Source organism: bacterium, assembly GCA_026708055.1.
Taxonomy (GTDB): domain Bacteria; phylum Actinomycetota; class Acidimicrobiia; order Acidimicrobiales; family CATQHL01; genus VXNF01.
The window spans coordinates 1-57,671 of the sequence record JAPOVS010000035.1 but is presented as its reverse complement, the minus strand read 5'-3'; the positions used below and the strand labels follow the sequence as shown (position 1 = coordinate 57,671).

Annotated in this window: 48 protein-coding genes, 1 tRNA gene and 1 pseudogene; 17 read left to right on the top strand and 33 right to left on the bottom strand. The window is 69.0% G+C overall.

Annotation, left to right across the window (positions count from 1 at the left end; translation table 11 throughout):
* The first annotated feature begins 1,014 nt into the window (after positions 1 to 1,014).
* From OXG55_06775 to OXG55_06765, 3 genes are read left to right on the top strand one after another with little or no spacing between them, the layout of a single operon-like run.
* The gene (locus OXG55_06775) at positions 1,015 to 2,328 is read left to right on the top strand and encodes a hypothetical protein (GenBank protein ID MCY4102948.1); all 1,314 of its coding nucleotides are present in this window, start codon (positions 1,015 to 1,017) and stop codon (positions 2,326 to 2,328) included.
* A gap of 10 nt (positions 2,329 to 2,338) precedes the next feature.
* Complete coding sequence (locus tag OXG55_06770; protein ID MCY4102947.1) at positions 2,339 to 2,995, top strand: class I SAM-dependent methyltransferase; 657 nt, start codon at positions 2,339 to 2,341, stop codon at positions 2,993 to 2,995.
* 23 nt (positions 2,996 to 3,018) lie between these two features.
* Complete coding sequence (locus OXG55_06765) at positions 3,019 to 3,927, top strand: YihY/virulence factor BrkB family protein (protein MCY4102946.1); 909 nt, start codon at positions 3,019 to 3,021, stop codon at positions 3,925 to 3,927.
* A 9-nt stretch (positions 3,928 to 3,936) separates the two neighbouring features.
* Here OXG55_06765 and OXG55_06760 read toward each other — a convergent pair whose 3' ends face one another.
* From OXG55_06760 to OXG55_06740, 5 genes are all read right to left on the bottom strand, one after another.
* Positions 3,937 to 4,380, bottom strand: a complete 444-nt coding sequence (locus OXG55_06760) for an OsmC family protein (protein ID MCY4102945.1) — start codon at positions 4,378 to 4,380, stop codon at positions 3,937 to 3,939.
* 55 nt (positions 4,381 to 4,435) lie between these two features.
* Complete coding sequence (locus OXG55_06755) at positions 4,436 to 6,175, bottom strand: hypothetical protein (GenBank protein ID MCY4102944.1); 1,740 nt, start codon at positions 6,173 to 6,175, stop codon at positions 4,436 to 4,438.
* A 165-nt stretch (positions 6,176 to 6,340) separates the two neighbouring features.
* Positions 6,341 to 8,875: a PPC domain-containing protein gene (locus OXG55_06750; protein ID MCY4102943.1), complete on the bottom strand. Its 2,535-nt coding sequence runs from the start codon at positions 8,873 to 8,875 to the stop codon at positions 6,341 to 6,343.
* Between the two features lie 95 nt (positions 8,876 to 8,970).
* Positions 8,971 to 9,393 carry a PPOX class F420-dependent oxidoreductase gene (locus OXG55_06745; protein ID MCY4102942.1) on the bottom strand — a complete coding sequence of 141 codons (423 nt, stop codon included), beginning with the start codon at positions 9,391 to 9,393 and terminating at the stop codon, positions 8,971 to 8,973.
* A 10-nt stretch (positions 9,394 to 9,403) separates the two neighbouring features.
* The gene (locus OXG55_06740; protein MCY4102941.1) at positions 9,404 to 11,179 is read right to left on the bottom strand and encodes a glutamine--tRNA ligase/YqeY domain fusion protein; all 1,776 of its coding nucleotides are present in this window, start codon (positions 11,177 to 11,179) and stop codon (positions 9,404 to 9,406) included.
* Positions 11,180 to 11,389: 210 nt separating this feature from the next.
* On the opposite strand from OXG55_06740, the gene OXG55_06735 reads away from it, so the two are divergent.
* The gene (locus OXG55_06735) at positions 11,390 to 11,947 is read left to right on the top strand and encodes a phosphatase PAP2 family protein (protein ID MCY4102940.1); all 558 of its coding nucleotides are present in this window, start codon (positions 11,390 to 11,392) and stop codon (positions 11,945 to 11,947) included.
* A 28-nt stretch (positions 11,948 to 11,975) separates the two neighbouring features.
* Here OXG55_06735 and OXG55_06730 read toward each other — a convergent pair whose 3' ends face one another.
* The 7 genes from OXG55_06730 to OXG55_06700 form a co-directional block, all read right to left on the bottom strand.
* The gene (locus OXG55_06730; GenBank protein ID MCY4102939.1) at positions 11,976 to 12,788 is read right to left on the bottom strand and encodes an oxidoreductase; all 813 of its coding nucleotides are present in this window, start codon (positions 12,786 to 12,788) and stop codon (positions 11,976 to 11,978) included.
* 9 nt (positions 12,789 to 12,797) lie between these two features.
* Complete coding sequence (locus tag OXG55_06725; protein MCY4102938.1) at positions 12,798 to 13,208, bottom strand: VOC family protein; 411 nt, start codon at positions 13,206 to 13,208, stop codon at positions 12,798 to 12,800.
* Between the two features lie 92 nt (positions 13,209 to 13,300).
* The gene (locus tag OXG55_06720; protein ID MCY4102937.1) at positions 13,301 to 13,951 is read right to left on the bottom strand and encodes a M48 family metallopeptidase; all 651 of its coding nucleotides are present in this window, start codon (positions 13,949 to 13,951) and stop codon (positions 13,301 to 13,303) included.
* Positions 13,952 to 14,266: 315 nt separating this feature from the next.
* On the bottom strand, positions 14,267 to 16,657 hold the full coding sequence (locus OXG55_06715; protein ID MCY4102936.1) for a pyruvate dehydrogenase: 2,391 nt from the start codon (positions 16,655 to 16,657) through the stop codon (positions 14,267 to 14,269).
* 3 nt (positions 16,658 to 16,660) lie between these two features.
* Positions 16,661 to 16,733: transfer RNA gene (locus OXG55_06710), tRNA-Arg, on the bottom strand.
* 65 nt (positions 16,734 to 16,798) lie between these two features.
* Positions 16,799 to 17,206, bottom strand: coding sequence for a type II toxin-antitoxin system VapC family toxin (locus OXG55_06705; protein ID MCY4102935.1), 408 nt, complete (start codon positions 17,204 to 17,206; stop codon positions 16,799 to 16,801).
* On the bottom strand, positions 17,203 to 17,442 hold the full coding sequence (locus OXG55_06700; protein MCY4102934.1) for a type II toxin-antitoxin system prevent-host-death family antitoxin: 240 nt from the start codon (positions 17,440 to 17,442) through the stop codon (positions 17,203 to 17,205). Before OXG55_06700 ends, OXG55_06705 begins: the two co-directional genes overlap by 4 nt.
* Before the next feature lie 146 nt (positions 17,443 to 17,588).
* Here OXG55_06700 and OXG55_06695 point away from each other — a divergent pair, with 146 nt between their 5' ends.
* Positions 17,589 to 18,461, top strand: coding sequence for a hypothetical protein (locus tag OXG55_06695; GenBank protein ID MCY4102933.1), 873 nt, complete (start codon positions 17,589 to 17,591; stop codon positions 18,459 to 18,461).
* A 206-nt stretch (positions 18,462 to 18,667) separates the two neighbouring features.
* Here the strand turns inward: OXG55_06695 and OXG55_06690 are convergent, their stop codons facing one another.
* A complete protein-coding gene (locus OXG55_06690; protein MCY4102932.1) occupies positions 18,668 to 19,828 on the bottom strand; it encodes an acyl-CoA dehydrogenase family protein in 1,161 nt (386 codons plus the stop codon).
* A gap of 133 nt (positions 19,829 to 19,961) precedes the next feature.
* Between OXG55_06690 and OXG55_06685 the strand changes: the two genes are divergently transcribed.
* Positions 19,962 to 23,636 carry an indolepyruvate ferredoxin oxidoreductase family protein gene (locus tag OXG55_06685; GenBank protein MCY4102931.1) on the top strand — a complete coding sequence of 1,225 codons (3,675 nt, stop codon included), beginning with the start codon at positions 19,962 to 19,964 and terminating at the stop codon, positions 23,634 to 23,636.
* Between the two features lie 91 nt (positions 23,637 to 23,727).
* Here the strand turns inward: OXG55_06685 and OXG55_06680 are convergent, their stop codons facing one another.
* From OXG55_06680 to OXG55_06655, 6 genes and pseudogenes are all read right to left on the bottom strand, one after another.
* Positions 23,728 to 24,456 (bottom strand): ABC transporter ATP-binding protein, encoded by a 729-nt coding sequence (locus tag OXG55_06680; GenBank protein MCY4102930.1) that lies wholly within the window; start codon positions 24,454 to 24,456, stop codon positions 23,728 to 23,730.
* Positions 24,449 to 25,222, bottom strand: coding sequence for an ABC transporter ATP-binding protein (locus OXG55_06675; GenBank protein ID MCY4102929.1), 774 nt, complete (start codon positions 25,220 to 25,222; stop codon positions 24,449 to 24,451). The genes OXG55_06680 and OXG55_06675 overlap by 8 nt, the downstream gene beginning before the upstream one ends.
* A 41-nt stretch (positions 25,223 to 25,263) precedes the next feature.
* On the bottom strand, positions 25,264 to 27,060 hold the full coding sequence (locus OXG55_06670) for an ABC transporter substrate-binding protein (protein MCY4102928.1): 1,797 nt from the start codon (positions 27,058 to 27,060) through the stop codon (positions 25,264 to 25,266).
* Between the two features lie 231 nt (positions 27,061 to 27,291).
* Complete coding sequence (locus OXG55_06665; protein MCY4102927.1) at positions 27,292 to 28,566, bottom strand: branched-chain amino acid ABC transporter permease; 1,275 nt, start codon at positions 28,564 to 28,566, stop codon at positions 27,292 to 27,294.
* Positions 28,563 to 29,648 carry a branched-chain amino acid ABC transporter permease gene (locus OXG55_06660; GenBank protein MCY4102926.1) on the bottom strand — a complete coding sequence of 362 codons (1,086 nt, stop codon included), beginning with the start codon at positions 29,646 to 29,648 and terminating at the stop codon, positions 28,563 to 28,565. Before OXG55_06660 ends, OXG55_06665 begins: the two co-directional genes overlap by 4 nt.
* 52 nt (positions 29,649 to 29,700) lie before the next feature.
* Positions 29,701 to 31,252, bottom strand: a pseudogene (locus OXG55_06655) (isochorismatase family protein).
* A 240-nt stretch (positions 31,253 to 31,492) separates the two neighbouring features.
* Between OXG55_06655 and OXG55_06650 the strand changes: the two are divergent.
* Genes OXG55_06650 through OXG55_06630 form a run of 5 tightly spaced genes read left to right on the top strand, consistent with a single transcriptional unit; the run spans position 31,493 to position 35,735 of the window.
* Positions 31,493 to 32,269, top strand: coding sequence for an FAD binding domain-containing protein (locus OXG55_06650; GenBank protein MCY4102925.1), 777 nt, complete (start codon positions 31,493 to 31,495; stop codon positions 32,267 to 32,269).
* Complete coding sequence (locus OXG55_06645) at positions 32,266 to 32,766, top strand: (2Fe-2S)-binding protein (protein MCY4102924.1); 501 nt, start codon at positions 32,266 to 32,268, stop codon at positions 32,764 to 32,766. The genes OXG55_06650 and OXG55_06645 overlap by 4 nt, the downstream gene beginning before the upstream one ends.
* Positions 32,767 to 32,822: 56 nt before the next feature.
* On the top strand, positions 32,823 to 34,193 hold the full coding sequence (locus tag OXG55_06640) for a molybdopterin-dependent oxidoreductase (protein ID MCY4102923.1): 1,371 nt from the start codon (positions 32,823 to 32,825) through the stop codon (positions 34,191 to 34,193).
* Positions 34,193 to 35,296, top strand: a complete 1,104-nt coding sequence (locus tag OXG55_06635; protein ID MCY4102922.1) for a molybdopterin-dependent oxidoreductase — start codon at positions 34,193 to 34,195, stop codon at positions 35,294 to 35,296. Before OXG55_06640 ends, OXG55_06635 begins: the two co-directional genes overlap by 1 nt.
* 37 nt (positions 35,297 to 35,333) lie before the next feature.
* Positions 35,334 to 35,735, top strand: a complete 402-nt coding sequence (locus tag OXG55_06630; protein ID MCY4102921.1) for a cupin domain-containing protein — start codon at positions 35,334 to 35,336, stop codon at positions 35,733 to 35,735.
* An 87-nt stretch (positions 35,736 to 35,822) separates the two neighbouring features.
* Here OXG55_06630 and OXG55_06625 read toward each other — a convergent pair whose 3' ends face one another.
* Positions 35,823 to 39,740, bottom strand: coding sequence for a hypothetical protein (locus tag OXG55_06625; GenBank protein ID MCY4102920.1), 3,918 nt, complete (start codon positions 39,738 to 39,740; stop codon positions 35,823 to 35,825).
* 193 nt (positions 39,741 to 39,933) lie between these two features.
* Positions 39,934 to 40,920, bottom strand: coding sequence for a nucleoside hydrolase (locus OXG55_06620; GenBank protein ID MCY4102919.1), 987 nt, complete (start codon positions 40,918 to 40,920; stop codon positions 39,934 to 39,936).
* Between the two features lie 222 nt (positions 40,921 to 41,142).
* Between OXG55_06620 and OXG55_06615 the strand changes: the two genes are divergently transcribed.
* On the top strand, positions 41,143 to 41,808 hold the full coding sequence (locus OXG55_06615) for an RraA family protein (protein ID MCY4102918.1): 666 nt from the start codon (positions 41,143 to 41,145) through the stop codon (positions 41,806 to 41,808).
* A gap of 37 nt (positions 41,809 to 41,845) precedes the next feature.
* Here the strand turns inward: OXG55_06615 and OXG55_06610 are convergent, their stop codons facing one another.
* Both OXG55_06610 and OXG55_06605 read right to left on the bottom strand, forming a co-directional pair.
* On the bottom strand, positions 41,846 to 42,622 hold the full coding sequence (locus OXG55_06610; protein MCY4102917.1) for an SDR family NAD(P)-dependent oxidoreductase: 777 nt from the start codon (positions 42,620 to 42,622) through the stop codon (positions 41,846 to 41,848).
* Positions 42,619 to 43,845 (bottom strand): mandelate racemase/muconate lactonizing enzyme family protein, encoded by a 1,227-nt coding sequence (locus tag OXG55_06605; protein MCY4102916.1) that lies wholly within the window; start codon positions 43,843 to 43,845, stop codon positions 42,619 to 42,621. Before OXG55_06605 ends, OXG55_06610 begins: the two co-directional genes overlap by 4 nt.
* A 129-nt stretch (positions 43,846 to 43,974) precedes the next feature.
* Between OXG55_06605 and OXG55_06600 the strand changes: the two genes are divergently transcribed.
* The gene (locus OXG55_06600) at positions 43,975 to 44,895 is read left to right on the top strand and encodes a TIGR03621 family F420-dependent LLM class oxidoreductase (protein MCY4102915.1); all 921 of its coding nucleotides are present in this window, start codon (positions 43,975 to 43,977) and stop codon (positions 44,893 to 44,895) included.
* 83 nt (positions 44,896 to 44,978) lie between these two features.
* Here the strand turns inward: OXG55_06600 and OXG55_06595 are convergent, their stop codons facing one another.
* Entirely contained in the window at positions 44,979 to 45,809 is an 831-nt protein-coding gene (locus OXG55_06595; protein ID MCY4102914.1) for a carbohydrate ABC transporter permease, read from the bottom strand.
* Positions 45,810 to 45,815: 6 nt separating this feature from the next.
* Positions 45,816 to 46,697, bottom strand: a complete 882-nt coding sequence (locus tag OXG55_06590) for a sugar ABC transporter permease (GenBank protein MCY4102913.1) — start codon at positions 46,695 to 46,697, stop codon at positions 45,816 to 45,818.
* A gap of 453 nt (positions 46,698 to 47,150) precedes the next feature.
* Here OXG55_06590 and OXG55_06585 point away from each other — a divergent pair, with 453 nt between their 5' ends.
* A complete protein-coding gene (locus OXG55_06585; GenBank protein MCY4102912.1) occupies positions 47,151 to 48,323 on the top strand; it encodes an extracellular solute-binding protein in 1,173 nt (390 codons plus the stop codon).
* 122 nt (positions 48,324 to 48,445) lie between these two features.
* Here OXG55_06585 and OXG55_06580 read toward each other — a convergent pair whose 3' ends face one another.
* The 3 genes from OXG55_06580 to OXG55_06570 are packed head-to-tail and all read right to left on the bottom strand — an operon-like array spanning position 48,446 to position 51,480.
* The gene (locus tag OXG55_06580) at positions 48,446 to 49,546 is read right to left on the bottom strand and encodes a mandelate racemase (GenBank protein MCY4102911.1); all 1,101 of its coding nucleotides are present in this window, start codon (positions 49,544 to 49,546) and stop codon (positions 48,446 to 48,448) included.
* A 9-nt stretch (positions 49,547 to 49,555) separates the two neighbouring features.
* On the bottom strand, positions 49,556 to 50,572 hold the full coding sequence (locus OXG55_06575) for an aldo/keto reductase (protein MCY4102910.1): 1,017 nt from the start codon (positions 50,570 to 50,572) through the stop codon (positions 49,556 to 49,558).
* Between the two features lie 35 nt (positions 50,573 to 50,607).
* A complete protein-coding gene (locus OXG55_06570) occupies positions 50,608 to 51,480 on the bottom strand; it encodes an SMP-30/gluconolactonase/LRE family protein (protein ID MCY4102909.1) in 873 nt (290 codons plus the stop codon).
* 212 nt (positions 51,481 to 51,692) lie between these two features.
* On the opposite strand from OXG55_06570, the gene OXG55_06565 reads away from it, so the two are divergent.
* The 3 genes from OXG55_06565 to OXG55_06555 all read left to right on the top strand — a co-directional run bounded on the left by OXG55_06565 (position 51,693) and on the right by OXG55_06555 (position 53,880).
* Positions 51,693 to 52,430, top strand: coding sequence for a FadR/GntR family transcriptional regulator (locus OXG55_06565; GenBank protein MCY4102908.1), 738 nt, complete (start codon positions 51,693 to 51,695; stop codon positions 52,428 to 52,430).
* A gap of 107 nt (positions 52,431 to 52,537) precedes the next feature.
* Positions 52,538 to 53,011 (top strand): cytidine deaminase, encoded by a 474-nt coding sequence (locus OXG55_06560; protein MCY4102907.1) that lies wholly within the window; start codon positions 52,538 to 52,540, stop codon positions 53,009 to 53,011.
* Positions 53,008 to 53,880, top strand: a complete 873-nt coding sequence (locus OXG55_06555) for a uracil-DNA glycosylase (protein MCY4102906.1) — start codon at positions 53,008 to 53,010, stop codon at positions 53,878 to 53,880. The genes OXG55_06560 and OXG55_06555 overlap by 4 nt, the downstream gene beginning before the upstream one ends.
* Positions 53,881 to 53,919: 39 nt before the next feature.
* On the opposite strand, the gene OXG55_06550 is transcribed toward OXG55_06555, so the two are convergent.
* The 5 genes from OXG55_06550 to OXG55_06530 form a co-directional block, all read right to left on the bottom strand.
* Positions 53,920 to 54,642, bottom strand: a complete 723-nt coding sequence (locus OXG55_06550) for an SDR family NAD(P)-dependent oxidoreductase (GenBank protein MCY4102905.1) — start codon at positions 54,640 to 54,642, stop codon at positions 53,920 to 53,922.
* Positions 54,643 to 54,683: 41 nt separating this feature from the next.
* The gene (locus tag OXG55_06545) at positions 54,684 to 55,355 is read right to left on the bottom strand and encodes an RraA family protein (protein MCY4102904.1); all 672 of its coding nucleotides are present in this window, start codon (positions 55,353 to 55,355) and stop codon (positions 54,684 to 54,686) included.
* 73 nt (positions 55,356 to 55,428) lie between these two features.
* Complete coding sequence (locus OXG55_06540; protein MCY4102903.1) at positions 55,429 to 56,148, bottom strand: restriction endonuclease; 720 nt, start codon at positions 56,146 to 56,148, stop codon at positions 55,429 to 55,431.
* Positions 56,141 to 57,160, bottom strand: coding sequence for a DNA methyltransferase (locus tag OXG55_06535; GenBank protein MCY4102902.1), 1,020 nt, complete (start codon positions 57,158 to 57,160; stop codon positions 56,141 to 56,143). Before OXG55_06535 ends, OXG55_06540 begins: the two co-directional genes overlap by 8 nt.
* On the bottom strand, positions 57,157 to 57,306 hold the full coding sequence (locus OXG55_06530) for a hypothetical protein (GenBank protein MCY4102901.1): 150 nt from the start codon (positions 57,304 to 57,306) through the stop codon (positions 57,157 to 57,159). The genes OXG55_06535 and OXG55_06530 overlap by 4 nt, the downstream gene beginning before the upstream one ends.
* Between the last annotated feature and the right edge of the window lie 365 nt (positions 57,307 to 57,671).

Here is a 57,671-nt window from a genome sequence, read left to right as displayed (position 1 = left end):
ACGTCAAGTGCGCGCAGGGTCCCAGGCGCTCGCGATCACGCCTCCTCCTCGGGCACCGCAGCGATTCGCGGCCCCCACCCCGAGTCGGGCGGCAGGTCAACATAGATTGCGACTCTGAGGTGGCCAGTCTCCACGCCGTGGCCACAACAGGCCGACCTCACTTCGACGTCCGAGCCCAAGTCCAAGTGCCCAATGCACGGGTCGTGGACATCCGCCCAATCCTCGAACACGCAGTCTTCGTGGTCACAGGGGCGGAACTCAAGCCCACAAGCGGCGCACGCCCGGTCGTCCCCAGCAACTTCACCGGTGTCCGCCCAGCGGACCAAGCGCACCTCAGGGTCCCAGCCGGGCGGGTCGTGTTCCGAGCAGTAGGCACGGTACCCATGGCGCCAAACTCTCCGCTGGGGATCGTTGCTCTCCTGTTCGTGCAGGGGATTGTGGGGATTACCTGGCTGTTCTCCAGTCACAGATGTTCTCCGCCCCCGGCACCGACAGGTCGTCGGGTACGGCAAGCGGTGCCTCCAGCGCGCGACCCCCGCGCCACGGAGCGTACGACCAGCCGAAGCGGTAGTCCGCCAGCAGCGCGTCGCGCTTCGCAGAGGTGAACGAGGGGACCGCAGCGGCCCTCTGAACGGGTCGCCGTTCACATTGAGGGCGGGAAAATCGGGCAGTCGGCATCAAGAGTGTGGACGCGGTGCGAGTCAGCGCTCGCGTCGGCCTGCTGAGGAGGAGAGGGCCGCCGACGGATCCGCCAGATCGGCGTTGATCTGCTCGACAAGTTCGGGGTGACGCAACAGAGCGGCTTCATGGGCCGACATCACGACCGCCGGGGTGAGGACGAGGGTTCCATCAGGTTCCTCGTGTGCGAGGTAGCGCTCATGTATCGACTTCTACGAGGTGCTGCATGATTCGTTCCCTTGGGCGGTGCGACGACGCTACCAGCACCAGTCGCCGTTCCTATGCTGCGCGGTCGTGCGCCGCCGGCCCGATCGCTTGTTCCTCCTCACTGGCGGAGTGCAGGGACTCGCCTGGTCGGCGGGGCTGCCGGCGGTCGTGTGGTGGGTCGTGGAGTTGCGACTCTCGCCGCTGCAGCTGGCGCTCCTGGGGACCGCGCTCGTGCTGACCATCCTGCTGGCAGAAGCGCCCACGGGCGTGCTGGCGGACCTGCACGGCCGCAAGCCTTCGGTGGTGGCCTCCTTCGCCGTGATGGGCGCGGCGATCGGGCTCATGGCTGCATCGCCGGCCTTCGGCGCTCTGATCGGTTGGCAGGCGGTCTGGGCCGTGGGTTGGACCATGCAGAGCGGCGCGGCGACGGCCTGGGTCACCGACGAGCTGCTCACGGGGTCGGGACGGCCGCCGGCGGGCGATGAGGCGGGCGGCGCATCCACTGACGGCGGCGGCGCGCCGTCGCCCGCCGAACCGCGCCACGACGGTCCCCGCGCAGCCCTGCTGGATCAGCTGATCGTGCGCCACGCCATGTGGCGGGCCGTCGGCGTCATGGTCGGCGTGGCGGTGATGGTGGGGGCGGGATCGTGGTCATTGCGCGGCGCGCTGGTCATCGCCGGCGCTCTGACGCTGGGATTCGCCGCCTATCTCGTCGGCGCCATGGCCGAGACCTCCTTCCGCCGAGACACCCCGGACCGCCGGATCGCACGGGGTGCGTGGCGAGAGGCCCGTGCCCTATGGAGTCACGGGGCCGCCCTCACGCTGCGGCGCCGGATGCTGCTGGGCGTCGTCTCCTCAGCGGTCATCGCTGGCTTCGCCGGCGAGGCCATCGAGCGGCTCGACACGTTGCGACTGGTGACGTTGGGCCTGCCCGATTACGACGGCGGCGAGGCCGTCGTGTTCTTCGGAGTCGTCTGGTTCATCATGGCGGGGCTGTCGATTCCCGTGATGGTCTGGCTGCGCCGCCGCCTCGCCACACCAGACACGCCCCGGGACGCCCGGCTCCTGGTCCGGCTCCTGGCAGTTGCCAGCGTCGGCGCGCTGGCCCTGGCGATCAGCCCGATCTTCGCCCTGGCGCTGGCCGGCTGGACGATCCTCGACGTGGCGGGCGAGACGACCTACCCGCTCGCCGAGGCCATGGCGAACCGCGAGGCCTCCTCGGGGGTGCGAGCCACGGTCATCTCGTTCTTGGGCCAGGCAGAAGCACTGGGCCAGGTTCTCGGAGGCGTGACGTTGGGCCTCGTGGCACAGTTCGTCTCGGTGCCGGTCGCGCTGGCGACCGCCGCCGGCCTGTTCGCGGTCGCCGCTGTCCCGGTGGCTGTCGCCCGTCGGGTGCCACCACCCGGCCTCGTCGGCGAACCCGCGGGGGGCGACAGCTCGTAGGATCGGCCCGGTGAGTTCGCAGATCACGCAGATCGACGAGGCTCTGCTGGCCTACATGGACGCTCACTCCAGTCCCCCCGATGCAGTGCAGCGGGACCTCATCGCCGTCACCGAGGCGCTCGGCGACGCGGGCCGCATGCAGATCGGCGCCGTGCAGGGATCGTTCATGATGATGCTGGTTCGCCTTCTGCAACCGCGCTTGGCGGTGGAGGTCGGCACGTTCACCGGCTATTCGGCGCTGGCGGTAGCCAAGGGCCTGCCGCCGGGCGGGCGGCTGCTGTGCTGCGACGTCTCGGTGGAGTGGACGGCCATCGCCCGGTCGTACTGGGAGCGCGCCGGCGTGGCCGACCGCATCGACCTGCGCATCGCCCCGGCGCTGGAGACGCTGCGAAGCCTGCCGCCCGGGCCCGAGGTGGGCTTCGCCTTCATCGACGCCGACAAGGCCAACTACATCAACTACTACGAGGAACTGCTACCTCGACTGTCGCCTCAGGGGATCATCCTGGTGGACAACGTGCTCTGGGGTGGCGGCGTGGCCAACCCGGACCAGGACGACGACACCACCGAGGCCCTGCGCGCCTTCAATGCCCATGCCGCGGCCGATCCCCGCTCGCAAGTGGCGATGCTGCCCGTTGGGGACGGCCTCACGGTCATCACGCCGGGTTGAGTCCCCCGCGGCATCGGCGGCGCATGATCCGCCTCGACTGGTCCCGGTTCGGGCCGCTCCGGCGACAGGCTCTGGATCTCGTCGATGAGTTCCGCCGGCACTGGCTGCGAGTGCGTCTGCCGGGGCTCTCCGCCGAGATCGCCTTCTACGCCCTGCTGGGGCTGTTTCCCGCGGTCCTCCTGTTCGCCGGGATGCTCGGCTCGCTCGACGCGGTCATCGGCGCGGCGGCCGCCGCCGACATCGAGGGCTGGCTGCTGGACCGGGTCAGCGAAACCTTCGGGGGGGACAGCACCCTGCGCGGCACGGTCACCGACCTCTTCACCCGGTCGAACGCCGGTGTCATCACGCTGGGCGCCGTCCTCACGCTGTATGCCTCCTCACGCGGGTTCATCGCCGTGGTGCGCGCTCTCGACGTCACCTACGGCCACGAACATCGTCGGCGCTGGCTGGCGACGCGTCTCGTCGGGTTCGGAATCACCATCGTGACCGTGATCGTCGCCGCCCTGGTCGCCGTCATGGTCGTGTTGGGGCCTCTGCTCGGCAGCGGAGAGGACGTGGCCGAGCGGCTCGGCCGCGGAGACGCGTTCGCCACGGCGTGGGTGTGGCTCCGCTGGCCCCTCGTGGCCGTCGCCGTCGTGCTGTGGGCCGCAACCCTCTACCACGTCGCACCGAGGCGGCGATCCTCCTGGCGCCACGAGTTGCCCGGCGCCGCGGTGGCCACCGCCTGGTGGCTGGTCGCCTCGACCGCCTTCCGCTTCTATCTCGACCTGGCCTCCAGCGGTATGAACACGGTGTTCGGCCTGCTGGGCGGCGTGCTGAGCCTGCTGTTCTGGCTGTACCTGCTGGCGATGGGGCTGCTCGTCGGCGCTGTTGTCAACAGCCTGCTCGCCGGTCGCCGCCAGGGCGTCACGCCCGGCGACGCACCGGCGTAGCGCCCGGTCCTAGCCGGCGAACACCGCCTCGGTGGTGAAGGACACGCCCCGCTGGAGGGTCTTGTGCACGGGGCAGCGCCGGGCGATGTCGACCAGCCTCTCTCGCTGCTCGTCGTCGAAGTCGCCCTCGATGAAGATCTGGCTGCGGACCCGGTCGATGTAGCCGGAGGCCTCGGCCTCGCAGTCCTCGCAGTCGCGGGCGTGGACCCGGTCGTGGGTGTAGCGAGCGGAGATGGAGTGGAGCTTCCAGCCCTTGCGCCGGCAGTACATCGACACGGTGATGCACGCGCAGGCCGCGACGGAGGAGAGCAGCAACTCGTAGGGGTTGGGACCGGTGTCACCGCCCCCGAGATCGGTGGGCTCGTCGGCACCCCAGACGTGTTCCCCGGCCCGCAGTTCCACGCGGAACTCGGCGCCGGGCTCGACCTTCAGGTCGGCGGTGATGGTGGTCATGGCCCGAGCCTACGGGCACCACCGGCGGCGCTCCCGGCGCGAATCCCCCCGACCGCTAGTGGTGCCGGTCCACCGTCATCTCGACGATGTCGACTCCGTGATACTTCTGATGGCGCACGGCGGCGGCGTAGTGCCGGAGCAGCCGGAACGACACCTCCCGCTCATCGGGAGCAGGAGGCAGTTCGCTCAGATAGGCGAGATGGTCTTCCAGATTCTGTCCCTCCAGGACGGTCACCAACTCCACGACCGCCGATGCACCCTCGATGCGAGCGGTCACGGCGAGGCGCCGCCGGGCGCCGTCGGAGCGCTCACCGTCCTCCTGCAGGAGGACGGCCAGGGCCTCTTCGCCTGCCGAGGTCAGCCTCTCGGTCGCCGTCTCACTCCACTGGGCTCTCGAGGCGAACCCACCGAGGAACTCTCGCACGCGCGGTAGGGCCGCGGCGTCCAACCGAACCCGCAGGCGCCGCCGACGCGAGCCGGTCAGGTCCATGAAGACGACCATCGCGACCGCCGAGATCGTTCCCGCGGTCATGCCGTTCCCGAGCAGTACCCCGACGAAACCGTCGCCCAGTACGTCGGGGAAGATCCACCGGTTCTGGAAGCCGACCCCCAGCCAGAACGACAGTCCGACGACAGTCGCCTTCCGATGATTGAGACCATCCTGAACGACGAGTCGCATGCCCTGCACGAAGAGCATCCCGATCAGGAGGAGCACGTATGCCGCCGCCACAGGTCCGGGGATGGCGATGAGCAGCGCGGAGAGCTTCGGGAAGAACGCCACTCCGATGAAGACGCCGCCGATGACGACCCCGACACGCCGCGCCGCGACTCCCGTGACCTCCGCAAGCGCCAGGCTGGAGGAATACGTGGTGTTCGGAAGCGTGCCCGCGATGCCCGAGAGCAGGTTGCCCACGCCGTCGGCGTTGAGAGCCCCCTGCACGACCCGGAAGTCGGTGGCCCGCGGGTCGCGCCTCGAGACCTGCTGGATCGCGATCCCGTCGCCGATGGTCTCGACCGCACCCACGATGGTGACGACCACGAACGGTAGAAGGAGAGCCCAGAAGTCGGCATCCAGAGACAGATCGAATCCCGGCCAGGAGGCCACCGGGAAACCGACCCAGGGCGCCGCCACCACGGCATCCGTGTCATAGATCCCGAACGGTGCGGCTGCCGCGCAGCCCACGGCGATACCGACGACCGGCGACCACAGCCGCACGGACGGGGAGCCACGAAGGACCAGGGCAGCGACCGTCACGATGGTGACGAGTGCCGCGACCGGAGCCGCAGCCCGCCCCGTGCCGTCGGGCACGTCTCCCATGGTGTCGAAGAGGACGGGAGCCACGGTGACCGCGATGAGCATGACGACCGTCCCGGAGACGACCGGCGTGAACACCCGGCGCAACATCGACAGGCGAGCGGCCAGCACGAATTGGACCAGCGACGAGACGACGACGAGCGAGGCCATCAGGGACGGACCGCCCGCTTCGAGCGCGGCGACGCAAACCGCGATGAACGCGCCGGAGGTCCCCATCGCCAGCACGTGTCCGGACCCGATCCGCCTGAGTCGCACCGCCTGCAGAACGGTCGCGACCCCACTGACCAGCAGCGCCGCCACGACTCCCCACGAAATGTACGAGTCCGGTTGCCCGGCGATCCGCGCCACGATGACGACGGTCAGGGCGACCGGCGCGATGATCGTCATCGCCGCCTGCAGCCCCACGCCGGCGGTCACGAGCGCCGGCGGACGATCCTCCGGCTCGTAGCGGACAGACCTGTCATCTCCCCCAGCGGCCACGGTCACCTCCCCGCTCAGTTTGTCGGTGTACCGCGTTTGGCGCGAAGCCGAAGAATCTCACGCACCCAATGCACCGGTCTCGCTGCCGGACCGGATCCCCGCGGGCGCGCCGGTGCCGAATTCGTTGCATCTGGGTCACCGCCCAGGCGGGCGCGCCCGCCCGAGCTACCCGGAGGGAGCAGGGGCGGACGTCACCTCGATCTCGCTGCTGCGGAACCAGACATCGGAGGGGAGGTCGGCGGGCAGGTAGCGGATGTCGAGTTCGTGCTCCTCGCCACCGGCGACGAAGCCCATCTCGACGCGGCCGTCGGCCAGGCGCCGGGCGCGGACCCGCCCGAGCGCCTCGTCGCCCGACTCGACGTCGCTGCTCTCCCGCCATTCGCCGACCGGGGCGTCCGCCCGCAGGTAGCGGACGTCCGGCAGGAGCGCGACTCCGGGGACGAGCTCGACGCCGTGTTCGACGCGACCGTCGGTGCCCAGGCGGGCGATGACGCGCAGCCGGTACGTCCGCGGTTCCGGATCCTCTTCGGGCTCCGCCGGGAGCAGCAGCTCGCGCAGCTCCTCGCTCTCGTCGAGTGCCAGCCGCTCCAGGAACCGGAAGTTCACCGCGTCGGCGGCCGCGGCGGCGCAGAGGATGCCGTCGACAGCGGGACCCCAGACCGGCAGCACCGCGCGCATCTCGGTGTCGAGCAGCACTAGTTCGTCGACGGCGGCCTGGGTGGCCGCGGCGAGGGCGACGGCGAGATCGGCCCCTCCGTCACCGCAGGAACCCAACTCGGCGATCATGGCGCGAACGCCCGGATCCTCCCAGCGCGTCTCGGCCTCGCGGGCCGCGGCGACGATCCTCCCCGCCGTCGCCGCCGGGGCCACCACCGCCTCGGTGTAGGCGAGTTCGGACTGGAAGGACAACGCCTCGTCGAGTCGCAGCGCCGCGCCCCCCTCCAGCCTCTCCAGCAGTGCGCTCCAGGACGATGCCAGCGAAGTGAAGCGGCCCGATGCCCTCGCGGCGACCGCGAGCACCAACTCCTCCGCTGCGAGCGGGTTGATCGCCTCGCCGGCGGCCACCGACTCGGCCGGCCCGGATGAGCCGATCAACGTCGCGTACGCCGCCCCGAACGTCTCGAGAAGGCTGCCGGAGGAAGGATCCGACGGCAGAGCCACGACCGGCGTCACCAATGTCTCGTCCACACCGGCCAGAGCGGCCAGAGCGGGTCGCTCGAAGACGCCGGCCAGCAGTTGCGTGCGCACGCCCGCCGTGTAGATCGCCTTGGCCTGAGTGCTCTCGTCGACCTCGGCCTCCGGATCGGCGACCGGCGTCACCGTTGTCGTGACCGCCCCCTCCTCGTCGGCTTCCGCGGACACGCGATAGGCCGTGCCGTCGACGGTCGCCTCGACAGGGTCGAAGGCCGGGCCGCTGAGCACCATCAGGTTGTGCCAGGAGCCGTGGAACCCGAGTTCGTTCTCGTCCTCGTCCTCGGTGAAGATGCCGACGAACAGCCAGGCCGAGCCGGCTGCCTCGAAGCTGATCTCGAGCGGCCTCATGGCGGGGTTCGCCTGGCTCGTGGCGCTCGCCACCGCATCATCGGAGTGGTAGGACGTCCGCGCGGGCCAGCGTCCCCCGGCTCCGGCGACCGGGCCATGGAAGTCGATGACGCGGCGCCCTCCCTCGACGCGCCCCACGGCGTAGACGAAGGTGAGGTTCCCGCCGCCGGGCAGATCGCCGCCTCCGGCGTTGCCCACCCGGTAGTTCACCATGACCGGGTCCCCCGCGACCACCTCGTCGGGGAGGTGGACCTTCTCGACCTTGAGTTGGAAGTCCTGCTGTTGTGCCAACTCGTCCACGAAGTGCACGGTGAGCGTGAAGTCGGCCCGCAGCGGCTGGAGGTCGCGGGCCAGGTACGTGGTGGCCTCGATGAAGTACACGCCGGCCGCCAGGTACTGCTCGATGCGCGAGTTGAGCGCACCTCCGCCGTCGTCGTTGGCACCGATCACGGCTCCCTCGAGCGACGCCAGCGAGAGCACGGGATCGCCGCTCTCGGAGGTCAGGTCGATCCGCACGCGCCCGTCGACCGGCAGAACGAACGAGTAGTTGTACGCGGGGTGGCTCGCCACGATCCGGGAGCCGCAGGTGTCCAGCGACCACGAACCCATGGCGGTCAGGTCGACGTCCGGCGCCAGCGTCCCGAGCTGCACGACGTCACAGCCGGCGACACGGCTGGCGCTGAGCGTGAAGTCCGCCGCGCCGCGGCCGCCGACCGTGGTGGCCTCCACCAGGTAGACGCCCGGCAGCAGGTCGCGCTCGACACGGGCGGCGAGGCCCGCGCCGCCGTCGTCATCGTCCGCGAGCCGAGTGCCGTCGGCCGCGAGCAGATAGAGGTACGGATCAGCCTCGGGCGAGGTCAGCTCGATGCGGATCCGGCCCGGGCTGCGCACCTCGAAGCTGTAGGTGTGGGCGTCGTTGCCGGGACGGAAGCGCGACTCGCAGTCCTCGGTGGTCCAGCGACCCTCCGCCCGCACAGCGCTGCCGGTCGGAGCGCCGAGCGTGCCCATGCTCGTGACCGGGCAGCCAGCCGGCTCCTGTTCCGAGGCCGTTTCCTCTCCGGAGGCGACACCGGTACCGGCGATCGCCAGGACGCTTCCGACCAGCGCGGCCGCCAGACCGGCGAACATCCACCGGCGCAGCCTCGACTCTCTCTCCATGACTCGCATACCTCCCTGGGAGACACCAGCGGGGACTCTATTGCGCGGCGTGTCCGATCCGTGGGTCGGGCGGTCCAGATGAACCCCGGATGATCTCAGGCGCGGATCATCCCCGTCGCAGCCTTGGGAGTGAAGCGCACGATGAGGCGACGCTCGTCGACCATGGCCCGGCGGTACTCCGCCCAATCCGGATGCGGTTTGCCCGTCACGCGCTCGTAGTACCTGACCAGCGCGTCACAGGTTGCGTCGTCGGGGCTGCTCGCCGCCTGTGACAACTCCACGGCACCGTCGAAGGACACGTACGACCAAGAGGCGGCGTCGGAGACGTGCAGAACGGCGCGAGGGTCGCGGCGCAGGTTGGCGGTCTTGGCCCGGCCCTCGGTGACCGAGATCACGAACGCGCCCCCGTCGAGGTCGTACACGATGTCCGACGATTGCGGCCGGCCGTCGGAGCGGATCGTGATGAGCACGCCCAGGCTCCGCGCCGCGGCCCAGGCGGTTGCTTCTGAGACTTCCATTGTCGACCTCCTACCGGCCGCGATTCTGACGCTTCTGGATGTTGGCCCACTCGTCGCGCAGGCCGACGGTGCGGTGGAACAGCATCTGGGTATCAGGGTCGCTGTCGCGGGCGAAATAGCCCAGCCGCTCGAACTGAACCACCTCGCCGGGCGGCGTCTCACGCAGCGCCGGCTCGATCTTGGCGGTGGTGATCATCTCCCGGGACGCCGGGTTGTACGACTCCAGCGGATCGCGGCCGTCGGCCCCCGGCACCGGATCGGTGAACAACCGGTCGTAGAGCGCCACACCGGCCTCGACCGCGTGATCCGCTGACACCCAGTGGATGGTGGCGCGCACCTTGCGCCCGTCGGGAGCCTGTCCCCCACCGGTTTCGGGGTCGTAACCGCAGCGCAGGCGCAGCACCTCACCATCGGCCCCGGTCTCCACGTCGTCGCAGCGCAGGAAGTAGCCCGCCCGCAGGCGCACCTCGCGGCCGGGGGCCAGGCGGTAGAACTTGCGGGGCGGGTCCACCATGAAGTCGTCCCGCTCGATCCACAGCCGCCCCGAGAACGGCACCTCCCTGGTGCCGTCGGCGGGATTCTCGGGGTTGTTGGGGGCCCGGCGGTACTCCACGTGCCCGCCAGGCCAGTTGTCGATCACCACCTCCAGGGGCCGCAGCACCGCCATGCGGCGCTGGGCGAAGCGGTTGTGGTGGGTTCGCACGAACGACTCCAGCAACTCGATCTCATGCGTGCCGTTGACGCGGGCCACGCCGATGTGCGCGCAGAAGGCCCGGATGGCCTCGGGCGGGTAGCCGCGCCGACGCAAGCCTCGCAGCGTGGGCAGGCGCGGGTCGTCCCAGCCGTCCACGAGGCCGCCGTCGATGAGCGCGCCGAGCGCCCGCTTGGACATGACGGTGTGGGTGAGGTTCAGCCGGGCGAACTCGGTCTGGCGAGGCCGGTCGCCCGGTAGCGGCAGCCGGTCCAGGTACCAGTCGTAGAGCTGCCGGTTCCCTTCGAACTCCAGGGTGCAGAGCGAGTGGGTGACGCCCTCGATGGCGTCGCTCTGGCCGTGCGCCCAGTCGTAGGTGGGATAGATGCACCAGGCGTCGCCGGCGCGGAAGTGGCGGGCGTGGCGGATCCGGTACATGACCGGGTCGCGCATCAGCATGTTGGGGTGCGTCATGTCGATGCGGGCCCGCAGCACCTTCTCGCCGTCGCCGAAGCGCCCCGCCCGCATGTCCCGCAGTAGCTGCAGGTTCTCCTCCGGGCTGCGGTCGCGCCACGGGCTGACCACTCCGGGAGTCGTGAAGTCGCCGCGGGTGGCCGAGATCGTCTCGGCGTCCTGGTCGTCCACGTAGGCCAACCCCTGGATCACCAGGTGCTCGGCCCACTCGTAGAGCTGCTCGAAGTACTCCGAGGTGTGCAGGGGGACCCCGGGGTCGAAGCCCAGCCAGGCAATGTCCTCGGCGATGCCGGCGGCGTAGGCGGCGTCCTCGCCGGCGGGATTGGTGTCGTCGAAACGCAGCTGGCAGACGCCGCCGCCCTCGCCGGCCACGCCGAAGTTCAGGCAGACCGACTTGGCGTGGCCGATGTGCAGGTAGCCGTTGGGTTCGGGCGGGAACCGGGTCTGCACCCGCCCCCCGAACGTACCCGCCTCGCCATCGGAGGCGACCTGCCTCCGGATGAAGTCCAGCGGCCGCCGGTGCTCCGGGGGCTCGCTGCGGCCGTCCTCGGACGCTCCAGAGGCGCCGGCGCCTCCGGCATCGGTGACCGGACGCGCCGGGTCCTCGGACGGTTCAGCCACGCATCTACATCTAGCAGCCCACACGCGACGCACCAACGGCTGAGCGCCCCGGTGAGCGCTCGGCGCACGCCGCGGGCCGGTTGGCGCTCCAGCGAGGCTGCCGGGGGCGGTGCTGTGGCAGCAGGCCCGCAGTGCGCGCCGCGGGCCGGTCGCCCCGCACCGGGCACCTCCGAATCGTCCCGCGACACGCCGCGCCATAGCATGGACCACGTGGGCGGCTTCACTCTCGGGAGGATCCTCGAACGTGCGGCCGACTTCGATGACCGCGTCGACACCCTCTTCGACAAGCTGCGCGGGCGCCCTTGGGCCGACCGGGTGTTCTACACGGCGTCGCAACTCGGCGACTACGGGTTGATCTGGCTACTGCTGGCGGCGTTGGCCGCCGTCGGCGGCTCGCGGCGCGCCGAGCGGAACATCTGGCGGGTTGCCGCCGTCCTGGGGCTCGACTCGATGTTCGTGAACGGTCTCCTGAAGTCGCTGGTCAGGCGCTCGCGTCCCCTCGTCGACGACGGTGAGCGGCCCCTCTACCTGCGCCGGCCCATCACGACCGCCTTCCCCAGCGGTCACGCCTCCAGCGCGGTGGTGGCCGCGATGCTGCTGGGCGAGTCGGGCGGGCGCCGCTGGCGGGGCCTGCTGTGGCTACTGGCAGCGACGGTGGCGCTCAGCCGCATCCATGTGCGCATCCACCACGCCTCCGACGTGGCCGGAGGTCTCCTCACCGGCACGGTGCTGGGGCACCTGGCCCGCCGCATCTGGCCGCTGGGCTGAGCGGCCGCCCGCCTTCGGCCGCACCGGCCTACCCCGGCCGACCGGCGGGCGGCTCTTCGAGATGGAGATCGGAGATGCCGTAGGAGGCCTGATCGAACGTCACGATGGATCCGGTCATCGGCGCCGACTCCCCGGTAGCGAGATAGCGGATGGCGCGGGCCACCTCGCCGGGGCGCATGAGACGACCCAGCGGCAGATCGGCGGCGTGCAATGCCTCCCAGCCGTCCCCGTCGCCGTGGACGTTCCGCCGCACCGAGTCCTCGCCCGGCGTCAGCGTCCAGCCCATCGCCAGCCCGTTGACCCGGATCCCGTCGCCGCGCAGCGCATGGGCGGCGTTGCGGGTGTGGATGCCCAGGGCCGCCTTGGTCATCGAGTAGACGCTGATCAACGGCGCCCCGCCGTGCATGGCCACGCTCAGCACGTCCACGACCGTCCCCGGTGCCCCGGCTGCTTGAAGCCGCCGGGCGAACCGACCGCTCAGCAGCACCGGCGAGCGCACGTTGACGGCGAAGAGCTCATCGAAGGTCGCCGCGTCGACGTCGAGGGCAGAGGCGCGGGTCGTCAGCCCGGCGGCGTTGACGAGCGTGTCCGCCAACAGTCCGCGGCCGTCGATCTCAGCGAAGATCGCGTCAGCGGCCCCTGCCTCGGACAGGTCGGCCAGCACCGCCTCGGCCGACGCTCCAAGGCCCCTGAGGCGACTGCAAACGTCCTCCGCCCGCCCGGCGTGCCGCCCCGTGATAACGAAACCGCCGACGCCCGCCTCGGCGAGAGCCAGCGCGGCGGCCTCCCCGATGCCGCTGGTCGCTCCGGTCACGAGCGCGCAACTCGGAATCCAGGTCATGGTCGCGACTCAGGCGTCCACCGGGTCCGGCACCAAGGGGGCGTCGCGGTAGTTGAGCTCGAGGCGGATGCCGTTGGGGTCGTGCAGGAAGATCTGCCGGAGCGGGATGTCGGGCCTGCTGTCGTTCACCTCGAACGGCAGCCCGCGCTCGGTCAGCCTCCGCTGCATGGCGTCGTAGTCGCCGGGCTCGTTCGCCGTCTCGAAGGCGACGTGGTTGATGGGGCCGGTGGGTCCGGCCATGTCGTCGTCGATCACGTTGATGTGCACGTACGGGCGGCCGCCGGCGTAGAGCCATGCCCCGGTCCCCCGCACGCCCGGCCGGTAGCCCCTGGCGAAGCCGAGCACATCGACGTAGAACTCGACCGTCTCGTCGAGCCGAGCCGTCTGGATGTTGTAGTGGTCGAGTGCGTTGACGGTCATATTGCTCCTCACCAGCCGGTTCGGCGAACCATACGGGAGCCCCCGAGAGCGGTCAATCCCGTGGCGAACGGCGTCGGCCGCTCACGGCGGCGTCAACTCCCCGGGCTCCGTTCAAGGACGCCGTCCGCCCACGCCCCGAACGCCTCGAGGTAGCCGATGGCCCGCTCCGTGAGCGGGTAGCGCGCCACCAGCGCGTCGAAGGCCGCTGAGTGATCCGACTCGAGCAGATGGGCCAACTCGTGGACGATGACGTAGTCGAGCACCCATGGCGGCACCTCGGTCAGCCGGTGCGAGATCAGGATCTCACCCTTCAATGTGCTGCAGGAACCCCAACGCTGGCGCTGCCGGGTGGACCAGCGGATGGCGCGGGGTTCGGGAAGGTCGTAGCGGGCAGCGAGGTCGCGCGCGCGGGCGCCCAGATCAACCTCCCAGCAACGGTGGCGCTCCTCGAATCGTCGACAGAAGTTGTTGACGACCTCGGCCTCGTCGAAGTCGGACATCCAGGCCGGTATCCGGATCTCGAGGACCCCGCCCGCCAGACGGGAGGACACGGTCTTGTGCCGGTTCGCGCTGCGGATGACATTGACGCGGAACGGCATGACGACCGGGGGCGGCTCGAACTCCTCCAACTCGTCGGTGCCATCCTCTCCCGGCAGCGGGCGGCACTCCTCGGCGAGTTCACCGATGGCGGTGTTCTGGGATCCGTTGGTCTGGCTCCGGACGGAGTTCGGCATCGTTCTCATTCGTTCCCCCTACTGGCGGATCGGGCGCGTCGCACGGGCGGGCGCTGTCGGGTCGAAGCGGTGGTGGGTCTCCGCCCCGATACCTGCTGAGCATCGCAGCAGGCGGCCGGAGACAACGGGGCCCGATCTGGCAAGGGCAGTCGCAATAGGGCAATCAGGCAGGGGGCTCGGATCGGCACGGCTCGGCACTGCCGATTCCGGACAACACGGCGACCGGCCAAGTCGGCGACCACGGGGCAGCGCCCAGCGATCACCATGCCGCAGGATAGCCAACCCCTGTGACAGCCCGGAGGGCCGGGACCCTGGCCGAACCTGCTACTCGGTGTCGGTGCTCTCGTAGACGGCGATGAGGGCGGCGTTGACGATGTCGCCGGTGGAGATGCCGGCGATGGCGTGCAGGTCGGCGATCGTGCCGGACTCGCCGAAGCGGTCAACCCCCAGCGGGATGTGCCGCGAGCCCACCGCCGCGCCCAGCCAGGCCAGGGCGTGGCTGGAGGCGTCGTGCACGCTGACCACGGGGCGGTGGCGCTCCTCAGCAGGGATCAGCTGGTGCATCCGGCTGGGGCGCCGCACCACCGTGGCCGTCGCGGCGGCGGCCCGGTAGGTGCCCTGCCAGCTGCGGTAGACCAGGTCGGGGCTGGTGAGGTGGACCACGGCGGCGTCCACGCCCTCGGATCCCAGTGCGTCGGCGGCGGCCAGCGCCTCGGGTGCCATCACCCCGGTGGTGACGATGGTGACGCCGGGGCGGTCTGTCAGCGGCGCGGGCCGCAGCCGATACCCGCCCGAGAGCACCTGCCGGCGCAGCTCGTCGGTGCCGAGGCGCTCGGCTGCCGCCGCGAACGGCGCCTGGTCCAGCGGCCGGGTGCTGAGACGGAAGTAGGCGCTCTCGCCGTCGGGGCGGCTGAGGCCGTCCAGGGCGTCGCACAGCAGCCAGTCCACCTCGGTGGCGTAGGCCGGTTCGAAGTAGGTGAGCCCCGGCAACTCGGCCCCCACGCCGGCGGTGATCGTGGACTGATGGGCGCCGCCCTCGGGGGCGAGGCTGATGCCCGACGGCGTGCCGGCGACCACGAAACGGGCGTCGTTGTAGAGGCTGTAGATGAACGCGTCGAGGCCCCGCAGCACGAACGGGTCGTACACGGTGCCCACCGGCAGCAGGTGCTGCCCGTGGTGGTCGTGCGACAGTCCCAGCTGGCCCAGCAGCATGAACATGTTCATCTCCGAGAGGCCCAGCTCGATGTGCTGGCCGTCCGGCGAGGGCGCCCAGCGCAGCAGCCGCTCGGCGCCGCCGTGGTCGTCCCGGTGCTCGTGCCAGTAGACGCCCGCCTTGTTCACCCAGCCGCCCAGGTTGGTGGAGATCGACACGTCGGGGGCGGTGGTCACCAACCGCTTGCCCACCTCGGCCACGTCCGCGAGGCGGGTGAGTGTGCGACCGAACGCCTCCTGGGTGGAGACCTTGCCTCGCAGCGTCGGCGGGCCCGCCGCATCCGGCACCGCCAGCCGGGGCCGGGGCACGGGTGGCGGGTTGTTGATGTCCGAGCCGACCGAGGCGCACACACGGCCCTCGGGGCTGTCGGGGTCGAAGCGGTCGAACTCGGTGGCCTCGGTGAGCCCGACGGTGGCCCGCAGCGCGTCGATCTGGTCGGGGTTCAGCAACACGGCGTGATTGAGCGGGTCGCCGGCCATGGGCAGCCCCCAGCCCTTGACGGTGTAGGCGAACACCACGCTGGGGCGGTCGGACTCGATGTCGCAGGCCTTGAAGCAGTCGATGAGCTGGCCGAGGTCGTGGCCGCCCAGGTCGGTGACGTGGGCGAAGAGCTCGTCGTCGTCGAAGGCGTCGGTTAGGCGACACACCGCGGCGTCGGCGCCCTGGAGGAACTTCTTGCGCCGCTCGGCACCCTGGTAGGTGAACAGCGCCTGATAGGCCTCGTTGGACATGGCGTCGATGTGGGCTCGCAGGGCGTCGCCGCCGGGCTCGGAGAACAGCCGCCGCAGCCGGGCGCCGTACTTGGCCTCGGCCACGTGCCAGCCGGCGTGGCTGAAGAAGCTCTTCAGGCGGATGGCGGCGATGTCGGGGATGACCCGGTCGAGGCTCTGGCGGTTGAGGTCCACCACCATCGTGAAGTTGCCCAGCCCATGCGTGACCGGATCGGCGATGGCCTCCCAGACGTTTCCCTCGTCCAGCTCGGCGTCCCCGACGGTGGCAATGAAGCGGGCCGGCGGCGACGGATCGAAGTGGGCGTCGGTATAGCGCCGCACCAGCGCCGAGAACAGCGGCGCCACCGCCCCGAGGCCCACCGACCCCGTCGAGAAGTCGGCCACGTCGGGGTCCTTGGTGCGCGACGGGTAGGCCTGCAGGCCGCCGCGCTTGCGCAGCGTGGTGAGGTACGAGCGGTCCAGCTCGCCGGTGAGGTACTTGATGGCGTGGTACACGGGCGAGGCGTGCGGCTTGACGGCCACCTTGTCGTTGCCGTCGATGTGGGCGAACCACAGCGCCGTCATGATCGACACCATCGACGCCGAGGAAGCCTGATGTCCCCCGACCTTGATCTCCAGCCCCTCCCGCCGGTTGGCCACGTCCACGATGCGAGTCGCCAGCCACAGCAGCCGCCGCTGGATGCTGTCGAGGACATCCAGATCGGGAACCGGCCGCGCCGCGTCCGGGCCGGCCTCAGCCTCTGCTCTGGTGGTGTCGGTGCGTTGACTCATCAGCGCCCCCGGCAGGATTCGAACCTGCGGCCTTGGGATTAGAAGTCCCCTGCTCTGTCCCCTGAGCTACGGGGGCGGGGAGACCAGTCTACGAAACGGTTGCGGCATGAGCCGCTCCTCCCACAGCAGTCGAGACCGCCCCTAAGCGACCGGCCGGGGCACAGCCGAGATCACGTCGATCCCGTACAGGTCGAACTGCCGATCGTCGGTGATGACCGGCACCTGCAACTCAACCGCCTGGGCAATCAGCAGGCGGTCGAACGGATCTCGGTGGTGCATCGGCAGCGAGGCAACCCGGAGGGCGTGGGAATGCTCGACGGCGAGTGGCGTGAGCCCGCTCGAGGCAATCCGCTCGGAGACAAAGACGTCAGGCTCTTCGGGCAACGCGAGGCGCCCCACCGTGTACTTGATTGCGATCTCCCAGGAGGACACGGCCGAAAACAGGACATCGTTTCCTCTGTCCACAAGGGTCTCGCGCACCTTCGGGGCGAGTCGATCCGGTGCCATCCTCATCCATAGGAACACGCATGTGTCGATCAGTACCCTCACGCGCTCTCACCCTCGAAGGCACCGAGCAGAGCCGCTGGCAGCGGCTCGTTGAAGTCCTCCGGGTACTCAAAGACACCGATGTCCTGCCCCAACTCTCTCCGTCCCGATTGTTCGACCGGGACGAGCCGCGCAACCGGCTCACCGCCGCGGGTGATCACGACGTCCTCACCCGCGCTGGCACGACGCAGCAGTCTTGAAAGCGTCGTCTTGGCCTCATGCACGCCGACGCTGACCATTCCCTCTTCTCCCTAGTACGGCATACCTCACAATCCAAGCTTAGCCAGCTTACTGACTAAGTACGGTCGGTCGCCAATCTCAGTGTGGAACTGCCGGACGCCGCAGGCAGACTCGCATCATGCGCCGGTCCGCCGCGGAACTCCGAATGGTGCGTCGGCTGCTACACCGCCACTGGCGACGACTCGTGTTGCTCGCCATAGTGGCTGTCGGGCTGGCTGTGGGTGCGCGTCTGCTTACTCAAGCCAACGAGGAGGCCAACGAGGCTTCTGAGATCGAGGCCAATCTGGCGCGCCGCGGAGTGACGGACGAGGCAGAGCGAGACCTCGCCGCCGCCCTCCGCGATCAGGAGATCACCGCCGACGCCGCCGCCAATGTCGTGGCGGCACTGCGGGCCACATTCGGCGCCGCTGACTTGAGCGACCTCGATGCGGCCCTGCTGTTGGCCGCCTGGGAGGAGACGGACACAACGCCCCACGACAGCGCTTCGAGGACACTCAGCCAGATCGCGAACGGCTTGGGGGTGTCCCGTGAGGCATTCGCAAGCTTCGTCCGCACCGTCACGAACGAGGTGTCCACGCGCCAACTCCCACCGCGGGTGACCCTGGCGGGATTTTCGGAGCATGCCTACGAATACAACACGGCGTGCGAGTTGGTCGAAGGCGCGCCATGTCCGATCGACGTGGTCATCGCTCTCGTGTTGGACCGCCAGCAGACCGAGTACGAGCAGTGGGGCCACGTTGACTGCCTCGACGCTGCGAACGCGGCGCATCCCGGATGTCTGACGTTCGCCGACTGTTCTGGTGAGTATGCGCTGGCGCTCGCCGCGCAGGCCGCCTCGAACGACGATTGGGAGACAGCAAGGGCACTCGGCCATGAGCCCGGAAGCGACGGCTGGGAGGAATGGACCGCCGCGGGCAACGAGACGGTCTTAGCCACGTGGGACGCGCACGAGGCGTGCGTCACCGACCGCTACGGCGAAGGCGTCGAGGCCTACAAGTCGCTCGTTTTTGCCCGCTAGACAGCGCCGAAAATCAGCCTTTGTAACCCGGATCAGGCCGCCCCACCATCGCGGAAGACCGGCCGCACCGCGCCGACCGCTGGGCACTGGTTCCTGCCTTCGACGGAATGACATCCAGGAAGGGCGGGGGTGCCGCTGGACGCCGCAGCGGCCATTCTCAGAGGCCGCCGGAGCGCCACCGACGGCCCGGCCTGGCCCTGCAGGAGCTAGTTCTTCTCCAGCCAGCGGGCTAGGAGCTGGCGGGCGATGACGAGTTTCTGGATCTCGTTGGTGCCCTCGCCGATGATCATCAGCGGGACGTCCCGGTAGTAGCGCTCCACGGGGTACTCGGTGGTGTAACCGTAACCACCGTGGATGCGCATGGCGTCGGTGGCGATCTCGTAGGCGGCCTCGGAGGCGAAGAGCTTGGCCATGCCCGCCTCGAGGTCGATGCGCTGCCCCTCGTCGTAACGCCGGGCGGCGTCGTAGGTAAGTAGTCGGGCGGCATGCAGCTTGGTCGCCATCTCCGCCAGCATGAACCGCACGGCCTGGTGCTCGAAGATGGGCTTGCCGAACGTATGACGCTCCTGGGCGTAGGCCATGGCGGCGTCGTATGCCGCCTGTGCCACGCCCACGGCGCGGGCGGCGATGTTCACCCTTCCCAGCTCGAGGGCGGCGAGCGCGTAGCGCAGACCCTTGCCCAGACCCTCGGGGCCGCCGAGCATGTTGGCGTCGGGCACACGGTGGTCGACGTAGGACATCTCCACCGTCTCGACGCCCTTGTAGCCCAGCTTGTCGATCTTGCGGCTGATTGTCAGCCCCCCGTCAGCCGGGCCCGGGGCCTTCTCCACGATGAAGCAGGTGATCCGGTCGTCGGGGGTCCGCGCCAGCAGCATCACGAGCCCGGCGCGCATGCCGTTGGTGACCCACATCTTGGTGCCGTTCACGAGCCACTCGTCGCCGTCGGGGACGGCCCGGCAGCGGATGTTCCGGGTGTCGCTGCCGGCGTCGGGCTCCGACAGCGAGAAGGCGGCCCGCAGCGAGCCGTCCACCATGCGGGGCAGGAACCGTGCCTGCTGCTCGGGAGTTCCGAAGCGGCTGATCATGGCCACGGACAGCATGTGGGTGTTGAGGATTCCCGCGAGGGACATCCAACCCCGGGACAACTCCTCAACGATGCGGGCGTAGGTCAGGGCGTCGAGTCCGAGGCCGCCGTAGTTCGGGGCGATCGTGGCGCCGAAGAGGCCGAAGTCGCACATCCGGGTGAACATGGCCTCGGGGAACTCGTCGGCGTGCTCGAATCGGCTCGCCGTCGGGACCACTTCCCGGTCCACCCAGGCTGCAATGGTGGCGACGAGTTCGTCGGCCACCTCGGGATCCACGTTCACGCTGCGGATGTTAGGCGGAGCGGGCGAGGCCGCGAGCAGCCGACGCGTACCTGCATCTGCCTGCGCAGCGGCTCGTGGCGCCCCGCAGCACTCCGCGCGGGACAGTCGGGGACCCCCGCGGTAGCCTGCACGTATAGACCCCACGACGAACCCGGCGACATCTGGTGACCCGAGCGTAGGGACCCCGGCGTACCGCCTCGACGACCGGTACCTGCGCGACGAGGGCAGGGTCTTCGCCTCGGGCGTGCAGATCCTGGCCAGGCTGCCGTTCGAGCAGTTGCGCCGCGACCGCGCAGCCGGCCACGACACCGCCGCCTTCGTCTGCGGCTACCCGGGGTCGCCCCTGGCCACCCTCGACATGGAGGCCACCCGGGTGGCCGGGCTGGCCGAGGCCGCCGGGCTGCAGCTCGTCCACCAGCCCGGTCTCAACGAGGAACTGGCCGCGGCCGCGGTCATGGGCAGCCAACTCGTGGCAGGGTTCAGCGATGCCACCAAGGACGGGGTCCTGGGCGTGTGGTACGGCAAGGCCCCGGGGTTGGACCGGGCCTGTGACGCCATGCGCCACGCCGTGCTGACCGGGACGTCGCCGCTCGGCGGGGCGGTGATGCTGGTCGGCGACGACCCCTACGCCAAGTCCTCCACCGTCGGCAGTTCCTCCGAGGGCACCCTGGCGGCGCTGCGCATGCCCTTCCTGGTGCCCGGCGACCCGCAGGAGGCGCTCGACTTGGGGCGCCACGCCATCGCCCTGTCCCGGTCGTGCGGGGTGGTGACGGCGTTGCGGATCGTGGCCGGCGTCGCCGACGGCACCGGCTCGGTGGATCTGGGGGGCGACGGCTGGGGAGCAGCCAACGGCCGCGGCGGCGGCACCGCCGCGCCCTACCGCCTGCCCGTGCTGCCCGGTCACGACGGCCCACCCGAGCCGTACCGCCACCGGCCCGACGGCAACCTCATGCCCCCGTACACCAACGACATCGAGCGGGACCTCGTCGAGGTTCGTCTGGAGCTGGCCCGCAGCTACGGGTCCCGCAACGGGCTGAACCGCCTCACCACCCCCGATGGCCCCGCGCGGGTGGGGATCGTCGCCTCCGGGAACTGCTACCACGAGATGCTGGAGGCGCTGCGCCTGCTGGGCCTTCCCAGCATCGGTGACATCGCCGGCGCCGGCATCCGCCTGGCGAAGTTCTCGCTCCCCTACCCGCTGGAGGGCGCCTTCGTGCGGAGCTTCGCCGCCGGGCTCTCCGAGGTGATCGTGCTGGAGGAGAAGGACCCGCACCTGGAGCTGTTCGTGAAGGACGCCCTGTACCCGCTGGCCGACCGGCCCGCCGTGGTGGGCAAGCGGGACGACCGGGGCGAGCCGCTGCTGGCCCGCCACGCCGGCCTCGACGCCGACGCGCTCACCGGCCCGCTGCATGCACGGCTCTCCGCGCACCTCAGCGATGACCGCCTCGGCCCGCCGCCGGCGGCGCCGCGCCGCGGACAGTCGCTGCCCGTCGGTGCCCGCCGCACTCCCTACTTCTGCTCGGGCTGCCCGCACAACTCCAGCACCCGGGTCCCCGACGGCTCGCTGGTGGGCGTCGGAATCGGCTGCCACGGCATGGTCTCGCTCATGGAACCCGAGCGGGTGGGCCAGTGGAGTTCGGTGTGCTCGATGGGCGCCGAGGGCGCCACCTGGGTGGGCATGTCGCCGTTCACCGAGCGGGCCCATTCCATCCAGAACCTCGGCGACGGCACCTACGCCCACTCCGGCCAGTTGGGCATCCAATTCGCCGTGGCGGCCGGGGTGAACATCACGTTCAAGCTGCTGTACAACGGCGCCGTGGCCATGACCGGCGGGCAGGATCCAACCGGCATCGTGGGCGTCCCGGAGATGGCCAGGATCCTGCTTGCCCAGGGTGTGCGTCAGGTCCTGATCACCACCGAGGATCTCGGCCGCTACAAGCGCGTCACGTTGCCGACCGGCGTCGAGGTCTGGGACCGCAAGCGCCTGATCGAAGCGCAGGAGAAGCTGCGCGACGTCGAAGGCGTGACCGTCCTGATCCACGACCAGTTCTGTGCCGCCGAGCTGCGCCGGGCCCGCCGCCGCGGCCAGCGACCCACGCCCAAGACCCGGGTGCTCATCAACGAGCGGGTCTGCGAGGGCTGCGGCGACTGCGGCGACGTGAGCAACTGCCTGTCGGTGCAGCCGGTCGACACGCCTTACGGCCGGAAGACCAAGATCGACCAGACGACGTGCAACTTCGACTACTCCTGCATCGACGGTGACTGCCCCTCCTTCGCCACGGTGCGCTCCGCTCGCGCCGGCCGCCAACGCCGCATCGCACGCAAGAGGGCCGCGGCCACGCCGGCGCTGGCTGAGCGAGTCCGGCCCCAGCCACCGGACGAGATCGCCGAGCCGGCAGCCGCGGGACCCGGGAACATGACCGTGCGGATGGCAGGAATCGGCGGCACCGGCGTCGTGACCGCCTCGCACCTGCTGGGAACCGCTGCCCTGCTGAGCGGGCGGCACGTGCAGGGACTCGACCAGACCGGGCTGTCGCAGAAAGCGGGCCCCGTACTGAGCGACGTGCGCATCAGCGCGGAGGAGCCGATCGCCTCCAACAAGGCCACGGAGGGGATGGTGGACCTCTACCTGGCCTTCGACCTGCTCACCGCCGCCGCCCCGGGGGGACTGTCGGGCGCCTCTGCCGAGCGCACCCTGGTGGTGGCCTCGGTCACACCCACCAGCACGGGCCAGATGGTTGTGCACCCCGAGCAGGGCTATCCCAGAACCGAAGAGTTGCGGTCGGTCGTCGACGCCACCTCGCGGGCAGGTGAGAACCGCTGGGTGGACGCGGGCGCCATCACGCGGCGCCTCTTCGGCAACACCACGTCGGCCAACGTGTTCCTGATCGGCGTGGCCTACCAGTGCGGGGCGCTGCCGATAACCGCCGCTTCGTTCGAGTCCGCCGTCGACCTGAACGGCGTGGCCGCCGAGCGCAACCGTGAGGCCTTCCGCTGGGGCCGGCAATGGGTGATCGATCCCGCCGGCGTGGAGTTGGCCGCCGCGAACGCCGCCTTGATCGGGGTCAGCCCGCCCCCCGACGACGACGCCGAGGGATCCCAGATCGACAGCGGGGACGCCCTCGCACCGCCGGTCCGCCGGCTCCTGGATCCACTTGCCGCACGCACCGGCCTCGGCGATCTGCTGGAGATGCTTTCCGCCGACCTGACTACCTACCAGTCGCCGGGCTATGCCGAGGAATTCCTGCGCTTCGTGGCCGAGGTGGCCGACGCCGAGGAGGACCTCGTCGGCTGGGACCTCACAGAGACGGTGGCGCGCAGCCTGCACAAGCTGATGGCCTACAAGGACGAGTACGAGGTGGCCCGGCTGTTGCTCGAGCCGGCCGCGGCGACACAGGCCGAGTCGATCGCGGGCCCCGGCGCCCGACTCGTCTGGCACCTGCACCCCCCGTTCCTCCGTGCACTCGGCGTGTCCCGCAAACTGAGACTGGGACGCTGGGCCCGCCCCTTGCTGGTCGGGCTCCGGGCTGCCAAGCGGTTGCGCGGCACACCTTTGGACCTCTTCGGCTACGCCCGGGTGCGTCGCTGCGAGCGCCGGCTGCCCGACGAGTACCGCGCGGCGATCCGGGGGCTGCTGGGCACGCTTGACGCCATCAACCGGGACGAAGCGGTCGAGATCGCCGATCTGGTCGATCAGATCCGCGGCTACGAGGACCTCAAGATGAGCCGCGTGGCGACCTACCGGGAGGAGTTGAGCGGGCGGGTGAAGAGCTTCTGCGAAGCGGTTCCGGCAGGGACCAGCGCCTAGCCCGCCGGGGGTGCTGGATTCCGGCCTTCGCCGGAATGACGAAAAGAGGGGGCGGCGCCGGGATGACAGCGGAGTCAGGCTCCGGTGTCGGTCAGGCCTCGGTGTCCTCCAGCGATTCCACACCGAGATAGCGGCGCTGGGCGTCGGGATCGTCCAGCAGTTCCTGCGAACTGATCTCCGTCTCGATGTGCCCCGAGACCATCACCACCTGACGATCCGAGACGGCCGTCGCCACGCTCAGGTTCTGCTCCACAAGCAGGATCGCGATCCCCTCGCTCACAAGGCGGCGGGAGGTGGCCACCAACTGCTCCACAATCGTGGGCGCCAGACCCTCGGACGGTTCGTCCATGAGCATCAGATCGGCGTTCAGCAGCAGCGCCCGGCCGATGGCCAGCATCTGCTGCTCACCGCCGGAGAGGCTCGTGGCGCTGAGCTTCTTGCGCTCCGCCAGCCGGGGGAAGAGCTCGTAGACCTCCGTGGGCGTCCAGCGCTTGCCGCGCGCGTCGCGGGCAAGCATCGCCAAGTGCTCGTCCACGGTGAGTGACGTGAACAGCCGGCGGCCCTGCGGCACGTAGCCGATACCGGAGGCAGCGATCTTGTACGGCGGCAAACCGACCAAATCGGCGCCGCGGAAGCGGATGGAGCCACCCATGACGGGCAGCAGACCCATGATGGCGTTGCAGAGCGTCGTCTTGCCCATCCCGTTGCGACCGATGACCGACACGGCCTCCTGACCCACCTGCAGGTCCACCCCGTGGAGAACCTGGGCCTGCCCGTAGCCCACGTCGAGGCTCGCGATCTCCAGCAGCGGCTCAGCCATGTTCGATCCCCCGCCCGAGGTAGATGTCGTGCACCTGCGGGTTGGCGCGGATCTCGTCGGGCGTTCCCTCGGTGATCTTGATGCCGTCGTGCATCACGACCACGCGCTCGGCAACCCTCAGCGCCACGTCCATGTCATGGTCGATGAGCAGCAGCGTCACCGCTCGTTCCAGCGAGATCAGCAATTCGGTGAGCCGCTCACGCTCACCGCGTGACAGCCCCGACGCCGGCTCGTCGAGCATCAGCACGCGGGGCTCGGTGACCGTGGCGAGGCCCAGTTCCAACTGGCGCTGCTCACCGTGGGACAGGTCGGAGGTCAGCGTGTCGAGGCGCCCCTCAAGCCAGACGTTGGCCGCAGCGCGCCGGGCGCGGTCGCGGTAGGCGGCGTCCCGGCGCCCCATCCGGAGACGGAAGCGCCGGCCCTCCTTGCCGAGGACGGCGAGATAGAGGTTCTCCTCCACCGTGAGGCCGGCGAAGAGGCGGGAGCGCTGGTAGGTGCGGGACATACCGAGTTGCGGGCGCCGCCGGGCCGGCAACTCCTCCACATTCAGACCGTCGATCTCGACGGTACCGGCGGTGGGCCGCAGGTCTCCGGCCACGACGTTGAACAGCGTCGTCTTGCCGGCCCCGTTGGGCCCGAGGATGACGAGGCGTTCGCCCTGAGCGACATCGATGTCGATGCCGCTCAGGGCGTGGACGCCACCGAAGGACATGCTGAGGTCCCGCAGCCGCAGCACAGGTGCTCCGTTCGCTGCCGTCGTCGTCATGATCGGTGGCGTCCCTCTACCTCGTGGTCAGTGTGCGTCCGCTAGTTCTGCAGGACGCCGTCGACGACCGGGGTGGCGTTGCCGATCCAAGGCAGATCGCGCACCTCACAGGGCGGGAAGTCCCTGCTCGGCGGCGGATCACCCGTGAACGTGCCGCCGAAGGTCTGGTCGACCTGCGGGACGAACGCCACCGTGCTGGACTGCATCTCGCCGTTGTCATCCATGTAGATGCGTCCGACGTACTGGTCCTGGATGGCCGTCCGGTTGGAGTCAAGGCTGATCTCGCCGAACGCGGCGTCGAGCACCACCTCGCCGATGGCTGCCTGCAACGCCCGCTGGCCGCCGGAGATGTCGCCGCCGACCGCCTTGAGACCCTCGATCAGGCCCCAGGCGTTGTTGTAGTAGTTCATGAAGAAGGCGTCGAAGTACGCGGCATCCGCCGGTGCCGGTGCGCCACCGAACGGGATCTCGTCGAAGTGACTGTTGATGATCGCGCGGAACGCCGCTGCCTTCTCGGTCTGCAGATCAGGGGCGTTGCCGAAGCCGCCGGAGTAGGAACCCACGACGCGCGGGCCGATCGCCCGGAACACGTCGGGGATACCCCAGAACAGGTTGCCCATGTGCTGGTCACCCACGATCTCACCCTTGGCGTCCTCGAAGGCGTTCAGGGCCGGCACCAGACCGGCGCCACCCACGGCCCAGAAGTAGCCGTCGACCTCGTCCGGGCCGGGCAGCTGCTCCACGAAACCGGAGTAGTCGGTGGTGTTCAGCGGCGGGTACACCCGGCTGATCACGTCGCCGCCGGCGGCGCAGAACTCGGCGATGAAGCCCGCCGTGGAGGTCCAGGCGAAGCTGTAGTCGTCACCGATGACCGCTGCGGTCTCCCACCCCAGGACGTTGTGGGCGATGTCGCCGAGACCGGCGTTCCACTGCGCCCCGTCACCGTTGAAGCGGAAGAAGTTGGGCGCGCGGACAGCCATGGTGGAGTCCTGCGCACCCGACGTGCCGTTCACGAACGTCTGGTCCGGGTGGTCCTTGGCGTAGTTGGCCACGGCGATGCTCTCGTCACCGGACAGCGGGCCGATCATGATGTCGGCGCCGATGTCCTCCATGAGACGGCGCGTCTCGCGCAGTGCGGCCTCAGCGGTGTCGTCGGCACAGCCGATGCCCACCAACTCGACGGGAATGCCGTTGATGGAGGCGTTGCTCCAACCGGCCTGCGGAGCGGTGCGGTCGTTGACCGTGGCGCCTGCGTGCTCGGCGAAAGCGGTGACGACGCCCGCGATGTCCCTGTCGTGGAAGGCCCCGAAGGCGCCCTCGCAGTCCGAGAGGATGGCGACGTTGATGACCGTCGTCGCATCGTCCATGTCGTCCTCAGGCGGCGGCGGTGGCGGCTCGGGTGGCGGCGGCGCTGCCTCGGCGGCAGCAGCCGCGGCGGCCTGCTCCTCAGCGGCGGCAGCCGCCGCGCGAGCGTCCGCTGCCTCCTGCTCGGCTTGGGCGGCCTGCTCCCGCGCGCTGTCGGCAGCCGCTTGCGCGTCGGCCAGAGCCGCTTCGGCGGCGGCCACGTCGGCCGCGTTGCCCGTGGCAGTGGCCTGTGCCAGATCGGCGGCGGCCTGTGCAGCCTCGGCGGCCGCAAGCGCCGCGTCCGCAGCAGCAGATGCCGCGGCCGCGTCGGCAAGGGCCGTCGATGCCTCACCCCGCGCGCTCTGAGCTGCCGTGAGAGCTGCATCCGCGTCCTCGGCGCCGCTGTCGCTGGCGCAGGCTGCCGCCAGCAGGGCCAATGCCATGGCCGCAACCGACAACCTGAGCCAGGTTGAATTCTTCCGTACGGTTCGCACTATCTCCTCCTTGTGGTTTCCAGTGCTGTCTTGGGTGGTTCCTCGAGTGCACTCGTCCGATCGCACTCGATCTCTCTAACAGGTCGGTGGACCCGCCCTGCGTCTCGCGCCGTGTTGCGGCGGTCTTGGTGCTTGTTCTCTGTTTGGTGCCTTCGTCTGTCTCCCCTCCCGCTTCGGTCCTGTCTGAGTCTCTCCCGTGTGTGCCGGCGTCGCTGCGGAGACCGCCGCCGTCTAGTTCCCCGCGTGGACCCGGCCGGGCCGCCCGGTGGCCAGCAGCCTCGACCAGGCGCCACGGGCGGTGTCGCGATGACCCGACAGCCAACCCACGAGACCTGCCGCGCCGATTCCCGCCACCGCGCCGACGATGACGCCCGCGATGGCACCGCGGTCACCTTCTTGCAGACCCCCGACGGTGCCCCAGACCGCGGCGCCGATCAACGCGAACGTCGTTGCACCGCGCACCTTGCGCAGCCCCACCACCCCGTCGGGACACGCAAGCACCAGGATCAGCACGATCGCCCCCGCCAGTGTGCGGAAGCGCGCCTCCTCGATCCAGTTGTTCAGGAACACCACGTTGCGGACATAGTTCTCCAACGCCACGTAGATGAACGCCCCCAGCCATGCCCCCTCCAGGACGAGCACCCCGCCGATGATCGCCATGATGAGCAGGTTCAGGATGCCCACGAGGCTGATCGTGGTGGGTGAGATCGCTCGCTGCTCCCAGACGTAGAGAACACCGCCCAGAGACGCAACGAAGGCCGCAAGCGTGAAGGCCCAGGTGCGGTGCATGGCCACGTTGAAGCCCAGGGAGTTCATGCGCACGGGGTCGTCGCGCACCCCTTGCAGAGCCAGCCCGAACGGCGTGCGCGACACGTATCGCAGCAGCAGGTAGACCACCGCCGCGACCACCAAGCAGGTGAAGAACAGACGCTCGGGGTTGGTGGGGTCCGTCGGTTCTCCGATGAAGTCGGGCGCGCGCACCTGATTGACGCCACCGAAGCCCGACAGCACCGTCACCTGGCCGAAGAAGTAGAACCCGATGACGCCGTAGGCGAGCGTGATCATGAGGTAGTAGAGCCCGCTGGAGCGGCTGGCGATGAGTCCCATCACGAATCCCAGCGCCGTCGTGACACCGATGCCCAACGCGACCCCGACCCAGGGGTTCCAACCCAGGTTCAGCCCCTTGCTGCCCCCGGTGGTGACGGCGTTGCCGATGGTGAACGCACACACGCCGTACATGAGCGTCTGCGCCAGGGAAATCATCCCCCCGAAGGCCGAGAGGAAGACGATGCTGGCCGCGGCGACGCCGAACAGCAGCGACCGAGTCATCACCACGTCCACGAAGTAGTGGCGGAAGACGCCCGGTGTGGTGGCCTGGAACACGCCAACCAGAACGAGGGCCACGAAGAGAGCTGCGGCGATCCGGCGGGTGTTGCGGGCGTAGTCGCCGGTGCCGACGCTGCGAGCTGTGCCGCCGGGATCGCCACGCAGGCGGGACAGGATCACGCCGGCCTCCCGAACAGTCCGTAGGGACGGAGCGCCAACACGAGCGCCAGGATGACGAACGTGGCGATGATCGAGTAGTAGGCGTAGTCGGTGGGTAGGTAGGCCGGCGCGAACGCGGTGACGACGCCGTACAGCAGCGAGCCGGCCGCGGCACCTCCCAGCGATCCCATGCCGCCGATGATCACGACCACGAGGGAGTGCAGCAGCCACTGGCCGTCCACGCCGGGGGAGAGGCTCGTGACCGACGAGCCGGCGATCACGCCGCCCAGGCCGGCCAGCGCCGAGCCGAGCACGAACGCCACGGCGAACACCTTCTGCACGTTGATGCCCAAGGCCTGCACCATCGGCGTGTCGTCCACCCCGGCGCGGATGACCATGCCGGTGCGGGTCTTCTTGAGCAGCAGCCAGAGACCGGCGCCGACACCGAGCGCCATGCCGATGACGAAGAACTGGTGGATGCCGTAGCGGATTCCGATGAACTCCACATAGCCATGGATCTCGTGCGTGAAGGTGATGGGCTCGGCGACGCCGCCGAAGTGCTGGATCATCTGGTCGCCGAGCACGATGGAGATGGCGATTGTGATAAGCGCCTGGCGCAGATCCTGCCCCTGGTTCCAGCGCAGGAAGACCTGCTGAATGAACAGTCCCAGGCCGCTGACGATCACCACGCCGATCACCAGGGGCAACCACCAATCGGCCCAACCCACCATGTTGCGGTCGGGCGTCGCGGTCACGCCGACGAAGTCGAGTTGGTACTCCAGTGCGAAGTAGCCGGCCAGCAGGAACAGCGAACCGTGGGCCATCTGCACCGTGCGCATGAGCCCGAAGACGAGCGTGAAGCCCGAGGCGACGATGAAGTAGAGGCCACTGATCGTCAGCGCGTTGAGGACGCTCTTCAGGAAATCGGTCGGCTCGCTGACGGCGGGACCATTGGAGGTGTTGCCTGCCAGGAACACGATCCAGACGATGACGAAGGTGATGGCCGCCGTGATCAGCAGGCGCGTGACGGCGCGCTGCCACCGCACCTGCCGCCCGCGGCGCCCCAGCAGGGCGTCAACGGCGCCGGCCACAACAGTGGTCACAGCCTGTGCACTCCCATCTGCTGGTCCCTCCCCGCTCGGCGTGACGGCCGGCTCATGCCTCCAGGGCGGAAATCACTGAGTCGACGTCGGTCACCGTCGAGACGTTCTGGAGAGCGTAGTTGATGGAGGCGTTGTGCCAGTCGGCGCTCATGGTGGAGCAGCCGTTCTCGGGAACGACCATGTAGTAGCCCTTGTCGGCGCCGGTGCGGGCCGTGTGCTCGACGGACATGTTCGTCCAGGCCCCGGTGACGATGACGGTGTCGCGGCCGGTGCCGGCGAGGAGGTTCTCGAGCTTGGTTCCCTGCCAGGCGCTCATCCGCATCTTCTCGACGATGAAGTCACCCTCCTGGGCCTCGAGCCCGTCGACGGGGGCCGCCCCCCAGGAGCCGCGCACCAGGCCGTCGGTGTCCTTCACCCCCTGGAACAGCGGGGCGTTGAGCTTCAGGCCCGGAGCGCCCGCCTCGACGATGTACCAGACGTGGATGACGGGTACCTCGAGGCCGCGGCAGACATCGGCCAGGCGGGCCACGTTGGCGACCACGTCCTGCTCGATGGCGTGCTGCGGCGAACCGGACTCGCCGAACGCCCCGCCCTCGGTGATCACATCGTTCTGGAGATCCTGGATGATGAGTGCGCAGCGGCTCGCATCCAGTGACAGGTCGCTCATCGGCTTCCCCTCTCGGTCGGTGTCTTGTTCGGTTGTCGGCGCCGCCGGGCCCCGCTCAGCCCATGTACGGCTCGCGGTGCGGGCCCACCCGCGTGCGCAGCGTGTACAGCGAGGTGCACGACGGCATGAACAGGGTGTGCCAGTCGGCGCCGCCCCAGGTGAGGTTGCCGACGTTCTCGGGCACGGCCACGGTGCCGAGCCGCTCGCCGGCCGCACTGATGATCCACACCCCGCCCGGACCCGTCACCCAGATGTTGCCCCGCTCGTCGCACTTCATGCCGTCGGGGATGCCGTCCTCGATGACACCGGTGCCGATGCCGTCGAAGAACAGGCGCTCGTTGCTGAGGCTCCCGTCGGGGTTCACGTCATAGACGTTGATGAGCCCCCGCATGGTGTCGTTGATGTACATGAGCGACTCGTCGGGCGAGAAGCACAGACCGTTGGGCTGGTCGTAGGCGTCGCGCTCGGTCACGAGTTCGATCCCGCCGCCGGGCGGGACCCTGAACACGCCCTGCCAGCCCAGGTCCCGCTCCCGCTCGAGGCCGAAGACGGGCATGCGCCCGAACCAGGGGTCGGAGAAGTAGATGGAGCCGTCGGAGCCGACCACGACGTCGTTGGGGCTGTTCAACTCCTTGCCCTCGAAGTGTGAGGCCACCACCTCCCGGGTCCCGTCGGTGTTCTCCCGCACGAGCGTCGAGGTCACGTGCTCGCACACGATCAGGTTCAGGTCGGCGTCGTAGGTCATGCCGTTGCACTTGTTCGACGGCCGCATGACCTCGGTGACCGTGCCGTCGGGGGTGTACTTGCGGCGCACATCGCCGGGCATGTCACTGAAGAGGAGATGATTCTCGGTGGGGTGCCAGATGGGACCTTCGGTGAAAGTGAAACCCGTGGCGACCTGTTCCACCTCGGCGTCCCTCTCGACCAGCTCCCACACTGCCTCGGCGTGGGCTTGAACGTTTGCCACCTCGTCCCCCTTGTCTCCTCGGTCGGTGTCAGGGCGCGCCGACAGCACGGCCGCCCGCGGCGAAGTGATCGACAAAGTAGCGGAATCTCGCACCTGCGGCCAATGCGCCCGCGCGTGAGTCCGTGCGCTCGGGCGCACCGCGGCTTCGATGCCCGCGACCCTCCCTTGCTATAGTCCGGCAAACTCCGAGAACAGGAAGGGAGTGCGTCGATGGGATCAACCGCGGAGGTGGTCCAGCCCGGTTCGCCGTCCGACGCTGCTTCGGCCTTCGGAGACGGGGCCGGGGTCGCCGTCCTGGCGGGCGGCACGCTCTTGGTGCCCGACCTGCACTTCGGCCGGTCGCGGCCCGAGCGGGTAATCATGCTGGGTGAAGCCGGGCTGGACTACGTCTCGAACTCGAACGGCACGGTGACCATCGGCGCCACGACGCCGGTCGTCGCCCTCGTCGGCGAAGCCGCGCCGCTCGGGCCGTGCGCCGCCTCGATCGGCGACAACGAGATCCGGGCCCAGGCCACCGTCGGCGGGAACCTCTGCGCCCCGGCTGGATTCGGTGATCTGCAGGGCCCGCTGCTGGCACTCGGGGCAACCGCCCGCAGCGCCGGCGCCGGCGGGGAGCGCAGCGAGTCACTGGAGGACTTCCTGGCGGACCGCGAGGGACGGTTGCTGCTCGACGTCACCTACAGCGAGCCTGCCGCCGGTTCCTTCGCCGGCCTGGGACGCCCGCACGCCCATCACTACACGGTGATGGCGGTGTCCGGGGTCCGGACCTCCGGCGGCGCGGTGCAACTGGCGGTCGTGGGCGCCGGCGGTGTCGGTGCGCGGCTGCGCGGCGCCGAGGCGCTGGCCACCGACCCCGAGGCGGCGGGACGAGCCGCTGCCGGCGAGGTGGCGCCGTCCGACGATCCACTGGCATCGGGTTGGTACCGGGCGCGCACACTGCCCGCTCTGGTCACGCAGGTACTCAACGACTTGGAGGAGAGCGCGTGAACATCGTCGTCAACAGCACGAACCGGGCGGTGGAGAGTTCACCGCTCACTCCCCTGCTGCACGTGCTGCGGGAGGAACTGGACGTCCTCAGCCCCAAGGCCGGTTGCGAGAACGGCGGCTGCGGCGCCTGCACGGTGCTCATCGACGGGGAGCCGCGGCGCTCCTGCCTGACGGCGGTGGGTTCGATCGACGGCGCCGAGGTCACCACCGTGGAAGGTCTCGGGACACCCGGGGACATGTCGGCGGTGCAGCAGGCGTTCGTCCACTACTGCGCCGCGCAATGCGGCTTCTGCACTCCCGGCATGATCCTGGCGGCGACCGCCTACCTCGAGGGCGGCGGCAGCGCCGACCGGACCGAGATCACCGAGGCGCTCGCCGGCCACGTGTGCCGCTGCACCGGCTACCTGAAGATCGTCGACGCCGTGGCCGCGGCCCGCGACGGCGGCTTCGACATGTCCACCACAGCAGAGAGCCCGCACACCACCGTTGTCACATAACCGGCACCACGTCCCGGGAGTCCAGGCGAGGGAGACGACATGAAGGAAGTAGGAGCATGAAGGCAGTAGGAGCACGTCTACCCCGCTACGACGGGGTCGGTCACGCGACGGGGCGCACCGTCTACGTGGACGACGTGCGAGTGAACGGGACGCTTCACGTGAAGGCCCTGCGCTCGCCGTACCACCATGCCGCAATCAAACACCTCGACACGTCCCGGGCCGAACAGATGCCCGGCGTGGCGGCCATCGTCACGCACGCCGACGTGCCACTGCTGGTGTACGGGCACCTCTCGGCGCTGGGGATCCCTGCCGACGAGCCACTGCTGGGCGCCGAGGACGTGCGCTACAAGGGCCAGCCCATCGCCGTGGTGGCGGCCGAGGACACCGACGCCGCCCAAGCCGCCGTCGACGCCATCGACATCGAGTTCGAGGAGTTGCCGGCACTGTTCGACATGCGCAAGGCGTTCGACGACGACGCCCCGCAGATCCACCACTGGGGCACCATCTATCCCCACTTCGAGGGCGGGATGAACGTCCGGCAGATCCGCAAGGGCAACATCCACGAGGCTTTCGAGCAGGCGGACAAGATCATCCAGGGCGTCTACCGCCCCGCCGCCATCGAGCAGATGCCACTCGAGACCCAGGTCGGCCTGGCGGTGCCAGAGCCCGACGGGCGCTTCACGATCTACTCCTGCACGCAGGCGCTGTACTTCTCCATGGGGGTCGTGGCGGCGCACCTGCAGATGCCGCTGAACAAGTTCAAGTTCGTGGGCGGCACCGTGGGGGGCGGCTTCGGCGGCAAGGTGGACACCGCCACCGAGACGCTCTGCACGCTGCTGGCCCAGAAGTCCGGCCGGCCCGTGAAGTGGCGCTGGACCCGCGAGGAGGAGTTCCTCTGCTCCAGCACGCGGGCGCCGTGGCACATGGAGATCATCGACGCAGTGACCTCCGACGGCTGGATCCTGGGCCGCAAGATGCTCACGCTGCACGACGCCGGTGGGTATGCCCGCTTCTCGCCCTACGGCGTCACCAAGCACAGCTTCCACCACACCGGCGCCTACACCATCCCCAACCTGCACTTCGACGGCTACGTGTGCTTCACCAACCGGGTGCCCACCTCGGCCATGCGGGGCTACGGGGTGACGTCGGTGTCCTTCGCCGTGGAGACCCACATGAGCCGCATCGCCGAAGAGTTGGGCGCCGACCCGTTCGAGTTGCGCCTCAAGAACGCAAACCGCATCGGCGACACCTCGCCGAACGGCATCACCTACACCGACCCGTCGACGGTGGATGTGCTGCACGCCCTCGCCGGCGCCACCGACACCGAACTGGCGGCGCTCTACAGCAACACCACCCGCGAGATGCGCCACGGCGAGTGGTTGCCGGAGCACCTCGTCGGCCAACTCGGAGACCCGGAGGACCACTGATGGCCATCCACAGGGGACGCGGCATCGCGTCCATCGAATACCCCACCGGCATGAACCAGAACGGCGACCCGTCGCAGGCCTGGATCAAGGTCAAGCCCGACGGCCGCATCGACGTGTTCAGCGGCACGTCGGACATCGGCAACGGCTCGAAGACCATCCAGACACAGATCGTGGCCGACACCATCGGCGTGCCCTACGACTGGGTCACCTACGACAACTCCAACACGGACTCCTCGCCGGTGTGCACCGGCACGTTCGCCTCGCGCGCCACATTCGTGGCCGGCAAGGCGGTGCTGAAGGCCGCCCAGCGCGTCCGGGAGCGGATCCTGGAGGTCGCCGGGCAGGAGATGGAGATCAGTCCCGAGGACCTGGAGATCGACGACGGCGACGTGCTGGCCAAGGGCGCTCCCACGAAGAAGTTGAGCGTGGGCGACGTGGCCGCAGCCGCCACGTGGGGCCACGGCGAACTGATCACCGGCACCGGCGCCCAGCTGAACCCCTACGCCGCCATCTCGGATCCGACCACCGGCGAGGTGGACGGCGTACCGCACGCCGCCATCTCCTACGCCGCCTGCGCGGCCGAGGTTGCGGTGAACGACGAGACCGGCGAGGTGCGGGTGCTGAAGCTCACGCAGGCCTACGACGTGGGCAAGGCCATCAACCCGGCGCTGGTGGAGGGCCAGATCGAGGGCGGGGCCATCATGGGCCTCGGCCTCGGCGTGCTGGAGGACAGCTATCCGTACTACCCCTCCGCGGAGCACCGCGGCGGCGACTTCGGCAGCTACTACAACCCGTCCTCGGCCGATCTGCCGGAGTTGCACAACATCATCATCGAGAACCCGTCCGCCGACGGACCCTACGGCGCCAAGGGCATCGGCGAGATGTCCAACAACGCCCAGCCGGCTGCCATCGCCACCGCCGTCTACGACGCCGTGGGCGTGTGGGTGACCGAGTTGCCCATCACCCCCGAGCGGGTGCTGAAGGCCCTCGACGCCCGCGACGCCGGCGCCGGCCCCCGCCGCGAGGGCAAGCAGGTGATCTTCGACGAGGAGATCTCGATCAACACCGTCGGCACCGGCCTCAGTTGGACCTCCGAGGTCTGAGCGGCCACGCGGCGACGCCGGGGGATCTCGAGAAGCGATGAGCACCGAAGACACCTCGCCGTTCCGCACCTGGAACGGGGTGGAGCCGCTCGAGTTCTTTCCCGGCGTGCACCTGCACGCAATCGGTGGCGAGCAGGTGCTGCTCTGCCGGGTGACCTACGAGCCCGGCACGACGGTGGCCCGCCACCACCACGAGGCCACCGAGCAGATCGTGGTGCTGACCGAGGGTGAGATGACCCTCACCATCGGCAACGAGCAGCGCCACCTCGTCGCCGGCGACGTGGCCGTCATGAACCGCCGCGTACCCCACGAGCTGTACTCCGAGACGGGCTGCACGTTCATCGAGGCCCTGGCGCCGGTCCCCCGCGACCACGTGCCCGACTTCGACCGCGACCTGGTCCTCGGCGACCTGGGATCCTCCCTGCACGTGGAGCGCTGACTCCAGGCCCACAGCCACCGACGGCGTTCGCGGTCCTGCCGGCCGGATTCCGAACGCCAAGGGCCGCACCGGCCGGCGGGTCGCTCGCTAATCCGCCGCGTCCACGTTGATAACACCCTCGGGTGCCGGGAGGAACGTCGGACGGCTCCAGCACAGCACGTCGCCGGTCGTCCGCACGCCGCACGAGTGCGCGCCGCCGGCAGCCACCGCAGTGAACCGGGCTGACGGAGCGTCCAGTTGCCCACTCGAGTTGTTGCCCCAGCAGGCCACCCGGCCGTCTGCACGCAGGCCGCACGCGTGCGCATCGCCGGCGGCTATCGCGTTGAACGGGCCGGAGGGTGGGCTGGCCTGACCCGAGTCGTTGCTTCCCCAGCAGGTGACCGTGCCGTCACTCCGCAAGGCGCACGAGAACGCGTACCCGGCGACGACGGACACGTACTGGCCGTCAACCGCCTCGGCCTGCCCGTACTCGTTGCTTCCCCAGCAGGTGACCGTGCCGTCATCACGCAACCCGCACGAATGCCAGAATCCGGCTGCCAGAGCGGTGAACCGGCCGTCCGGAGCGTCGGCCTCCCCGAAGCGAACGCCTCCCCAGCAGACAGCTGTGCCGTCGACTCGCAACCCACACGAATGTCGGGCACCGGCTGCCAGAGCGGTGAACCGGCCGTCCGGAGCGTCGGCTTGCCCAGCCTCGTTGGCTCCCCAGCAGAGAACTGTGCCGTCGGCTCGCAACCCGCACGTATGCCCGTTTCCCGCCGCCACGAAGGTGAACCGTCCCTCCGGGGCATCAGCCACGCCTGAACGATTGCCGCCCCAGCAACTGACTGTCCCGTCGCTGCGCAACCCGCACGAATGCGACCTGCCGGCGGCGACAGCAGCGAACGCAACGGCAGGACGGGTCTCGTCCGGAACGGCGCCATCGGGAGGCGGGTACCACACACCGTCCGGCGCAGGCACGGCCGATGCGAGGTTCTGGCAGGTGATCCAACCGTCGGCGCGCAGACCGCACGAGTGCCCAGCACCGGCGGCAACGGCTGTGAATTGACCGCGCGGTGTCGCGACCGGCGCGAAACCGGGGCCGACCCAGCAATCGACCGTGCCGTCGGTCCGTATCCCGCACAAGTGATAGTTGCCCGCGGCGAGCGCGCTGAACGTTCCACGCGGCCGATCGGCCGAGCTGCCGTCTGCGCCCCAGCACTCCACGTCGCCGCCGGCACGCAACCCGCACGAATGATGAAGGCCCGCGGTCACAGCGAGCATCTCGCCGGCTGGAGGGTCCGCCCAGGCGATGTCGGCGCTGCCCCAGCACTCCACAGCGCCGCCGGCACGCAACCCACAAGACCGGAACCAGCCGGCCGCAACCGCCGTGAACCGCCCCTCAGGCGGTTCGGCCTGCCCGTACACGTCGGCACCCCAGCACTCCACAGCACCATCGTCACGCAACCCGCACGAATGGCGCCTCCCTGAGGAGAAGGCCGTGAACCGCCCCTCGGGCGGTTCGATCTGCCCGTACGCGTCGGCGCCCCAGCACTCCACAGCACCATCGTCACGCAACCCGCATGTGTAGTCATCACCGGCGGCTACGGCGATGAACTTCGCCTCGGGCGGTTCGGCCTGCCCGTACGCGTTGGCGCCCCAGCACTCCACAGCACCATCGTCACGCAACCCGCACGAATGCGCGAGACCGGCGGCGACCGCGGTGAAGGGAACGGCAGGGGGAGTCATGTCGCCGACGGAATCGTCGACCTGTTCGGGCTGCGGAGTCTCGCCGAAACCCGTCGACCGGACGCCCTCCGGGGTCGGGACCACCAGCATGAGGCCCCAGCAGACGGCAGCGCCGTCGGTGCGCAGGCCGCAGGAGTAGCGCTGGCCCACCGTCACGTCCTCGAAGCGTCCTTCGGGCGCGTCGAGGACCTCGTACCCGTTGCTGCCCCAGCAGTCGATCGTGCCGTCGACGCGCAGCCCGCACGAGTGGAGCCAGCCGCTCGCCACGGCCGAGAACCGTCCTTCGGGCGGTTCAGCCTGCCCCCACTCGTTGTCACCCCAGCAGTCCACGGCACCGCCGACGCGCACCCCACAGGAGTGCCGCCAGCCGGCGTCCACGACCTCGAAGCGTCCCTCGGGGGGGTCAGCCTGTCCCCACTCGTCGTGACCCCAGCACTCGACGGTGCCGTCGGTGTGTACGCCGCAGTTGTGCTCGTCGCCGGCCGAGACTGACGTGAACAGGCCGTCCGGCGGCGTGGCGAGCCCCTGCCAGTCGGTGCCCCAGCAGTCGATCCAGCCGTCGACGCGCACGCCGCACGAATGCCGCCCACCCGCGCCGATCGCGGCGAACCGCCCGCTTGGGGCACCCAGCTGTCGCTGCAGGTTCAGGCCCCAGCACTGGACGGTGCCGTCGGTGCGCAGGCCGCAGGAATGGCCCTCGCCGAGAGTCACGGCGGTGAACCGGCCGCCGGGCGGATGGGCGTCCCTCCCCCAGCTGTCGCCCCAGCAGTCGACGGCGCCATCGCGGCGCACGCCGCACGTGTGCCACGGCCCGGCGGCCAGACCGGCGAACGGTCTCTCCGGGGACACGATCTCCTCGACGACGCCGTCTGCGCCCGCGAAGTGCACGCCGTCGGGCGCCGTGACAACCGACTCGAGACCCCAGCATTCGATGATCCCGTCGTCGCGCAACCCGCACGAGTGGGACCCGCCCGCCGTCACGTCGATGAACCGGCCGGCGGGTGGGGTGGCCTGACCCTCCCCGTCGTCGCCCCAGCACTCGATGGCGCCGTCGGTGCGCAGTCCGCAGGTGTGGCCGAGGCCGGCGGCGACGGCGGTGAACTCCCCGCCGGGCGGACTGGCCTTCTCGGGCACAGGGCCCCGGTCGAGGTTCTCGCTGAACCAGCATTCGATCCCGCCGTCGAAGCGCACCGCGCAGGAATGCTCGTAGGCCACGGCCAGGTCGGTGAATCTCCCCTCCGGCGGGGCCACGTCCCACCATGTGTCACTCCAGCAGTCGATGGTCCCGTCGTCTCGCAACGCGCACGACTGCCAGAACGCGGTGTCGATGTCGACGAACCGCCCGTCGGGGATGTCGTAAGGGCCGTAGACGTCGCCCCAGCACTCGATGGAACCGTCGACGCGCAACCCGCACGAGCCGCTCTCGCCCGCGGCGACGGCGGCGAACCGCCCAGGCGGCGCGTCCAGCCGCCCGCGCGCGCTGCGCCCCCAGCACTCGACCAGACCGTCGGCTTGCAGGCCGCACGTGTGGAAGTCGCCGGCCGCCACATCCACGAACCGGGTATCGGTGTTCCATCCCCAGCACTCGATGGCGCCGCCGGGGCGCAGCCCGCAGGAGTGCGCGTCGCCGGCCGACAGGGTGCTGAATCGCCCGTCGGGCACCCTGGCGCGGTCGCTGGGTTCTATCGCCGGCGGCTCCGCCTGCCGGTAGTCGTTCCAACCCCAGCAGGCGATGCTGCCGTCGGCCCGCACCCCGCACGAGTGGGCCAGACCCGAACTGACGGCAACGAAGCCCGCCGCCGCCTCGGGCGCCTCCTGTTCGACCTCGGCCGGCTCGGGCGCCCCCTGTTCGACCTCGGCCTCGGGCGCCCCCCGACCGGCCTCCGCCGACTCGGGGTACTCCTGCTCCAGGTCCGTCGGCTTCAGCGCCTCCTGCTCGACCTCCGGCGGCTCGACGTCCTCCTGCTTGGCCTCCTCCTGCTTGGCCTCCTCCAACTCCTCGAGTGGCCGGGCCGCCTCCGGCTGTGCGGGATCGGCGACCGGGGCCTCCTGGCCGTCGCCGCCGCCTGTCGACTCCCCGGGCGGCCGGGGGGCGGTTCCCTCGGTCGCGGCGCCCTCCTTGGCCTTGTTGCCGGCGGCGACGGGAGGGCCGACAGCCTGTACGGGCGCGGTCGTCCCTGTCCCCGGGACGGATGTCGCTCGTTCCTCTGTCTGCCGGTCGGCTGCGCAGGCGGAGGCAAGTGCGGCAAGGACCAGGCAGGTGGCGAACAGTCGGCGCACGCCTCATCTCCTCCCTCGCTCGCGAAACATCAGACGAACGACGCCGCCGCCTGGTTCCCGCCGATGAGAGTATTCCCGCCCGGCTTTCCGGCGCTCCGGCGCGGCCGGGTCAGCAGAGGCGAGGAATGATCCGGTGGGGTCTGACACCCGCCTCGCCATCCGGGACTGATCGGCCGGTCGGCGGGCCGCAGGCTCAGTGCGGCTGCCAGCCCCAGGCGACCCCCTCCTTCACGGGATGCCGCGGCGGGTAGGAGTCCGAGCCGCCGGCAGAGGCGAAGAGCTTGATCTTCCCGAACAGGTCCTCGAAGAGAAACCGGCGGTCCACCTCCTGGTAGACCCGAATCGGCCGGTTCCCGTCGGTCGCCGCATTGTGGAACGCCTCGCTGAACTGCGGGGCCGGGATCAGGTCGAACCGCCCGAAGTCGTCCCGGATGACGGCTCCGACGGCAGCGCAGTCGGACAGGTGCTTCAGCTCCCAGTCCCAGCCGAACCCCTCGGCCCAGTCGTAGAGCTGGCGCATCAGGTACTGGCCCAGTTCGCCCTGGGGCGCCACCCGACCCAGCAGCTCGGCGTACGACACGGCACACGACGCGTACGTGTTCATCGGGATCTGCCAGAGCTGAGCAGCGGAACCGAACACCACGTTGGCCGCGACGAGGTCGTTGGAGAGGTTGAATTCCGGCCAGTAGAGCGGGACAGGATCCGGAGGATTGCTCGGGCCCCCGATCCAGACGACGGTCACGTCCCTCTCAGCGATTGCCGGCGCCAGCAGCAGAGCGGAGGCCATGTCGGTCAGGGAACCGAGACAGAGAACGAACAGGGGCAGCGGGTCGTCCCGCAGCGCCTCGGCGACGATGGCCCGCGCCCCGGGACTGTCCACCGGCGTCAGCGCGTCGGACATCGCCCTCGGTGAACCGTCGCGCACCACCACGGAGTCCGTGCGATCCATCGCCGCCAGCAGACGCCCCAGTTCGTCCCTGCTGGCGCCCAGGCTGTCCGCCACCCCGCGCTGGCCGAAGTGCGTCGGCACCACGCATCGCACATCGAGGCTTGGCGAGAGAAGCGCGTACGCCACGGCGAACGCGTCGTCGGCCTCGTTCGCCACATCCGTGCTGATCACGACCCGGCGCCGGGGCGGCGCGTCCAGGAAGCCGTCGATCACCCGTGAGCCATCCGCCAAGACATCTCTCCTTCCCGGCAACCCGGCGCCGCCAGGCGTCGCGAAAACTTGTCATACAGGTTACCGGCCCCTGTGACGGGTCCATGAACGGGGACCCGCGGCACACAGCAGCAAAACGGATCTGACAGAACGGGCGAGAGACTTATATGATGAGATTGCAAGTGTGTTAGCTTAGGAGTGCGTGGCGGGGCGGCTCGCCGGAACTCCGGAGAGAGCACGCTCATGAACGCCGGTCCAGAAGCAGTGGCTGTGAACCACAGAATCCGAGAGCAACTCCACACAGCGGTCGTCGGTGACGTCCTCGACGCCCTGGGGCGCAGCCGTCAATTCCTCCCGCCGGCGATACGACCGCTCGACCCGGAACTCGTCCTCGTCGGGCGGGCGATGCCCGTCCTCATGGCTGACGTGTTCGGACCTCAGGCGAGGCCCTTCGGTGCGCTCACCGCGGCACTGGACGCCCTCGGGCCCGACGATGTGTACGTGGCTCGTGGCGCACGAACTCCCTGCGCCGCATGGGGAGAGATCCTCACCGCCGTCGCTCAGCGGAACGGTGCGAGCGGCGCCGTCATCGACGGCTACCACCGCGACACCAAACTCGTCCTCGACAGGGGCTTTCCCATCTTCTCCCGAGGGGCCTACGGACAGGACGCCGGCGTGCGTTCGTCGGTCGTGGACTTCGGCGTGGCCATCGAGATCGGTCCCGTCAGGATCGCGCCCGGCGACCTGGTCATCGGTGACCGTGACGGGGTGGTGATCGTTCCGGCCGAGATCGAGGACGAGGTGATCGAGCGCGCGCTCGAGAAGGTCGCCACGGAGAGTCTCGTGCTGAAGGACATCGAGAACGGCATGACCGCGACCGAGGCCTTCGAACAATACGGCGTGCTCTGACCAGCCGGGATCGGGCGCGTCGGGCCGCTCGAGGGGGTCACGTCCCCGAGTCGTCAGTCTCGTACTTGAACAGCGAGCAACCACCGTCCACCGTCACCACGCTGCCCGTCATGTAGGTGCTGGCATCGCTCATGAGGAACGCCACAGCGTGCGCCACCTGCTCGGGAGCTCCCAGCCCTCCGAGCGGGATCACCCTGCCCATGACCGCCGCGAACTCGGGGTTCTCCTCGGCGACCTTCCGGGCGGCGCCCGCATTCACGATCCCCGGCGCCACGGCGTTCACACGGATGCCGAGGTCGGCAAGATCCCGCGCCATCACCTTCATCAGCATCTCCAGACCGCCCTTGCTGGCGCAGTAGGCCGCCATGCCGGGCCACGGCACGCTGCCGATCCAGCTGCTCGTGAACACCACTGATCCCCCGTTGCCCGCCAGCCGGCGCGCCGCGGCCAGTCCGGTGTTGAAGCACCCGGTCAGGTTGGTGTCGATCTGTTCGGACCAGATCTGGGGGGTCATCTCCAGGAACGGCGCCATGATGCCGATGCCGGCGTTGCCGACCACACCGGTCAGATCCGGCACAGCAGCCAAGGCGGCCTCGACCTGCGCGAAGTCGCGCACGTCGGCCTGCGCATAGCGAACCTCCGGTCCGTGCCGACGGAACGGCTCCAGCAGGCCCTGCGCGTCGGCCTCGGCGGCGAGATCGATGATCATGGCATCGGCGCCGAGACGGAGCACCTCGTGGGCGATCGCCGAGCCGATGTCGCCCAACGCCCCGGTGATTGCGATGGACTGGCCGTCGAGTCGCAGGTCGGTCACCTGTCCTCCCTCGTCGTGGTTCGCATCGCGGTCCCGGTGTCGGTGAGGAAGTCACCGCGCAGCTCGACCCCGTGCCCCGGCGCGCCAGCGACGGACATCTCGCCGTCGGCCAGCGTGGGAAGGCCCACGGCGACGTCCTCGTACCACCCGTGGAGATAGGCCCGTACGATCTCCTGACCGAAGGTGGCGGGGTGGTGCAGTGCCAGGTGCACGCTGGCGGCGAGGCCGACCGGTCCGGTGCAGTCGTGCAGACCCGCCGACAGCAAGTGCAGCGACGCCAGGTCGCACACCGTCCGTGCCGGGCCGATCCCGCCGTTCCAGACCACGTCGGTCAGGACGATGTCGGCCGCGCCGGCCTGAATCAGCTCGAGATGACGGTAGGGAATCCCCAGCGACTCACCCGCCGCGATCGGCGTGATCCCAGCCGCCCGCACCTCGGCCAGCGCGGCCGCGTTCTCGTTCCGGATCGGGTCCTCGACCCAAACCGGTTCGAACTCGGCTATCGCACCCATCATCCGCTTGGCGGCGGGCACGTTCCAACGGCCCCGGCACTCGATCGCGATCTCCATGGCGTCGCCCACCGCGCCGCGGATCTCAGCGAGGATGCGAAGACCTCGTTCCAGATCCTCGAGCCGGAAGATGTCACCGTCGCCGTAGGCCAGACGGGCGTCGAACGGAAGGATCTTCATCGTCCTGATCCCGGAATCCAGCAGATCACGAGCGAGGTCGCCGGGCGCTTCGAGCGTCGCCTGCATGTCCTCGTGGCGGCCTCCTGGCTCCGGCGGCGAGAACAGGTCGTTGCCGACCGCCAGCGGCGTCTTCATGTACCCGGGGCCGACGCACGTGTTGTACACGGGCACCCGATCCCGGCTGGCGCCGCCCAACATCCGATGGATCGGCAGTCCCCGGACCTTCCCGACGAGGTCCCACAGCGCCACCTCCACCGCGGACGCCCCTCTGGCCTCGGCGCCGACGCCCTTGCGCGACCACAGCATCATGAGTTCCTGCTGGTGTCGACGGATCAACCCGGGATCGGCACCGAGCAGGTAGGGCGCGGCGAGGTCGTGAATGTGCGTCTCGGTGGGCCCGACCCCGAACCACGTCTCGCCGAGTCCGACCTCTCCCGTCGAGCAGGTCAGCTGGACCCACAGCACGTTCGGTTGCCGCTGACACCTGATGGTGGTGACCGCGGTGATTTCAAGGTCGGTCTCTGCCGGCGCCATTCCCCTTTACCCCGTCTAGACTTCTTTACTTCTTTGCCGTCCAACTAATCATATGAGATGATAGGTGGAACGCACAGGGACCGGCCCGACCGGACGCGACCCGTCACCCTGAGGTCCGAGGAGGGACACATGCGGCCATTCACCTTCGGCGTCCAGGCGGCGGCAGCATCGGCCGCGGGCCGCGAAGCGATCATCGTCGCCGCGCAGCACGCCGAGAGCGCCGGTTTCGACGAGTTCTACACCTTCGACCACTTCGGATCCGTGGACCCGTTCCTCCCGCTGCTCATCGCATCCGAGGCCACCACCGATCTCCGGGTCGGGCCGCTGGTCCTCAACGCCGGCTTCTACAACCCCGGGCTGCTGGCGCGCACCGCCGCAACGCTCGACCAGCTGACCTCCGGCCGCTTGGTGCTCGGGCTGGGGGCCGGCTGGGCGAAGGCCGAACACGACACGCTCGGCATCGACTTCCCCACTGGCCGCCGGCGTGTCGAGATCCTGAGCGAGACGCTCGCCGTGGTGGCTCCCCTCCTGCGGCCCGGAGAGGCCGACCTCGACGGCGGCGACGCCGACACGAGGTCCGACACCCTCGGCGTGGAGTTGCCCCGAGATCGGATCCCGCTGCTCCTCGGCGGTTCCGGGGACCGCATGCTGGAACTGGCCGGACGCCACGCGGACATCTTCCAGTTCACCGGACTCGCACACCTCCCCGACGGGACGCCGCGGCAGTCGGGCTATCACCGGTCGGCGCTCGTCGACCGCATCGGCAGGCTCCAGCGCCACGCCGGGCGGCGCGCCGAGCAGATCGAGTTGTCCATCATCATCACGGAACTGCACATCGGGACGCCCTTCGAGGCCATCTCCGGCGCCGTCGCGGAGCGCACAGGGCTTGGACTCCAGGAAATCCAGGACTCACCCTTCGTCCTGGCGGGAGGCGTCGAAGAGGTGGCCGGCAAAGTCCGCCGAACCCGAGCCGAGCTCGGGATATCGCACTTCGTCGTCACCGACGCCGAGGCGTTCGCTCCTGTCGTGGGGGTGCTGCGGCGGAACTGACCGGGCACCTCCAACGACAATGGCGGTGCGCCGCACGAACCGGCAGTGGCGTCGCCACGCCCGGAGCGCCGAGGTTCGGTCCCCTACTTCACCGCCCCGAGCGTGAGTCCCGTGGCCAGCAGCCGCTGGGTGGCGATGAAGACCGCCACGATCGGAAGGGCGGTGAACATCGCCAGCGCCATCAAGGGACCCCAGCGCACACCTTCGGAGGAGACCTGCAGGCTCATCAGGGCCGACATCGGTAGGAGATCGGTCTTCGGGAGGAAGCTGACCGAGTAGAGGAACTCGCCCCAGCCCAGGATCCAGACGAGAACGGCGATGGTGGCGATGCCGTTGCGCGCCAGCGGGATTGCGATTCGATAGAAGACGGCCAGTTCCGAGGCGCCATCGAGTCGGGCAGCCTCGATGGTCTCGGGCGGGAGCGATGCGAAGAAAGGCCGGAGGATGATGACCGCGAAAGGCAGGAGCAGCGCGCTGAGCGCGAAAATAATCCCCAGCCTGCTCCCGAGAAGGTCGAGCCTCACGAGGACTCGGAGAAGCGGGATCACCGAGTTCGCCTGCGGCACCATCTGGAGAACGATCAGGCTGAAGAGAAGGAACGACAGGATCCGGCCGCTGCGCATGCGTGCCAAGCCGTACGCGGCGGGCGTCGCCAGTCCCACCACGACGATGGCCGTACCGAACGCGATATAGGCGGAGTTCTTCGCCGCGGTCCAGAGGGCGTCATCCCACACAGCCCGAACGGAGTCCAGCAACGGCGTGAAGACCACCGCCGCCGGAGTCACCGGTATCTCCGAGGCGGCTTTGAACGACGTGACGACCAGGTACAGGATCGGAATGCCGTACAGGAAGAACAGCAGGCCGAGCACCAGGTACCTCGCCAGGGACCTACGCTCGGAGCCGACGATGGCCATCGTGATCTACCCCTCGTCGAGCCGACGGCTCACTCGCGAGTAGTACGCCGCCGCGGCGACGATGAAGGCAGAGGAGATGCACGCCAGCGCGGCACCCTCGCCGAAGTGCCCGAACTCGAACGCTCTTCGCCAGGCAAGGAACGGCAGGGTCGTCGATGAGGTGCCGGGCCCACCCTGGGTCATCACGAACAAGAGGTCGAAGCTACGGAACGCATACACCGTGATGAGTACGGTGAGGACCACCAGTACGGGCTTCAGATGGGGAAGTGTGACGTGCACGAAGACGTGCCGCCTCGTCGCTCCATCGACCGCGGCCGCCTCGACCTGTTCGGGAGGGACGTCGAGGAGTGCGGCCTTCAGCACCAGCGCGGCGAAGGGAACGGCCTGCCACGCGGTGACGAAGGCGACCGAGTAGAGAGACTTGCCGGGATCGGCGAGCCAGAGCTGGCGATCCACCCCGACGAGGCCGAGCAGCGCGTTGGCGACGCCGTTGCCGGACAGGATGAACTTCCACACGCTTCCGCTGATGATCGGGGGCAGCGCCCAGGCGAACACCATCATCGTCTGCAGCGTGCGCCGGCTGAGTCGCTCGAGGCGGATGACGTGAGCCGTGGCAAGGCCGAGTGCGATGCTTGCGACGACCACTATTGCGACGAACACGAGCGTGTTCTCGAGCGCATCCAAGAATCCGCGGCTCTCGGGAAGGTCCCTGAAGTTGCTGGTGGTGTGCTCCCACTCGCCGGTGACCACCTCGGCAAAACCGACCTCGCCGAACGCCATGCTGACCATCTCGTACAGCGGGAGCACGGCGAAGACGGCGAGGAAGGCGAGCGCCGGGAGTGTCGCTGCCCCGGCGACGGTCTCTCGGCGAGCACGACGGCGGGGCATTCGCCACCTGGCGGCCCGGGCGAGCCGTCCCTCCGATCTGAGCTTGGAGCCCGTGTGCGTAGCGCCGGCCAAATGAATCTCCGGACCCTTGCGGAAGACCTGACATCAGGTTATCATATGAGTAGGTGGCATACTGCCCATCCGGAGGAGGACCCTGCAATGAAACGACGGCCCGCGCTGCGATTGCTCGCAGCCCTGTTTGCCCTCACGCTGATCGCAAGCGCATGTGGCGACGACGACACGGACGGCGCGGCCCCGGCTCCGGCCGACCCGCCCGCGGCTCCGGCTGAGGCGCCCGCGCCCGCTCCGGCTCCAGCCGAAGAGCCCGCGCCCGCTCCGGCTCCGGCTCCGGCCGAAGAGCCCGCGCCCGCTCCGGCCCCTGCCGCGGATGACACTGCCGACGAGGCGGCCCCTGCGCCGGCTCCGGCTCCGGCTGCGGACGATGCCCCCGGCGTGGCCACACCGGACAACCCTTCGGACCGCGAGGATGACCTCGTTGTGTGGCACTACTTCAACAACGAGGGTCCGCTTGACTCCATCAACGCAGGCATCGATCGTTTCCGGGCCGCATACCCCAACGTCAACCTCTCGGTGGAGGTCTTCCCCTACGGGGACTTCACCGGGAAGGTGCTCACCTCGGCCGCAGCCCAGACCGGGCCGGACTTCATGTTCTACAACTGGGCCGACCAGGTTTCGCTCCTCGAGGTGAACGCCCTCCGGCCGATCGATCCGTACTGGGCAACGTACGCCGATGCCGACCAGGTGCCTGACTCGGGCGTCAACCGGGTTGGCGACGAGATCTACTCGGTTCGTGTCTACGGCAACCTGATTGCGTTGTGGTACAACGCCGATCTCCTGGCGGAACTCGGCGCCGAGCCGCCCACGTCCATGGACGACATGGAAGCGATCATGCGGCAGGCTGCCGACGCCGGCTACAAGGGAATAGCCTCAGGATTCAACATTCCGCTTCTGGGCTGGTGGACCGGCATGCCGTACGTGTTCGCCGAGTGCGGTGACCTGACCATGAGCGACGAGGCCGTGGTCCGAGCCGCCATCGAGCGCCCTGTGCGCTGGGTCACCGAAGGCCTCATGACGCCCGAGGTGGTGACCTACGACCAGTCCGGCGCGGTCAGCCAGTTCCTGACGGGCGAGTACGTATTCGCCACGGCGGGCAACTGGGACCTCACTCGCATCGTCGACAGCGCTGACTTCACCCTGGCCAACATTCCGATGCCCGGCGCCACCTGCGACGGAGGCGTGTACGTCTCCGGCGAGGGGTTCAGCATCGGCGCCTTCGGCGAGAGTCCCGAGCTCGGCTTCGAGTTCGCCCGACTGGCGATCATGGACGCCGAGGCGCAGGAGAACTTCCTCAACCTGGCGGGGAGCATCCCGAGCCATCCGGCTCTCTTCGACAGCCCAGCCGTGCAGGAGAACCCACTGCTCGGCGCCTACCTGCTGGCTGCGTCGTCGTTCGGGAAGAAGGCTCCGTCCACGCTTGGCGAGAACGAAGCCTCTGCCCTGTTCGGCGAGACGCTGATCGGCGCCATGGCCGGCGACATCAGCGTGGACGAAGCCGTCGACATCATCGTCTCCGAGACACCGGGGATCCTTGCCCAGGACAACTGACCGGAGCAACTAAGCGGCCGCTGAGTTGCTCGTGAGAACGGCGGCCCGGGTCCTGGGAGGCCCGGGCTGCCGCAGTTTTCGACCGGAGTGACGCGTCCGGCGCGGCCCGGCCCCGGGGAGATCTACGACTTGGCGATGGTGGCGTCGTCGATCCAGTCCCAGTCGTACTCCACCCCCAGCCCCGGGAGTTCGGGCGCTGAGGCATACCCGTCGCTGATGGGGAGGCCGTGGCGGATGCCGAACGAGTAGTCCTCGACGGGGTAGAGCAACTCCAGGAAGTCGGAGTTCGAGACGGCGAGGGCGCAGTGCAGGTTGCCGAACTCCAGGGCCTCGTAGATCGACGTGTGTATCTCGCACTTCATCCCGAAGGCTTCGGCCAGCGTGGCGATCTTCATGACGCCGGTGATGCCGCCCCGCCAAGAGACGTCGGCCCGCACGATGTCACACGCCCGGTTGGCGATGTAGCTGGCTGTCGAGGTGTGGAGCCCGGCGATGGCCTCGGTGGCCGCGATCGGGATGTCCAACGTGGCGGTCAGCTTCTGCAGCGTGTACATGTCGTGATCGCAGATGGGCTCCTCGAACCACAGGTAGCCGAGAGATTCGAGGTGGCGCCCCACCCGCACCGCCTCCGCATAGCTGTGTGTCGCCACCGGGTCGGTCATGAGTGCGTAGTCGGGGCCGACCAGCTCCCGGACTGCGGTGTACAGGGCCATGTCACGTTCGGCCGGCCCCGGCGGGTGCAGCTTGTAGCCCCGGTAGCCGCGCCGCTGCACCTCCAGCGCCTCATCGAGGTAGTCCTGGTCGGTCTCCAGGAACATCGAGCTGGCATAGACGGGGACGCGTTCGCGCGCCGCACCCAGGAGTTGGTAGATGGGCAGGCCCGCAGCCTGGCCCGCGATGTCCCAGCACGCCACGTCGAATGGCCCCCAGACCCAGATCGGGAGGACGTTCCAGCGCCGGTCGAAGAACTGGAAGTCCTGGAAGTTCTTCTCCCGCGCCATGGGGTCGCGCCCGATGATGAAGGGTTTGACCGCCTCGAAGGACGGTGCGCAAATCTTGGCGTCGAGTCCGCCGAACCCGAACGCGGTGCCGCTGAGTCCCTCGTCGGTCGTGAGCGTGATCACCACGACGTCAGGGGTGTGGTGCCCCCGGAGCTTGCCGCGCTCGGCCGACGACAGTTCGGTGACCCCGCATGTCCGGATCTCCACGTCGGTGATCTTCATGCCATCCCCCTAGGCGGGAAGCGGCGCGTCAGCGCGGATCAGGCCCTGGTCCCGCAGAGCCTTCCAGAAGTCAGGGGGGATGGCACGGGCGAAGGCGTCGGTGTTCTGGATGACCTGATGGGCGGCCGTGGCACCGGGGATGACCGCGCACACGGAGGGATGGCCGAGTGGGAACTGCAAGGCAGCGCCGATGAGGCTGACGCCGAATGCGGCGGCGATACCTCGCATCCGCTCGACACGCGCCGTCACCTCGGTGGGAGGGGTCGCGTAGGCATACTTGGCCTCGGCGTTCGGGCCGGTCGCCAGCACCCCTGAGGCGAACGGGGCGCCGACCACGACGCCGACCCCGCGTGCCGAGCATGCCGGGAGTTCGACGTCCAAGGCTTCCTGGTCGAGCAGGGTATAGGGCATCGCCACCACGAACAGGTCGAGGTCGAATCGCTCCAGGAATCTCGGAATCATCCCCAGCTCGTTGATCCCGGCGCCGATTGCGCCGATCACACCGGCCGACTTCAACTCCTCGAGGGCACCGAACCCGCCCCCCGCATCGAGTTCGTCCAGCCGGCCGGCGACCCCTTCCTCGCCGTGGTACAGGGGGTCGAGATCGTGGACGTTGAGGATGTCCACCCGGCTGATGCCGAATCGTTGCAGGCTGTCCTCGTAGGACCTCAGAATGCCGCTGCGGGTGTAGTCGAACCGCAGTTCGAAATCCAGCCCGCCCACCCATGGCGCCCCGTCGAAGGTCGACTCCCGGCCCTTCGCGGTGTAGACCCGACCGGCCTTGGTGGACAGGACGTAATCGGCGCGGCTCTTCTGGCGGAGGAAGTGTCCGATGCGATGCTCGCTGAGACCGTGGCCGTACCACGGCGCGGTGTCGAAGTAGCGAACCCCGGCGCTCCACGCCGCCTCCAGCGTGGCCTGGGCGTCGGGCTCGGACACGAGTTCGAAGAGTTCACCCAGCCCGGCGCCCCCGAAGCCGAGTTCGGTGACCCGCAGTGCGGTCCTGCCGACCGGTCTCGTCCTCATCCTGCCTCCTGAGCGTCGCGGCCTGCGGCGGGCCGTCAGCGCGAGCCGAACGGGTGGGGGGCCAGCCCGCGGTGCGGGGTCTCGACGGCGAAGAGCGAGCCGGCCGGGAGCTCGGCATCGGTGGCGAGCCCGTACCGGGACGTCGTGATCAAGAGCCGCCCGGTGGTGCCCAGGAAGGAACACGCCGTGGGCTGGGAGACCGGAAGGCGGACGATGGTGTCCAGTTCGCCGCCGGCATCGAACCTCAGCACGGTGCCACCGCCGAAGAGCGCAACCCACACTCCCCCGGCGTCGTCGAGGGTCAAGCCGTCGGGAAGTCCCGACCCTTCCTTCACCGTCGCCCAGACCTGGCGCGACTCGACCGAGCCGTCGTCGCCGAGGACGAGCCGATCCACCGCCAGGGTCGTGCTGTCGATGAAGTAGGCCTGCGCCCCGTCGGCGGTGAACGCGAGCCCGTTGGAGATCGTGAGACCGGTGAGCACGCTCTCGAACGAACCGCCCTCGTCGACCACGTAGAGTTCGCCGGCTCCCGGCGTGACGTCGTATGCCATCGAGCCGATCCACAGCCTGCCCCGCGCGTCGCAACCGCCATCGTTGAGTCGCACCCCCTCAGGCAATGGGAGGGTCGCCAGGACGCTGCTCGACCCAGCCAGGCCGTCGGGATAGGTGACCACGTCACGTTCGGTGGTCACGACCAGCCCACCGGCCAGACGCGGTCGCACCACGGAGACGACGTCCGGGTGGACCGGGTACCGATCGATGGCGCCGTCCGGGAAAGCTCGGATGAGCACATCACCTGCCAGCATGTCCAACCAGGCGAACGTCGATCCCTCGTCCAGCGGCGTGGGCCCCTCGCCGTGCCAGGTAATGGAGTCCGTCACCTGCTCAGCGTGAAGCTCTACAACCATCGCCTACGACTCCTTCACTCCCGGTGACGGATTCTCCAACCCGCGGTGATGTTAGCTTAGTGACCTATATGACAAGTAGATCGGCCGAGCGGCGGCAAATGATTGGTGGCGGGCCGCGGAACTTATATGGTTTTCATACGACTATTCGAGTCTCCCGCAATCGGCTCGTGTCGACATTCGAATCCGCGGGACGAACGCTGAGGTGATGAGGCGTGACGAATGCAACACCGATGCTGACCGGCGCCGAAGACGGTTTCCAGCGCTCCCCGAAGCTGGCCGACCGCGCCGTACAGGTCGTTGGTCAGCGACTGGTCGCCTCGGAGGACGCCGAGGCCACGACGATGCCGTCGGAGAGCGAACTGGCGGCGGCCTTTGCCGTCTCGCGTACCGTCGCTCGCGAGGTCGTCCAGACCCTGGCGCGGCTGGGCATGGTCGACGTCTCTCAGGGCAAGCGGATGAAGGTCCGACCTCGCGAGGATTGGGACTACCTCAATCCGACGCTGCTGGAGTTCTTCGACGATCCCGAGGAAGTTCGCCACATCCTCACGGAGTTGCACGAGACCCGGGTGCTCATCGAGCCGGCGGTTGCCGAGCGCGCCGCACTCCTGGCCGACGACGACCAGCGCAGGGCGCTCGCAGCCGAGGTGGAGGAGATGCGCGGCCTGCTGGACGATGCCCCGGCTTTCGTGCGTCACGATGTGGCGTTCCACGCGATCCTGGCGGACGCCGCCCAGAACCGCTTCATCCGGCGCATCGTCCAGACCAGCCGGGAGCTGCTGCTCGTCAGCCACATGAAGACCACCACCATGGCCCACACGCTCTCGACTGCACTCGAGCACCACTCGCGGATCTGCGAGGCGGTGCTCGACCGCGATCCGGAGCGGGCACGACGCGAGATGGAGATACATCTCGATTTCGGGCTGCAATTCTGGCTCGGAACGATCTCCTGAGGGCACCGGATCGCGCGCTGATCCCGGGACACCGGCACACCGAGTCACAGCGCCGACAACGGCGGGGGGTATCTCTGCGACGCTCGACCTCGAAAGGTAGCCACGACATGTCCGACCCAACGGAGACCCAACGCCCCACTGCCGAACTCAGCGCGGAGGATCGCGAACTCATCGATGCCGCCACAGGTGTGATGGAGCGGGCGTACAACCCCCATTCCGGTTGGCATGTTGGCGCTGCGGTTCGCACCGGCGACGGCGGGATCTTCACCGGCTCGTTCTTCGAGCACGCCACCATGGGGCAGACGATCTGCGCCGAGCCGGCGGCGTTCATCGCCGCGAACATGGCGGGGCACCGCGACATCGTCGCGGTCGCGACGGTCGGCGCCCCCGGCGGGGAGGACGGCGACGAGCCGTGCACCCCCTGCGGCCGCTGCCGCCAGACCATCCATGAGTTCTCTCTGCGGCTCGGTCGACCCATCCGGATCCTGTGCGCGAACCGCAGCCATTCCCATCTCCTCGTGACCGACTCGGCCACGCTTCTCCCCCACGCATTCAGCCCGCCGAACGCCGAGGGCACGTGACCTACCGGCTGCGCGATGCGGTGCAGGAGGTACTGGCGGGATGGCCGACTGACCTCGACGCGGCCTGGCGCCCCATCCTCGGCGACACCGCATTGGGATTCGAGGACATCGATCCTTCGCTCGAACTCAATGTCGGGGAGCCGGTCTTCCCGCCGCGGCGTCACCAGACCCTGCTCGGAGCGCCACCTGGCGCCCACATGTTCAAGGCTTTCGATGGCGTGGATCCGGCCGGTGTCCGCTGCGTCGTGGTGGGCCAGGATCCGCATCCGTCCGTCGGCCAGGCGACCGGCGTCGGGTTCGAGTTCGGCCAACTCGCCTCATGGCACGCACTCGACGCACCCGTCGCGCACGAACTCTCGCGTCTGCTGACGCGGACACTGTTCCAACTGATCGTCGCAGATCGCAGCGGTGATCCGGGCTACGCCGCATCGATCAATGACTGGCACAGGGCCCGCGACGATTTCGGCGCCGGCCACGGAGCAATCGAGCCGATGGAGGGTCTGGTCGATATCTGGAAGGCACAGGGCGTGCTCCTGCTCAATACCTCCCTGACCCTGACCCGATTCTCGCTGGACATCGATCCCCACTATTCCCGGGGGCACCGACCGCTGTGGGCGCCACTGCTCCGGCGTCTTCTCGACTACCTGCTGGGGCGGGACCAGGCCCTGGTGGTCATCAGCTTCGGAACGCTTGCCGATGCGGCCCTGCGAGCACTGCTGCCCGCCGCCGTCCTCGCCTCCGATGGCAGCGTGGCCTACCTGGATTACCCCCACCCCGCCGAAGGCGACGAACTCCTGCGGCGAGGGAATCCACTCACCGTGTGCAACCTCCGCCTTGCCGAGCGGGGGCTGCAACCGATCCGCTGGTAGCTGACAAGGCCGGGAGAGCCGCTGATCGGCAGCGGATGGTCAGTAGGTGGCCCGGCCCCCGGAGATGTCGTAGACGGCGGCCGTCGAGAAGCTGCACGCGTCCGAGGACAGCCACGAGACGAGTTCGGCCACCTCGTCGACGAGGCCGAGGCGCCCCATGGGGATCTTCGAGATCATGTATTCCATCACCTCGGGCTCGGTGTCGGCGTTCATGGGCGTGGAGATGACCGCGGGCGCCACGGCGTTGACGAGCACACCGTCGGTGCAGGCCTCCTTGCCGACCGACTTGGTGAGGCCGATCACGGCGGCCTTGCTGGCCGAGTAGGCCACCATGTTCGGGTTGCCCTCCTTGCCGGCGATGCTGGCTATGTTCACGATGCGGCCCCAGCCCCGCGCCCGCATGCCACCCATCGTGGCCTTGATGGTGTTGAAGGTTCCGGTGAGGTTCACCGCCAGTGTCTTCTCCCAGCCCTCCAGCGGCACCTCCCAGATGGGCAGCTGCGGACCGATGATGCCGGCGCTGTTCACCACCACGTCCACGCGACCGATCTCGGCCACCGTGGCCTGCACCGCGGCGAAATCGGTGACGTCGAGAGTGTGGATGCTGGCCACGTCGTCGGCGATTTGCTCGAGGAGATCGGTCTGCAGGTCGGCGGCGGCGACGCGCTGCCCCTCTTCGGCCAGCCGTACGGCGCAAGCCCGGCCGATGCCGCTGGCGGCGCCGGTCACGAGCGCGGTCCGTTGGTCGAGATGCCTGGGCATGTTCCTCTCTCCTTGTCTGCCGGAATCCGGGGACCAGCGCGTCAGAGCACGCCGAAGTGCTTGAACGCCTCGCCGGGTGGCATTCCCTCTCGCACCGCCTGGCGGAACCGGCTCTCGCCGGCGGTCTTCGCCACGGCCGCGCCAACGGCCTCGTCGATGAGCGCCTGCGGCACGATAACCACCCCGTCGTCGTCGCCCACGACGAGGTCGCCGGGCGCCACGGCGACGCCGCCCACCTCGACGGTCACGTTGTGCGCCACCACCTCTCCCCTGCCGTTGATGTTGCGGGGGTCCACGCCGCGGCACAGCACCGGGAAGTCGAGGCTGCGGATGACGCTGACGTCGCGGACGTAACCGTCCAGCACCGCGCCGACGGCACCGGCGGCGATGGAGGCGGTGGACAGTAGCTCCCCCCAGAGGGCCGCTCCGCGGAACCCGCCGGTTGCGCCGACCCAGACCTCGCCCGGTCCGATGGCGTCGAGAGCCGCCAGCAGACCCACGAACGGCACCTCGGGAATCTCCTCGGCAGGCGCCACCCGCGTGGGGAAGGCGTAGCCCATGAGCACCTGACCGGCCACCAGCGGGGTACAGCCCGGTGCCAAGGACTGGTGCCGCCGCCCCAGATCGTCCAGAGCGTCGCAGACGAGCGACGCGCCGATCAGGGCCCGCAACTCGCCAAGCCTGGCGACACTGAATCTCTCATGTGCAGGCAAAGTATCCCTCCCGTCTCGACTCTCTATCTTGTACTCGGTGCCGGCAGCCGCGAGAGCCTCGGACTGGCCCGCCTCATGAGTCTGCGTCTCGTAGTGTCCTGTTGAGCGCACTGCGCCACTTGTCGAAGTCATACCAACCACATCCGACGCAGCCGGATGCATCCCGCTTGTCCGGTGGCGCCCACGAGCCGTCACCGGAGTAGAAGAAGCGGATCCCGAAGGGCGTGCCACGCTGTCCCGACTTGAAGCAACGCTCACACGCTCGTGACTTGAGCAAATTGTGGCTCACGCTGCCATTCGACTTCTTCAGCAGCTGGAAGCGTTCGCGGATCTCTTCATCGTTCATGCCGCTGTAGTCTGTCTGCCGCTGTTGTTCTGCCGGACTCCAGCGCATCTGCGGCAGTTTGTGATCAACGGTCAGCTGATTCGTGGATCGCTCGGTCAACTCCACGACGTCACGGGAGTGGAGAAGTCGAACAGCACGTTGTACGAACCCGACCGGCATTGACGAACTCGGAATCGCTCGAGCGAAGTTGCCCTGCCAACGGTCGTGGCGCGTCGTGCGTCCGCAGTCTGTGCACAGGTGGTTGTCGCTGTCGATGAGCAGACCGGGCCGCGATTTCGTGCCGCGTTGCAGTCCCTGGATGCCGGAACCGCCCGCGATCTGAGTGATGCCGATATGAGCATACTCGCACTCACGGCAGTGCCATTGATGATCGCGGAGCACCGCGTACACCATCCACGTCTTCGTATCGCGGTCAAAGGTGGCCTCGAAGTCATGGATGTCAGCCATAGAGCGGCATCCTGGCGGTCTCGGCCTCAACGCGCTGAACCGCCGTGCTGAACAATGCTTGATCTCGTTCGTACGCAATCACACGTCGGCGTTGCCCGTGAGCAGCAATAACAGTCGTGGCACTGCCGGCGAACGGATCGAACACGAGATCATCGACACGGCTGAACAGCTGCACGAACTCCATCACGAGCGGCAGCGGCTTCTGCGTCGGGTGAATGCGATGCTGAGGCGACGGGGACTTGTGTACGAAGACGTTGTGCACCATCTGACCGTTGAACGGGGTGCCCGATCGCTTGCCGACGACCACGGCCTCCCATGCGTTCACGGGCTTGTACTTGTGATTGAACGGCACCGGATTCGTTTTCTGCCACACCATCGGCCCGACCGCTACGAAACCGTGATCGGTGAGGATGTCGCAATAGGCGCCAATCTGCGCCTGCGCGCAGAACGTCACCGCCCACCCGGCGACCTTCGGCAACACAACCGCTGTCCATTCATGTGGGTCGATAGCCTCGTCCCAGTCCCCGAAGTGGCCGCGGGGCATGATAAAATCGTTGCCATCCTTGCGAAGACGACGCGGCACTTGCCCCTCGCAGGTGTACCGGCGGCTGATCCCATACGGCGGATCGGTGAGCAGCAAGTCAACGCTGCCGTCCGGCAAGTCGGCGGCGGCCTCGATGCCGTCCCCGCAACGGAACTCGTACCCGTCGCCTGACAGCAAGTCGCGGGACGGCTGCGGTCGCGTGTCCGGCTGGTTGCCGAGCAGCGCCAGCACTTCGGAAGGGTCGGGCGCGGCGATGATCGAAGCGTCGTGCGCCACGACCACGCTGCCGAGCGGCACCGCACGGGCTCCGTTCTGCTTGGTGGTGAGCAGAACAGTCCACGCGTCCACGTCTGGCGCGTACGCGGGCGTCTCGTGACTGAGCATGGTCCGATGCTCAGGAAAGCTCACGGAAATCCACTCGTTGACCGCTGCCCGCAACGCAAGCTTGCGTTCAACCGTGAGATTCATGCTGCAATCGGGTCAACGTCGAGCGTCCGCATCCCGACCCTCCCCTCGGCGTCGTCGGTAAACACCTGATCGCCTCGCGCGGTGTGGTTGGTCACGAACCCTCTCAGCCTGTACGCATCCGTCCCGGTGACGACCTTAGTGGTCACAGGACCCGGTCCTCGGTCTTTCGCAGCGACGATGTTGGACCTGCCCACAGCGCCGCAGCCGTGGATGCGCCGACGGCGCGCCGCGGCGGGCCACGCCCGCACCGCCTCCTCGGGAAACTGCCGGCGCCGTTCGAGCAGAGACATGCCTGTTCGGGAGTGCTCGCCGGGTCCGCTCCGTGCCATGCGGACAGTGTGGCGCGAGGATGCGACAGTGTCGGGGACCGGCCTCCGGACTGGCGTTCAGCGCATTGCGCCCCGATCCGCCCTGTCGAGGCACCGCTGTGCCGCCTAGGAGACTGCTGATTTATTCGGCCTGAAAGGCTCGCGTTTCGGTGCGGGGTGTGGGATCCTGGGGGCATGCAGGG

Bases quoted from the DNA above. Each gene is read 5' to 3' on its own strand.
- OXG55_06765 (MCY4102946.1), top strand. From the start codon at position 3,019: ATGATCCGCCTCGACTGGTCCCGGTTCGGGCCGCTCCGGCGACAGGCT.
- OXG55_06760 (MCY4102945.1), bottom strand. From the start codon at position 4,380: ATGACCACCATCACCGCCGACCTGAAGGTCGAGCCCGGCGCCGAGTTC.
- OXG55_06750 (MCY4102943.1), bottom strand. From the start codon at position 8,875: ATGGAGAGAGAGTCGAGGCTGCGCCGGTGGATGTTCGCCGGTCTGGCG.
- OXG55_06745 (MCY4102942.1), bottom strand. From the start codon at position 9,393: ATGGAAGTCTCAGAAGCAACCGCCTGGGCCGCGGCGCGGAGCCTGGGC.
- OXG55_06730 (MCY4102939.1), bottom strand. From the start codon at position 12,788: ATGACCTGGATTCCGAGTTGCGCGCTCGTGACCGGAGCGACCAGCGGC.
- OXG55_06725 (MCY4102938.1), bottom strand. From the start codon at position 13,208: ATGACCGTCAACGCACTCGACCACTACAACATCCAGACGGCTCGGCTC.
- OXG55_06720 (MCY4102937.1), bottom strand. From the start codon at position 13,951: ATGAGAACGATGCCGAACTCCGTCCGGAGCCAGACCAACGGATCCCAG.
- OXG55_06715 (MCY4102936.1), bottom strand. From the start codon at position 16,657: ATGAGTCAACGCACCGACACCACCAGAGCAGAGGCTGAGGCCGGCCCG.
- OXG55_06700 (MCY4102934.1), bottom strand. From the start codon at position 17,442: ATGGTCAGCGTCGGCGTGCATGAGGCCAAGACGACGCTTTCAAGACTG.
- OXG55_06695 (MCY4102933.1), top strand. From the start codon at position 17,589: ATGGTGCGTCGGCTGCTACACCGCCACTGGCGACGACTCGTGTTGCTC.
- OXG55_06680 (MCY4102930.1), bottom strand. From the start codon at position 24,456: ATGGCTGAGCCGCTGCTGGAGATCGCGAGCCTCGACGTGGGCTACGGG.
- OXG55_06675 (MCY4102929.1), bottom strand. From the start codon at position 25,222: ATGACGACGACGGCAGCGAACGGAGCACCTGTGCTGCGGCTGCGGGAC.
- OXG55_06650 (MCY4102925.1), top strand. From the start codon at position 31,493: ATGGGATCAACCGCGGAGGTGGTCCAGCCCGGTTCGCCGTCCGACGCT.
- OXG55_06640 (MCY4102923.1), top strand. From the start codon at position 32,823: ATGAAGGCAGTAGGAGCACGTCTACCCCGCTACGACGGGGTCGGTCAC.
- OXG55_06635 (MCY4102922.1), top strand. From the start codon at position 34,193: ATGGCCATCCACAGGGGACGCGGCATCGCGTCCATCGAATACCCCACC.
- OXG55_06630 (MCY4102921.1), top strand. From the start codon at position 35,334: ATGAGCACCGAAGACACCTCGCCGTTCCGCACCTGGAACGGGGTGGAG.
- OXG55_06615 (MCY4102918.1), top strand. From the start codon at position 41,143: ATGAACGCCGGTCCAGAAGCAGTGGCTGTGAACCACAGAATCCGAGAG.
- OXG55_06605 (MCY4102916.1), bottom strand. From the start codon at position 43,845: ATGGCGCCGGCAGAGACCGACCTTGAAATCACCGCGGTCACCACCATC.
- OXG55_06600 (MCY4102915.1), top strand. From the start codon at position 43,975: ATGCGGCCATTCACCTTCGGCGTCCAGGCGGCGGCAGCATCGGCCGCG.
- OXG55_06595 (MCY4102914.1), bottom strand. From the start codon at position 45,809: ATGGCCATCGTCGGCTCCGAGCGTAGGTCCCTGGCGAGGTACCTGGTG.
- OXG55_06590 (MCY4102913.1), bottom strand. From the start codon at position 46,697: ATGCCCCGCCGTCGTGCTCGCCGAGAGACCGTCGCCGGGGCAGCGACA.
- OXG55_06580 (MCY4102911.1), bottom strand. From the start codon at position 49,546: ATGAAGATCACCGACGTGGAGATCCGGACATGCGGGGTCACCGAACTG.
- OXG55_06575 (MCY4102910.1), bottom strand. From the start codon at position 50,572: ATGAGGACGAGACCGGTCGGCAGGACCGCACTGCGGGTCACCGAACTC.
- OXG55_06570 (MCY4102909.1), bottom strand. From the start codon at position 51,480: ATGGTTGTAGAGCTTCACGCTGAGCAGGTGACGGACTCCATTACCTGG.
- OXG55_06560 (MCY4102907.1), top strand. From the start codon at position 52,538: ATGTCCGACCCAACGGAGACCCAACGCCCCACTGCCGAACTCAGCGCG.
- OXG55_06550 (MCY4102905.1), bottom strand. From the start codon at position 54,642: ATGCCCAGGCATCTCGACCAACGGACCGCGCTCGTGACCGGCGCCGCC.
- OXG55_06540 (MCY4102903.1), bottom strand. From the start codon at position 56,148: ATGGCTGACATCCATGACTTCGAGGCCACCTTTGACCGCGATACGAAG.
- OXG55_06535 (MCY4102902.1), bottom strand. From the start codon at position 57,160: ATGAATCTCACGGTTGAACGCAAGCTTGCGTTGCGGGCAGCGGTCAAC.